General features: G+C 71.1%; 37 protein-coding genes, 1 tRNA gene and 5 pseudogenes. 17 read left to right on the top strand and 26 right to left on the bottom strand.

What is annotated here, in order from left to right; translation table 11 throughout:
- The first annotated feature begins 65 nt into the window (after window positions 1-65).
- Entirely contained in the window at window positions 66-1,190 is a 1,125-nt protein-coding gene (locus ACFPFQ_RS37265; RefSeq protein ID WP_379627520.1) for an ABC transporter substrate-binding protein, read from the top strand.
- Window positions 1,191-1,254: 64 nt separating this feature from the next.
- Here the strand turns inward: ACFPFQ_RS37265 and ACFPFQ_RS37260 are convergent, their stop codons facing one another.
- The 5 genes from ACFPFQ_RS37260 to ACFPFQ_RS37240 are packed head-to-tail and all read right to left on the bottom strand — an operon-like array spanning window position 1,255 to window position 7,173.
- Window positions 1,255-2,100 carry a mycofactocin-coupled SDR family oxidoreductase gene (locus tag ACFPFQ_RS37260; protein ID WP_379627518.1) on the bottom strand — a complete coding sequence of 282 codons (846 nt, stop codon included), beginning with the start codon at window positions 2,098-2,100 and terminating at the stop codon, window positions 1,255-1,257.
- Window positions 2,097-4,061: a hydantoinase B/oxoprolinase family protein gene (locus ACFPFQ_RS37255; RefSeq protein WP_379627516.1), complete on the bottom strand. Its 1,965-nt coding sequence runs from the start codon at window positions 4,059-4,061 to the stop codon at window positions 2,097-2,099. Before ACFPFQ_RS37255 ends, ACFPFQ_RS37260 begins: the two co-directional genes overlap by 4 nt.
- Entirely contained in the window at window positions 4,058-6,118 is a 2,061-nt protein-coding gene (locus tag ACFPFQ_RS37250) for a hydantoinase/oxoprolinase family protein (RefSeq protein ID WP_379627538.1), read from the bottom strand. The genes ACFPFQ_RS37255 and ACFPFQ_RS37250 overlap by 4 nt, the downstream gene beginning before the upstream one ends.
- 20 nt (window positions 6,119-6,138) lie before the next feature.
- Window positions 6,139-6,411 carry a hypothetical protein gene (locus ACFPFQ_RS37245; RefSeq protein ID WP_379627514.1) on the bottom strand — a complete coding sequence of 91 codons (273 nt, stop codon included), beginning with the start codon at window positions 6,409-6,411 and terminating at the stop codon, window positions 6,139-6,141.
- 9 nt (window positions 6,412-6,420) lie between these two features.
- Window positions 6,421-7,173: an SDR family NAD(P)-dependent oxidoreductase gene (locus ACFPFQ_RS37240; RefSeq protein WP_379627512.1), complete on the bottom strand. Its 753-nt coding sequence runs from the start codon at window positions 7,171-7,173 to the stop codon at window positions 6,421-6,423.
- 202 nt (window positions 7,174-7,375) lie between these two features.
- Between ACFPFQ_RS37240 and ACFPFQ_RS37235 the strand changes: the two genes are divergently transcribed.
- Window positions 7,376-8,569, top strand: a complete 1,194-nt coding sequence (locus tag ACFPFQ_RS37235; protein WP_379627510.1) for a TetR/AcrR family transcriptional regulator — start codon at window positions 7,376-7,378, stop codon at window positions 8,567-8,569.
- Window positions 8,570-9,172: 603 nt separating this feature from the next.
- Here the strand turns inward: ACFPFQ_RS37235 and ACFPFQ_RS37230 are convergent.
- From ACFPFQ_RS37230 to ACFPFQ_RS37195, 8 genes and pseudogenes are all read right to left on the bottom strand, one after another.
- The gene (locus ACFPFQ_RS37230; RefSeq protein ID WP_379627508.1) at window positions 9,173-9,619 is read right to left on the bottom strand and encodes an oligopeptide/dipeptide ABC transporter ATP-binding protein; all 447 of its coding nucleotides are present in this window, start codon (window positions 9,617-9,619) and stop codon (window positions 9,173-9,175) included.
- A gap of 97 nt (window positions 9,620-9,716) precedes the next feature.
- Window positions 9,717-10,136: pseudogene (locus ACFPFQ_RS37225) on the bottom strand (ATP-binding cassette domain-containing protein); the annotation flags it as partial.
- Window positions 10,136-11,155 (bottom strand): ABC transporter ATP-binding protein, encoded by a 1,020-nt coding sequence (locus ACFPFQ_RS37220; protein ID WP_379627506.1) that lies wholly within the window; start codon window positions 11,153-11,155, stop codon window positions 10,136-10,138. The gene ACFPFQ_RS37220 and the pseudogene ACFPFQ_RS37225, both read right to left, overlap by 1 nt.
- Window positions 11,152-11,484 (bottom strand): ABC transporter permease, encoded by a 333-nt coding sequence (locus tag ACFPFQ_RS37215; protein WP_379627504.1) that lies wholly within the window; start codon window positions 11,482-11,484, stop codon window positions 11,152-11,154. The genes ACFPFQ_RS37220 and ACFPFQ_RS37215 overlap by 4 nt, the downstream gene beginning before the upstream one ends.
- Window positions 11,382-12,047: an ABC transporter permease gene (locus ACFPFQ_RS37210; RefSeq protein ID WP_379627502.1), complete on the bottom strand. Its 666-nt coding sequence runs from the start codon at window positions 12,045-12,047 to the stop codon at window positions 11,382-11,384. Before ACFPFQ_RS37210 ends, ACFPFQ_RS37215 begins: the two co-directional genes overlap by 103 nt.
- 86 nt (window positions 12,048-12,133) lie before the next feature.
- A complete protein-coding gene (locus ACFPFQ_RS37205) occupies window positions 12,134-13,078 on the bottom strand; it encodes an ABC transporter permease (RefSeq protein WP_379627500.1) in 945 nt (314 codons plus the stop codon).
- The gene (locus tag ACFPFQ_RS37200) at window positions 13,078-13,824 is read right to left on the bottom strand and encodes a GntR family transcriptional regulator (RefSeq protein ID WP_379627498.1); all 747 of its coding nucleotides are present in this window, start codon (window positions 13,822-13,824) and stop codon (window positions 13,078-13,080) included. The genes ACFPFQ_RS37205 and ACFPFQ_RS37200 overlap by 1 nt, the downstream gene beginning before the upstream one ends.
- Window positions 13,825-14,329: 505 nt before the next feature.
- A complete protein-coding gene (locus ACFPFQ_RS37195; RefSeq protein WP_379627496.1) occupies window positions 14,330-14,563 on the bottom strand; it encodes a hypothetical protein in 234 nt (77 codons plus the stop codon).
- Between ACFPFQ_RS37195 and ACFPFQ_RS37190 the strand changes: the two genes are divergently transcribed.
- Window positions 14,529-15,131: an FAD-dependent oxidoreductase gene (locus ACFPFQ_RS37190; protein ID WP_379627494.1), complete on the top strand. Its 603-nt coding sequence runs from the start codon at window positions 14,529-14,531 to the stop codon at window positions 15,129-15,131. The genes ACFPFQ_RS37195 and ACFPFQ_RS37190 overlap by 35 nt on opposite strands.
- On the opposite strand, the gene ACFPFQ_RS37185 is transcribed toward ACFPFQ_RS37190, so the two are convergent.
- Window positions 15,034-15,912, bottom strand: coding sequence for a class I SAM-dependent methyltransferase (locus ACFPFQ_RS37185; RefSeq protein WP_379627492.1), 879 nt, complete (start codon window positions 15,910-15,912; stop codon window positions 15,034-15,036). The genes ACFPFQ_RS37190 and ACFPFQ_RS37185 overlap by 98 nt on opposite strands.
- A 365-nt stretch (window positions 15,913-16,277) precedes the next feature.
- On the opposite strand from ACFPFQ_RS37185, the gene ACFPFQ_RS37180 reads away from it, so the two are divergent.
- Window positions 16,278-16,682, top strand: coding sequence for a hypothetical protein (locus ACFPFQ_RS37180; RefSeq protein ID WP_379627491.1), 405 nt, complete (start codon window positions 16,278-16,280; stop codon window positions 16,680-16,682).
- Here the strand turns inward: ACFPFQ_RS37180 and ACFPFQ_RS37175 are convergent.
- The gene (locus tag ACFPFQ_RS37175; RefSeq protein WP_379627536.1) at window positions 16,658-16,846 is read right to left on the bottom strand and encodes a DNA/RNA non-specific endonuclease; all 189 of its coding nucleotides are present in this window, start codon (window positions 16,844-16,846) and stop codon (window positions 16,658-16,660) included. The genes ACFPFQ_RS37180 and ACFPFQ_RS37175 overlap by 25 nt on opposite strands.
- Before the next feature lie 457 nt (window positions 16,847-17,303).
- Here ACFPFQ_RS37175 and ACFPFQ_RS37170 point away from each other — a divergent pair, with 457 nt between their 5' ends.
- Window positions 17,304-18,554 (top strand): hypothetical protein, encoded by a 1,251-nt coding sequence (locus ACFPFQ_RS37170; protein ID WP_379627489.1) that lies wholly within the window; start codon window positions 17,304-17,306, stop codon window positions 18,552-18,554.
- A 295-nt stretch (window positions 18,555-18,849) separates the two neighbouring features.
- On the opposite strand, the gene ACFPFQ_RS37165 is transcribed toward ACFPFQ_RS37170, so the two are convergent.
- Window positions 18,850-19,536: a helix-turn-helix domain-containing protein gene (locus ACFPFQ_RS37165; RefSeq protein ID WP_379627487.1), complete on the bottom strand. Its 687-nt coding sequence runs from the start codon at window positions 19,534-19,536 to the stop codon at window positions 18,850-18,852.
- A 139-nt stretch (window positions 19,537-19,675) separates the two neighbouring features.
- Between ACFPFQ_RS37165 and ACFPFQ_RS37160 the strand changes: the two genes are divergently transcribed.
- Genes ACFPFQ_RS37160 through atzF form a run of 5 tightly spaced genes read left to right on the top strand, consistent with a single transcriptional unit; the run spans window position 19,676 to window position 27,870 of the window.
- Window positions 19,676-21,166 carry an amino acid permease gene (locus tag ACFPFQ_RS37160; RefSeq protein WP_379627485.1) on the top strand — a complete coding sequence of 497 codons (1,491 nt, stop codon included), beginning with the start codon at window positions 19,676-19,678 and terminating at the stop codon, window positions 21,164-21,166.
- Window positions 21,163-21,951: an urea amidolyase associated protein UAAP1 gene (locus ACFPFQ_RS37155; protein ID WP_379627483.1), complete on the top strand. Its 789-nt coding sequence runs from the start codon at window positions 21,163-21,165 to the stop codon at window positions 21,949-21,951. Before ACFPFQ_RS37160 ends, ACFPFQ_RS37155 begins: the two co-directional genes overlap by 4 nt.
- Entirely contained in the window at window positions 21,948-22,553 is a 606-nt protein-coding gene (locus ACFPFQ_RS37150; protein WP_379627481.1) for an urea amidolyase associated protein UAAP2, read from the top strand. The genes ACFPFQ_RS37155 and ACFPFQ_RS37150 overlap by 4 nt, the downstream gene beginning before the upstream one ends.
- Window positions 22,550-26,080 carry an urea carboxylase gene (uca, locus tag ACFPFQ_RS37145; RefSeq protein WP_379627479.1) on the top strand — a complete coding sequence of 1,177 codons (3,531 nt, stop codon included), beginning with the start codon at window positions 22,550-22,552 and terminating at the stop codon, window positions 26,078-26,080. Before ACFPFQ_RS37150 ends, uca begins: the two co-directional genes overlap by 4 nt.
- A gap of 41 nt (window positions 26,081-26,121) precedes the next feature.
- Window positions 26,122-27,870, top strand: a complete 1,749-nt coding sequence (atzF, locus tag ACFPFQ_RS37140) for an allophanate hydrolase (RefSeq protein WP_379627477.1) — start codon at window positions 26,122-26,124, stop codon at window positions 27,868-27,870.
- A 19-nt stretch (window positions 27,871-27,889) separates the two neighbouring features.
- On the opposite strand, the pseudogene ACFPFQ_RS37135 reads toward atzF, so the two are convergent.
- The 4 genes and pseudogenes from ACFPFQ_RS37135 to ACFPFQ_RS37120 all read right to left on the bottom strand — a co-directional run.
- Window positions 27,890-28,119 (bottom strand): annotated as a pseudogene (locus tag ACFPFQ_RS37135) (methylmalonate-semialdehyde dehydrogenase (CoA acylating)); the annotation flags it as partial.
- A gap of 1 nt (window position 28,120) precedes the next feature.
- Window positions 28,121-28,920, bottom strand: a pseudogene (locus ACFPFQ_RS37130) (transposase family protein); the annotation flags it as partial.
- 69 nt (window positions 28,921-28,989) lie between these two features.
- The gene (locus tag ACFPFQ_RS37125; RefSeq protein WP_379627475.1) at window positions 28,990-30,084 is read right to left on the bottom strand and encodes an enolase C-terminal domain-like protein; all 1,095 of its coding nucleotides are present in this window, start codon (window positions 30,082-30,084) and stop codon (window positions 28,990-28,992) included.
- Window positions 30,081-31,004, bottom strand: a complete 924-nt coding sequence (locus ACFPFQ_RS37120) for a ketopantoate reductase family protein (RefSeq protein ID WP_379627474.1) — start codon at window positions 31,002-31,004, stop codon at window positions 30,081-30,083. Before ACFPFQ_RS37120 ends, ACFPFQ_RS37125 begins: the two co-directional genes overlap by 4 nt.
- A gap of 95 nt (window positions 31,005-31,099) precedes the next feature.
- Here ACFPFQ_RS37120 and ACFPFQ_RS37115 point away from each other — a divergent pair, with 95 nt between their 5' ends.
- Window positions 31,100-31,696, top strand: coding sequence for a TetR/AcrR family transcriptional regulator (locus tag ACFPFQ_RS37115; RefSeq protein WP_379627472.1), 597 nt, complete (start codon window positions 31,100-31,102; stop codon window positions 31,694-31,696).
- A gap of 5 nt (window positions 31,697-31,701) precedes the next feature.
- Here ACFPFQ_RS37115 and ACFPFQ_RS37110 read toward each other — a convergent pair whose 3' ends face one another.
- Entirely contained in the window at window positions 31,702-31,902 is a 201-nt protein-coding gene (locus ACFPFQ_RS37110) for a YetF domain-containing protein (protein ID WP_379627535.1), read from the bottom strand.
- A gap of 440 nt (window positions 31,903-32,342) precedes the next feature.
- Between ACFPFQ_RS37110 and ACFPFQ_RS37105 the strand changes: the two genes are divergently transcribed.
- On the top strand, window positions 32,343-33,449 hold the full coding sequence (locus tag ACFPFQ_RS37105) for a lyase family protein (RefSeq protein WP_379627470.1): 1,107 nt from the start codon (window positions 32,343-32,345) through the stop codon (window positions 33,447-33,449).
- A gap of 124 nt (window positions 33,450-33,573) precedes the next feature.
- Here ACFPFQ_RS37105 and ACFPFQ_RS37100 read toward each other — a convergent pair.
- The 3 genes and pseudogenes from ACFPFQ_RS37100 to ACFPFQ_RS37090 form a co-directional block, all read right to left on the bottom strand.
- Window positions 33,574-34,083: pseudogene (locus tag ACFPFQ_RS37100) on the bottom strand (ATP-binding protein); the annotation flags it as partial.
- A gap of 3 nt (window positions 34,084-34,086) precedes the next feature.
- Window positions 34,087-37,137: an ATP-binding protein gene (locus ACFPFQ_RS37095; protein WP_379627468.1), complete on the bottom strand. Its 3,051-nt coding sequence runs from the start codon at window positions 37,135-37,137 to the stop codon at window positions 34,087-34,089.
- A 21-nt stretch (window positions 37,138-37,158) separates the two neighbouring features.
- On the bottom strand, window positions 37,159-38,298 hold the full coding sequence (locus ACFPFQ_RS37090) for an SAM-dependent methyltransferase (RefSeq protein ID WP_379627466.1): 1,140 nt from the start codon (window positions 38,296-38,298) through the stop codon (window positions 37,159-37,161).
- 126 nt (window positions 38,299-38,424) lie between these two features.
- Here ACFPFQ_RS37090 and ACFPFQ_RS37085 point away from each other — a divergent pair, with 126 nt between their 5' ends.
- The 3 genes from ACFPFQ_RS37085 (at window position 38,425) to ACFPFQ_RS37075 (ending at window position 40,681) form a co-directional block, all read left to right on the top strand.
- The gene (locus ACFPFQ_RS37085) at window positions 38,425-38,712 is read left to right on the top strand and encodes a hypothetical protein (protein WP_379627464.1); all 288 of its coding nucleotides are present in this window, start codon (window positions 38,425-38,427) and stop codon (window positions 38,710-38,712) included.
- Complete coding sequence (locus ACFPFQ_RS37080) at window positions 38,709-40,175, top strand: amidase (RefSeq protein WP_379627462.1); 1,467 nt, start codon at window positions 38,709-38,711, stop codon at window positions 40,173-40,175. The genes ACFPFQ_RS37085 and ACFPFQ_RS37080 overlap by 4 nt, the downstream gene beginning before the upstream one ends.
- 77 nt (window positions 40,176-40,252) lie before the next feature.
- Complete coding sequence (locus ACFPFQ_RS37075; RefSeq protein WP_379627460.1) at window positions 40,253-40,681, top strand: 3-hydroxyacyl-CoA dehydrogenase NAD-binding domain-containing protein; 429 nt, start codon at window positions 40,253-40,255, stop codon at window positions 40,679-40,681.
- On the opposite strand, the gene ACFPFQ_RS37070 is transcribed toward ACFPFQ_RS37075, so the two are convergent.
- Both ACFPFQ_RS37070 and ACFPFQ_RS37065 read right to left on the bottom strand, forming a co-directional pair.
- Window positions 40,663-40,741 (bottom strand) — tRNA-Pro (locus ACFPFQ_RS37070). The genes ACFPFQ_RS37075 and ACFPFQ_RS37070 overlap by 19 nt on opposite strands.
- A gap of 245 nt (window positions 40,742-40,986) precedes the next feature.
- On the bottom strand, window positions 40,987-41,775 hold the full coding sequence (locus ACFPFQ_RS37065) for an enoyl-CoA hydratase (protein ID WP_379627458.1): 789 nt from the start codon (window positions 41,773-41,775) through the stop codon (window positions 40,987-40,989).
- Between the two features lie 295 nt (window positions 41,776-42,070).
- Here ACFPFQ_RS37065 and ACFPFQ_RS37060 point away from each other — a divergent pair.
- Both ACFPFQ_RS37060 and ACFPFQ_RS37055 read left to right on the top strand, forming a co-directional pair.
- Window positions 42,071-43,014 (top strand): annotated as a pseudogene (locus ACFPFQ_RS37060) (transposase).
- Window positions 43,015-43,614: 600 nt separating this feature from the next.
- Window positions 43,615-43,749 (top strand): hypothetical protein, encoded by a 135-nt coding sequence (locus ACFPFQ_RS37055; RefSeq protein ID WP_379627456.1) that lies wholly within the window; start codon window positions 43,615-43,617, stop codon window positions 43,747-43,749.
- Window positions 43,750-43,909 lie beyond the last annotated feature (160 nt).

Genomic DNA, 43,909 nt, shown 5'->3' with positions numbered 1-43,909 from the left:
TCTCCGGCAACGACACGCCGCAACAAGATCCTTGACCAGCAGCCGCGACCGCTAACTGAACGGCTTTGGCGTTAGCCCTGCTGACCGCGACGGCTGCCTTTGGCTCGAGCAGCACGTCCGGCACGGCAACAGGAAAGCCCGCCGAGTTCGCCATCGACTTCGTCCTCGACGTGACCGGGGTGTCCCAGACGTTCAGCCCGGCGGTCAGGCAGGGCTGGGACCTGCGGATCGAGCAGGCCAACGCGGCCAAGGAACTCGGCGGCACCACCCTCACCACGACGGTGCACGACACCCGCAGCGAACCCCGGACCGGCGCCGGTCTGATGGCCGAGGTGGGTGCGAGCGCCGCCCCGATGGCCGTCTTCGGGACGAGCAGCGCGGTCGCCCCCGCCGTCGCCCCGGTTGCGCAGCAGGCCGGGTTGCCGCTGGTCACGATCTTCTCCGGCAGCCCTGGCGTGGTCGACGCGGGAGACCACATCTTCCGGGTCACTGCGCCCCAGTCGACCTATCACCACCTGCAGAGCCAGTACTTCAAGCAGAACGGGGTGAAGCGGGTCGCGATCGTCTACAACAACGACATCGGAACCCTGAAGGACCTCGCCGAGAACTACTACCCGAAGGCCGCCGCGCGGGACGGCTACGAGATCGTCCAGAGTTCCGCGGTCTCCGCCAAGGCACCCGATCTCTCGTCGGAGATGACCGGGGTACTGGCCTCGAAACCCGACGCGGTGCTGATGCTCGTACTCGGCCAGCAGAACACCTCGATCGTCACGCAGCTGCGCCGGGCGAACTTCCCCGGCGTGATCGCTGCCCAGCCCGGCGTCGGGAACCAGGCGCTGCTGGCACTCGGCCCGGCCGCCGACGGCATCGTCTACCCGATCGACTTCAGCCCGGCGACCACGTCCGCGTCCGGCGCGACCTTCGTCCGGGACTACCAGGCCAAGTACGGCACGGCGCCGGACACGTTCGCCGCCTCCGGCTACGACGGCGCGAGCATGACCGTGAAGGCGCTGGCCGCGGCTCCCGAGTTCACCCGGGAAGCGCTGCTGAAGAGCATCTCCGACATCACCGCGAAGGATCTCGACGGCGCCTCGGGCACCGTCCACTTCGACGGCCGCGACGCCCGGGTCGACGGGATGATGGTCCGGTGGGAGAAGGGCCGGGAGACCCTCGTCGCTCCCCCGGCATGACGAAGGGGCGGGCACACCACACGGTGTGCCCGCCCCTCGTGTCCGCTCCTGCCGCGCCCTTCGCCTACGCCGCCCCGGGCGGCAGCCGGAAGGGCTGCAGGGCCCCGGCATCGACCGGTAGCGCCGTACCCGTGACGAACGCGGACTCGTCCGAGGCCAGCCAGGCCACCGCGTTGCTGACGTCAGCGGCGGCGACCCACGGGACCGGGAGAGCGTTGCTCTTCCGGTAGGCCCGCGCGGCGTGCTCGCGGGTGGTGGCCCCGGCGAGGGCGTAGAAGGCCGGGTTCTGGACCATCGGTGTGTCCGCGGTCGTGGGGTGCACCGAGTTCGCCCGGATCCCGTACGGCGCCAGCTCCACGGCCAGCGACCGCATCAGCCCGGTCACCCCGTGCTTGGCCGCGGTGTAGTGCGCGACGTTGGGCAGGGCCGCCAGCCCCGCGATCGAGCTGATCAGCACGATCGACCCGCCCCGGCCCGCCTCGATCATCGCGGGAACCACCGGCCGGACCGTGTGGAACGTCCCGGTCAGGTTGACGTCGACGACCTCCCGCCACTGCTGCGGGGTCAGCTCCCACACCCGACCGAAGGACGAGACACCGGCGTTGGCCACCACGACGTCGATCCGGCCGAACTCCGACAGCGCGGCGTCGACCGCCTTCTCCATGGCGGCCGCGTCCCGGACGTCGGCGTGCAGGCCCAGGCAGCGCGCTCCCAGCCCGTGCACCGTCGCCACCGTCTCGGCGAGGTCCTCCGGGGTCGCCGGCGGGTACGGGACGGTCTCGACCGCAGCGCACAGGTCGATCGCGACGACGTCGAGGCCGTCCTGCGCGAGCCGCACCGCGTGCGCACGCCCGAGCCCGCGGGCCGCGCCGGTGACCAGCGCGACCCTCCTCGGTTCAGCCCGCGTCACCCGGCCACCGCTCGCGCGCGAGCGGTGGCCTCGACGTCCACCCGGACACCCTCCGGGTCACGCTGCGGGTCCCCGACCACGACCACGCCGTAGTCGGCGAGTGCGCCCGCGATGCTGACGTACTCGTCACGGACGTCGTCGCACACGTCCTGCGGGTCCCTGCCGAAGGGATCTCCCCAGCCACCGCCGCCGTTGGTCTCGTACCGGAACATCGACTGCGGCGCGGTGTGCCAGACCGGCGTGCTGGCGAAGTAGAAGTACCGGCCCGCCGGATCCGTGGTCTTCGTGTCGGGATCGAGCACGCCCGCCACGGGGATCGTCCCGGCGTAGACCGACGGATCGGTGTCGACGAGATCGGCACGGCCCCTGACGTCGGCCACCTCCGGGGGGAACAGCCAGACCGCGCCCTGCGAGCCGGACCGGCCCTCGTTGACGCCGATCCCGGTGGCCGTGCGGGTCGACAGCGGGTTCGACCAGTGCTCCGCGTCGGTCAGGTAGAGCGTGTCCTTGCGGACAGCGGCGCCGCCACGGTGCCTCCCCGCGCCCGCGGAGTCGATCACGTACTCCTTGCGCAGCACGACCGCCGGGATGTCCGACTCGATCGCCTCGGTGGCCGGATCCAGGGCGTTGACCTGGTAGAAGCTCTGGTAGCTGTCCGCGTCGCCGTGCCGGGTGGCGCCCCAGGGTCCGTGCTCCCCGCCGCACTGCGCGGTGCCGACCCATGGCATGCCGCCGGGCAGGACACCGTTGGCGTTGTGGATGTTGAGCGAGCCGTAGTCACCGCCGACGGCCCGCTCCCCCAGCGCCTTGTCCAGCGCGCGGAAGATGCCGCGGATGATCGCCTGGGTGGTCTCCCAGTACATGAACACCGCGCCGTCCGGCGGGACCGCGCTCACCACGGTGCCCGGCGGGATGACCAGGTCGATCGACCGGAAGGCGCCGGAGGTGTAGGGCTCGGTCGGGTCGATCAGGAACTTCAGCGCCATCACCACCGCGCACTTCGCGTCGAGCGCCGCGGCGTTGATGCAGGTCCTGGCCTGCGGCGACGTGCCGCTGAAGTCGATCTCCAGCCGCTCGCCGACCTTCCTGACGTCGACCGCGACCTCGTACTGGACGGTGTCGTCGATCCCGTCGGCGTCGATCGATTCCCGGGACGAGTAGTGGCCGTCCGGGAGGCCGGCGAGCGCCATCGCCATGGACTCCGCCGAGGAGTCCACCGCGTACCGGATCGCGCCGTGGAACGCCTCGATGCCGTAGCGCTCGATGCTCTGCCGGATCAGCCGCTCCCCCAGTGCGAGGCTCTGGTTGATCGTCTTGATGTCCGGCAGGATGATCGGGCCGAAGCGGGCGTTGTCCAGGATCAGGTTGAAGGTCGAGCGGACCGGCGCGCCCTCCCGGTAGAGCAGCGTGGGCGCGATGACGAGGCCGGTCTCGTACACGTTCCGCTTCGTCGCGCTGAAGCCCGCGGGCACGATCCCGCCCATGTCCAGCTGGTGGGCGCGGATCGACACGTAGGACACGACGCGGCCCTCGTGGAAGACCGGCCGGATGAAGCACACGTCGTTGACGTGGTTGCCGACCCGGTAGGGGTCGTTGGACACGAGGACGTCGCCCTCGCGCAGCTCACCGGGCCCGAACTCCTCGACGGTGTTGCGGACGGCCTCGGACATCGTCCCGAAGAACGCCGCGAGGCTCTTGCCGACGGCGGGCATCGGGTAGTTCTGCTCGGGTGGGCCCGAGATCGTGGCGTTGAAATCGTACCAGTCGCGCAGGATGAGCGAGAAGGCGTTGCGCAGGATGCCGGTGCTCATGTGCTCGACGATGTAGCGCATCCGGTTGCCCAGCACGGAGGCGGTGAACCGGTCCGCGCCGTAGCGCGCCCGGAACTCCGCATCGTCGAGGTCCCGGATCGCGATGTCCGAGTGCGCCGTGTCCGAGGGTGCCGTGTCGGTGGTGGTCATGCCTCGCTCCTCTCGTCCTGGCGGATCCGCAGCTCGCCGAAGCGGCCCACGGTCGCCGTCTGCCCCGGCACCAGGAACGTCGTCGACAGCGGTTCCCTGATCACCGCGGGTCCGGGGATCCGGTCGCCCGCCAACAGGTCCGAGCGCTGGTACTCCGGCGCGGGTACCCCGTCACCGGCCGGCTCCGCTCCGATGCCGAGGTGCTGGATGGTCAACGTCCGCCGTGCCTGCGGCTCCCCCGACCCGCGGGTCGGCAGCTCGGGGTACTCGACCTTCGCCGCGTCGACGACCGCGCGGACGCGGAAGGTCACCCCCTGGACCGGGACGAACTCGAAGCGGTTGCCGGAGCGCTCCGCGTAGGTGTCGTGGAAGCTCGCGATCATCTCGCTCATCGCGTCGGCCGTGATGGTGCCGGTGGGCACCGGGACGAACGGGGTCTCCCAGCTCTGGCCGTACAGCCGCCCGTCGAAGCTGCGTGCGAAGACCGCGTCCGTGCGGTACTCCGCGGGCAACCCCTCGCGCAGCTGCTCCTCCATGGACCGGTAGAGCCCGTCGATCTCCTCGGCCGCGTCCGGGCCGAGGATCGTGTAGGCGCTGCGGCTCTCGGAGAACACCAGGTCAGAGCTGACCAGCCCGAGGGCCGAGAACAGCCCGGGGTGCGGCGGGACCACCACCTCGGCGGCCCGCACCTGCTCCAGCGCGGCGGGCAGCAGCATCGGTCCCGCCGCCCCGAAGGCGACGAGGCTGTAGTCGCGCGGATCGATGCCGTGCTGCACCGCGACGTTGACCAGGCCCTCGGCGATGTTGGTGACGCCGATGTGGAAGGCGTAGCTGATGCGCTGCTCGAGCGACAGCGGCGAGTCGAGCTGCTCGAACGCCTGCCGAGAGCCGTCGGCATCGAGCTTCATCCGGCCGCCCGCGAAGCCCTCGGGATCCAGGATCCCCATCAGCAGGCAGGTGTCGGTGGTGGTCGGCTGGGTGCCGCCCGCGTCGTAGCAGGCGGGACCGGGATCCGCGCCCGCGCTGCCGGGCCCGACCTGGAGCTCGCCGGTCGGGCCGACCGTCACCAGGCTCCCGCCGCCGGCGCCGATGCTGCTGATCTCGTTCGACAGGGCGTTGACCACGAGGTCGTACTCGAGCTCGAAGGTCGTGTCGACGTACGGCTCACCGCCGGTGACCAGGCTGATGTCGCAGGACGTGCCCCCGACGTCGGCGCAGAGCAGATCCTGGATCCCCAGCATCCGACCGAAATGGGCGCCTGCGACCGTGCCCGCAGCAGGACCGGCGAACACGATCCGGTACGGCGCGGCCATGGCCGTCTCGGCGGGCAGCAGGGCGGCCGAGCAGTCCGCGAAGTGCAGGTCGCCGGAGAAGCCGAGGTCGGTGAGCCCCGCGGACAGCCGCCGCGTGTACTCGCCGTAGATGAGCTGCATGAAGACGTCGACGACGGTGGTCGACGCCCGGGCGTACTCCTTGGCCAGTGGCGAGACCTCGCTGGAGATCGAGACCGGGACGTCGCCCAGCACCTCGTGCACGAGCTCGCGCAGCCTGACCTCGTGGGCGCCGTCCACGTAGGCGTGCAACAGGCAGATCGCCACCCCACGGACCTCGCACGTGCGCAGCACCTCGAGCTCGGCCCGGGCCTGGGCCTCGTCGAGCGGGAACAGCACGCCGCCGTCCGCGGTCCGCCGCTCGCGGATGCCGCGGCGGAGGTAGCGCGGCACCAGTGGGCGGGCGGCGTCCCCGAACGGCCGCCGCCACGACGGGTCGGTGAGCCCCCCCATCGGCCGCCAGCCCCGGCCCGCGTCGAGGATGTCGCGGTGCCCCGCGGTGGTCAGGAACCCGATCTTGGGCAGGTTCCGGGTGATCACGGCGTTCAGGCCGTGGGTGCTGGCGTGGTTGAACACCGCCGCGTCCTGCACACCGATCTCCGCGGCCCCGCGCAGGACACCCGCCTCGGTGTTGCCGGTCTCGGTCGCCACCTTCACCGTGTGGATCCGGCCGTCCCGGATGGCCACGAGGTCGGTGAACGTGCCACCGACGTCGACTCCGATCATGCTCACGCCTGCTCCGCTCCTCACCCGATGTCCAGACCGGTCGACGTCAGCGCGATCGGCCCCAGCAGCCCCCACGGCTCCCGGCTCACCGACCGCAGGCTGGGCTGGTGTTTGACCACCACGAACCAGCCGCCCTCCGACAGCACCGGGTAGCGGCGGAAGTCCGCCGCCGTCGATCCCGGGAAGTCACTCGCGAGCGCAACGCCGAGCTCGGTCAGCTCGGCGTCCGTGACCTCCTCTCGAACCACTGACAGCCCCTCCGGGACCTGTCCGTCCTGCGATGTGGTGCTCATGTCGCTCCTTCAGGCGCTCGTCATGCCGCCGTTGACGTCGACGACCGCCCCGTTGATGTAGGAGGCGGCAGGCGAGGCGAGGAACGCGGCCACGGCCGCGATCTCCTCGGGTCTCGCGAAGCGCCCCATCGGGAAGTCCTGCTCTGCGTAGCCGCGGCCCGCGATCATGTCCGTGTCCACCGGTCCCGGGGCCACGCCGTTCGCCCGCACACCGTGCTCGGTCTCCGTGCGGGACAACCACTTCACCAGCGCGTGCACGGCACCCTTGCTGGCCACGTACTGCGGGCCCGACGCGACGCCGCCGACCCGCCCGGCAAGGGATCCCATGCTCACCACGGCACCGCGCGAGCGCCGCAGGGAGGGCAGTGCGGCACGCACTGCCCAGAGCGTGCCCTTCACGTTCACGCCCAGTACCCGGTCCATCTCCGCGTCGTCCATCTCCTCGATCGGGATGGGGGCGCCGTACACCCCGGCCGAGGTGACGAGGACGTCGATCACCGACAGCGTGCGGAACGCCTCCTCGGTCGCAGTCCGGTCGGTGACGTCCAGGACCTCGCCGCGCGCCTTGCCACCCGCCGCGAGGACCGCGGCGACCGTCCCCTCCGGCGACTCGATGTCGTACGCGGCGACCTCGGCGCCCGCAGCGGCGAGGGCCAAGCAGACGGCGGCGCCGATCCCTCGAGCGGCGCCGGTGACAACGGCGTACCTGCCCGCCAGGAGATCGGGATGGAGTGCGGCGGAGAGCGCCGCGTCTTCGAGCATGCTCGTTCCTCACGTCGATGAAAGGAAGGGTGAGGCTACCAACTGACCGGCCTCTGGTCCATGTAAACCTCCATATATCTAGTTCTACCTGCTCTTTCTTCGGCTACCAGTTGTTCGTTTTGATCGTCCTCATCTTGCTCGAGGAGGTCACCTCATGGAGCGTTGGTACCCTGGAGGACCTGACGGCGGGGGTGGGTGGGCGATGACAGGTACGCGGGAACGGCTGCTCGCGGCGGCGGCAGCCGAGTTCGCCACGCGGGGCTACAACGCGACGGCGGTGCAGGACGTCGCCGACGCCGTGGGCATCCAGAAGTCGAGCGTGTACAAGCACTTCCGGTCCAAGGAGGATCTCCTCCTCGGCTGCCTCGCCCGCGGACACGAACTGCGCGAGGAGGTCCTCGACCGCGTCGCCGCCCTCGACCTGGCGCCCATCGACACGCTGCGCGAGTACCTGCGCAGCTACCTGGTCACGATGCTGAGCAACCGGGACCTCTCGGCGGTGTTCGCGCGTGAGTGGGTCCATCTGGCAGAGGCGCGCCGCGCCGCCGACCTGGAGCAAAGACGCAGGCGCAGGCACGTGCCCACCGAACTGGTCCGGGCCGCGGCGGCCGAGGACGTGGACGCGACGCTCGTGGCGACCTACCTGCGGGGAGCGGTGCATTCCGCGCTGGACTGGTACCGGGAGGACGGGCCGGACCCGCTCGACGCCGTCGCGAAGGCCATGGCCGACCTCGGTTGCGTGCTGGTCGTCGGCGCTTCGCCGCAGTCCGCGCGTGCCGATGCCCCGGATCCCGGGACGAGGCGGGCGATCGGGGCACGCGCGCCACGGTCCCGCCGGGACGCCATCGACGACGCCGCGTTGCGGATCGTGCGCGCCAAGGGCTTCGCCGCCACGACTGTCCAGGACGTCGCCGCCGAGGCCGGGGTCCTCAAGGGCAGCATCTACCACTACGTGGAATCGAAGGACGAGCTGCTGATGCGGATCTTCGAGGCCGCCCACCTGGAACTGACCACGATCGTCGGGACCGTCGCGCAGCTCGACGCGACCCCCGCGGATCAGCTGTGCGAGCTCGTCCGGCTCCAGGTCGGCTGGTTCCTGGAGAGCCTCGACCAGTCCGTCGTCCTCTTCCGGGAGTGGCCCTTCCTCGCCGGCGAGCACCGCAAGCTTGTCGCGGGCCGCCGCAAGGGCCTCGAACGCTTCGCCGGCCGGTTGTTCGAGCAGGCCCGCAGCACGGACGAGATCCCCCCGGGCGCGGGGACCGGCATCACCGTGCGCTTCGCGCTCGGCGCCGCCAACGCGGTGTCGGACTGGTACCGCCCCGCCGGCCACTGGGACCCGGCACGGGTCGCGGTGGGATACGCCGAGCTGACCCGGGGTCTGCTCCACCACACGTGAGGAGCTGGGAGCCCAACAGCATCGGTTCCACCCGAAGAGCGATCAACTCTGGCGGTGAGTGATCGGCTCAGCGACTACACGCGCGCAGCGACTCATGGCTGCGCAGCCCCGACCCGGACTTCGGCAAGGAGCTGGCCGGCCGCGGGCTGATCGGCCTCACCTTGCCGGCCCCGTACGGCCGCGGGCTAAGGGCAAAGCCGTTCAGTCAGGTCGAGGGCTGCACTGTCAAGATCGCTTCTATCTCGATGGTGATCTTCGCGGGGCGGCCGGGTCCGCGTAGGTGGCCCTTGGCTGTGCTCGCGACGTACTTGGAGATGGCGCGTTTGACCACGCGGGGGTTGGTACGGACCCGACGGGCGGGTAGCAGCGCGTCGAGGACGTGCTGGCCGATGGTTCCGATCAGGTCAATGACGGTGTCGGCGATGATCCCGGTCGCGGCGACGAGCTGGTCGCGCGCGGCGTGCAGGGCGATGGGCAGTGGACACGGCAGGTTCCTCTCGGGGGCGAGGTCGTGCAGGCAGGGTCGATCGGACGGCGGTCCGGTGCGGACCGTCGACAGCGGCGCGGTGTGGTCAGGTCGGGCGGCGCGAACCCGACCCGGGATCAGCCCGACCCGGTGGCGGCCGGCTCGCGCGCACGGGCTCCCACGTGGACACAGGCGGCGCTGTGCCCCGCGGAGACCTCGACCAGTGGCGGCCAATCGGTTGCGCAGATCGGCTCCGCCACCGGGCAACGGGTGCGGAAGCCGCAACCCGACGGCGGGTTCGCCGGGCTGGGGAGATCACCGGAGAGCACGATGCGCTCGCGCCCCTGGCCGGGCGTCGCCGAGAGCAGCGCAGTCGTGTACGGATGCTGCGGTGCGGCCCAGAGCTGCCGCGCCGGGCCGAGCTCGACGACCCGACCCAGGTACATCACAGCCACCCGGTCGGAGATGTGCTCGACCACGGCCAGGTCGTGGGAGATGAACAGGAAGGCGACGCCGGTGTCGCGTTGGAGTTCCGCGAGCAGGTTGAGCACCTGGGCCTGCACGCTCTTGTCCAAGGCGGACACCGCTTCGTCGCACACCACGAGGTCGGGCGACGTGGCGAGCGCGCGCGATCGCCACCCGCTGCAGCTGACCGCCGGACAGCTCGTGGGGGAAGCGCTGGGCCTGCGCCGCGGTGAGCCCGACCCGCTCCAGCAGCTCCAGCACCCGCGGCCGGCGGGCCGCCCGGTCCATCCCGTGCGCCCGCAGGTTGAACTCGATCGAGGACCGCACCGTCAGGCGCGGGTTGAGTGAGGTCTGCGGGTTCTGCGGGACCACCTGCAGGCGGGCCCGCAGCGCATGCAGGTCGCGGCGGCCCAGACCGGCCAGCGGACGGCCGTCGAAGGTGACCGTTCCGCTGTCCGGGGCGAGCAGCCCGAGCAGCATCTTCCCGGTGGTGGACTTGCCGCAGCCCGACTCGCCCACCACCCCGAGTGTCTCCCCGCGGTGCACGCTCAGCGACACGTCCGAGACGGCCCGCACGCCGTTGCCGAAGGTCTTGGTCAGGCCCACCGCCTCCAGCAGGGGCGCCTCCGCTCCCATCACGCCACCGCCTGCCGCGACCCGGCCGGGTTGGCCACGGGGCAGGCGGCCGACCGGTCGGGGCCGGCCGCGAGCAACGGCGGGTCCTCGTCGTGGCAGCTCGCTCGGGCCCGGGGGCAGCGCGGTGCGAACGCGCACCCGGCCGGGAACGCGCCGACCGCAGGCGGTGCACCGACGATCGAGCGCAGCCTGCCGCGCTCGATGCCGGGCGTCGGCAGCGACTCCAGCAGCCCGGCGGTGTAGGGGTGTCGCGGTGCCGCCAGCACCTGCGCGGCCGGGCCCTCCTCCACCAGCCGGCCCGCGTACATGACGCCGATCCGGCCACCGAAGTCCCCGGCCACTCCCACATCGTGGGTGACCATCAGCACCGCGGTGCCCAGCCGCTGCTGCAGCTCGCCGATCAGCTCCAGGATCTGCGCCTGAACGGTGACGTCGAGCGCCGTGGTCGGTTCGTCGGCGATGAGGACCTGCGGGTCGCAGCTCACCGCGATGGCGATCACGGCGCGTTGGCGCATCCCGCCGGAGAGCTCGTGCGGGTAGCTGTCGGCCACGCGCTTCGGATCCGGGATGCCGACCATCGCGAGGAGTTCCTCGGCGCGGCGCCGCCCGGCCCGACGGGTCCGCTCGATGCCGTGCACCGCGAGCACCTCGGTCAGCTGCGAGCCGATGCGCCGCAGCGGGTCGAGCGCGCCGGTCGGGTCCTGCGGGACCAGCGCGATCTGACCGCCCCGCACGCTCTGCAGTTGCGATTCGGTCAGTCCGAGCATCTCCGCGCCGTTCATCCGGACGCTGCCGGCCAGCTCGGCCGCAGAACCGTAGAGCTGCATGATCGACCGTGCGGTGACCGACTTCCCGCTGCCACTCTCCCCCAGCAGCATCAGCGTCTCGCCGCGCTGCAACGTGAAGGAGACGCCGCGTACCACGGCGGTGCGCCGGTTGCGGGAGACGAACGTGGTGGTCAGGTCGGTGACCTCGAGCGGGGCGACCTCGAGCGGGGCGACGGTGCCGGTGGCCGTCATGCCCTGGCCTCCCCGCGCACGTCGAGCAGGTCGCGCAGGCCGTCACCCAGCACGTTGAACGCCACCGAGGCGACGAGGATCGCCAGCGCGGGGATCGCCGCCAGGAACGGCGCGGTGTAGATGTACTGCGTGTGGTCGCTGACCATCAGACCCCATTCCGCGGTAGGGGGCGACACCCCGAGGCCGAGGAAGCTCAGTCCCGCCGCGTAGACGATCGACAGGCCGATCAGAGCAGTGCAGTAGACGACGACGGGCGGGGCGACGTTGGGCAGCACCTGGCGCGCGGCGATGGCGAACCGGGTGGCGCCGCTGGCTCGCGCAGCCTCCATGTAGTCGAGATCGACGATCCTGCGGGTCTCGGTCTCGGCCACCCGCGCGACCGGCGCACCAGGATGACGGCCAGCGCGATGATCGAGTTCGAGATGCCGGAGCCGAGCGCGGCGGCGATCGCGATGGCCAGCAGCACGGCGGGGAAGGCGTAGAAGACGTCCAGCGTGCGCATGATCAGCCGGTGGCCCCAGGCGCCGGACAGCCCGGCGGTGACGCCGAGCCCGGTGCCGACGACGGCCGCGAACAGCACCGGGACCAGCCCGGCGAGCAGCGAGAGTCGGGTACCGACGACGAGCCGGGCGAGCACGTCGCGACCCTGGCCGTCGGTGCCGAGCAGGTGCCCGGCCGAGCCAGATGGCAGCAACCGGTGCGCGACGTCACCGGCATTCGGGTCACCGACCAGCAACGGGCCGACCATGGCCACGGCCGCGATCAGCACGACGACGCCGGAGGCGATACGGGCGCTCGTGGTCATCCGGCGGTGCCGCTCGGGGCCGTGCTCCGGTGCGACGGCGGCCCCAGCGGTACGGGTGTCGGGTGGTGCTTCGGTCAGTGCGGTCATCACAGATCTCCTGGAGCGCGTTCGGGATACGGGGGTTCGGCGACGCTGCCAGTGGCGAACGGACGGACGGGGCAGGTGGGAGCGGCTCAGGTGCGGATGCGCGGGTCGACGAGCCCGTGCATGGCGTCGACGACGAGGTTGATCAGCACGAACGCGAGCGCGGACACGAGCACTCCGGCCTGGATGACCGGCAGGTCACGCTGGCTGATCGACTGGTAGACCAGCAACCCGATCCCGGGCCACGCGAAGACCGCCTCGACGAACACGACGCCGCCGAGCAGGTAACCGATCTGCAGGCCTGCCACGGTGAGCAGGGAGGGAACGGTGTTGTGGAACGCGTGCATCATCACCCGGCGCCGCGACAGCCCGCGGGCAGTCAGTGCCTCGACGAAGTCCATGCTCATCACGTCGAGCACCGACGAGCGGAACATCCGGGCGATGATCCCCGCCGGCACGAGTGCCGCGGTGACCGCCGGCAGGACGAGATGGTTGAACAGGTCGACGAACCCGCCGCCACCTCGCGCGCTGTACATCCCGCTCACCGGGAACAGACCCGCCCCCGCGGCCAGGTAGATGATCAGCAGCAGCCCGACGGAGTACTGCGGGACCGAGATCGAGAATAGGGCGAACATGTTGCCCAGCCGCGCGAGCGGACCGGTCCTGCGCAGCGCCGTGAGTGCTCCGACCACCACCCCGACCACGACGGCCACCAGCGCGGCGGCCGCGGTGAGGATTAGGGTGTTGGCCAGAGCGTCGAACACCATCGGCGTGACGTTGCTGCGCCGCGCGATGCTGGTACCGAAGTCGCCGACGACAGTGTGTCCGAGCCACGCGAGGTACTGCACCGGGAGCGGCTGGTCCAGGCCGAGCCGCGCGGTGAGCACGGCGCGGGCCTCCGGGGTGCCCGTCGGCCCGAGCAGTGACGCGATCGGGTCACCTGGAATGATCTTGATCGTGATGAAGATGACGAGCGAGACCCCGAGCAGGATCGGGATCGCGAACAGCAGCCTGCGACCGATGTAGCCGAGCATCAGCCCTCCTGACCGGTGGGACGGGGACGGCGCAGCTGGGTGATCAGGGCCAACCGATCGCCGCGCACACGAGCGAAGGCGTACTCGAGCGGGCGGCCGGTGCGATCCCGGACCAGGCGCTCGAACAGCATCAGGGGCGACCCGGGAGCGACACAGAGCAAAGCGGCTACCTGCTCGTCGGCAACGATCGCCTCGACGGCCTGGTCCGTGACGCCCAGTTCGAAGCCCGCCGACTCGTAGATCGTGTACCACTCCGTCACCGACGTCCCGCGCTCCGCCACGAACAGGAGCTGCGGAGGCAGGTAGGCGGTGCAGACGTAGTACGGCTCCTCACCGAGGACCGTCAGATACTCGATCACGCCGCACCCCGAGCCCGCCGGGATCCCCAACCGTTCCGCGACGCGCGGTGCGGCCACCTCCCTGCTGACGCTCAGGACGCGGTGCGACACCACTTCGCGCGCCGGCTCCGGGCCGTGCAGGTGGCTGAAGCTGTGCCGCACCTTCGACGCCACCGAGAACGTCCCGGTGCCCTGCACCCTTTTGACCAGGCCTTCGTCGCGCAGCAACGTCAGCGCGTCCCTGATCACCTGGCGGCTCGCGGAGAACAACAGCATCAGCTCGAGCTCGCCCGGTAGCGCACCAGCGGGGAACTCCTCGTGCACGACCGCGGATCGAAGCAGATCGCGGACCCGCCGGGCCGCACTCGATCGGCGCTGCGTGCGCGGGTCGATCCTCGGCTGCGTCATGGCCAACACTGTGCGTAACCCCCGTATCCCCTGACAGGGTGTACGGGTAACGCTGCAGTTAAGCCGGAACCAGCCATGACCGTCGCTCACTGACCTGCAGGAAAGGGGCCGTCGAGCGGCAAAACGCGGATTTCGGCAACGATCCGCCGGAAGACCTGGGCGCCGGCGCCAGCCCGAGCCCGTCGGCCGGACACATCCGATCGATGAACGGGTGATCGTCGTCGGCCGACATCCTGGCGAACAACGGCCACTCATGGCAGGTGTGCGATGCGCCTCCGGATTCGAGAGGGACCTCGATGTCGTGGCCGTCGGGCGCGATTGCACGGCCGACGGGTCAGCGGCGTACGGCGAGCAGCGTGTGCCCGGCTCGACCTCCCCGCCGGCGGCCTTCTCTCTCGTCGCGCGCGAACCCTCCGGTGTTCTAGAGCACGGCGTCCACCGATCCGCGGAGCCCGTGATGGAGCGCCCGCCTCCGCACGCCCGCGTGGGTCCGGCTATGACGCATTCAAACCTGCCCCCAAGAATCCAGAGTCGTGTCGGAGATGTGCACGAGCGCAATGGATTCGTGGTTCGAGAGCAGAACCGCCACCGGATCCTCCCTGATGTAGGCGGCGTTGGCGACGCTGCGCAAAGGCGAGACATACATCGACCTCGCCACCGGCTCCTCGGGAACGAAGTGCCCGACACCGGGCAGCACGAGACCGGTGACGTCGGTAGCGGCGCGCATCGTCTCCTGCACGCTCGCCATCGGAGGCGAGCTCACCCCCGATGGCGAGCACGGGCAGGGCCAGTGCGGCCTTGTGCTTGCAGGCACCGATCTGCTGGGCGCTGCTGCCGAGATGCACCCGATGGCCGAGGCGGCCGCCCGGTTCCTGCCCCGGCTGCACCCCGATCCCGTGCGGATGGACGCGTTCACCGACCTCTACGCCGACGACGGAGTGCCGCTGCTCGGACGCGTGCCCGGCGCCGAGCGGCTGATCACCGCCACCGCCTTCTCCGGCCGCGGCTTCAAGCTCGCACCGACGATCAGGGGCGAGGTCGCCAACATCGTGCGCGGCCGACCACACCCCCGACCTGGCGTTCTGCTCGCCGTGATCGCGGCACACTCCGGCGACGAGGTGCGCCGCCGGCGGGCCCACCGGGCGATCACCGACCACGCAGATGCTCTGCCCCAGTGGCTCGCCGACCGACCTGCACTGCACCGCCGCCCTACAGCACGCGGGTCGACACCTCGACGATCGCGTCCTGTGTCGTTCCGACGATGCACCTCGCCACGCCCGGAACCCGGACCTTGCCGTCCTTCTTGAACGCACCCACCTTCGCTATGGCGTCCGCCCGGATCCGCTCCCGCGCCGGTTCGTCTACCCGCTGCAGTGCCGCAACCGCCAGCGAGACATGCTCGCTGATCATGTCCCAGTACTGTTCGGGCGATTCCGTCACGAGCTCAACATGGACGTCCCACTCGGCGATGTCGCGCAGCCCTGCGCCCCGGTACAGGGCGCTGACACATCCCGGGGCAGCGCACCGGAACATGTTTGGTCCGTCATTGTCCGGTGGCGCTATCACCGCTTCAGTCGCAATCGCCTGCATGGCGATCGCCGTCCACGGGTTCTCTTCGGGCTTGACCCATACCGAGGAACAGAGGCGCCCACCCGGCTTGAGCACGCGCACGAACTCCGCCGTCGCTCCGGCCATGTCAGGGAAGAACATGTACCCGAAACGCACCGAGACGCTGTCGAATGTGGCGTCGTCGAACGGCAGATCATCGGCGCTGCACACCGTCGTCTCGATAGTGGCGATCCCTTGCGCGCTGGCTCGTCGCGCCGCTATGTCCAGCATCTCCGCAACGAGGTCAGTCAGCACGACGCGTCCCGTCGGCAACAGCCTCGCGATACTCAGGCCCGGCTCACCCGTACCCGAGGCGATGTCGAGATGCTGCTGCTCTTCATTGAGGTCGAGACACTCGATCAATGCCGCGCCGACCGGCCCCAGCTGGTCCATGATGACCTGATCCCACTTCTCCCAGCCCGCAGAGAGCCCAGCCCAAGTCGCCCGCTGAGCGTCTCGGATCTCATCAGGGTTCGGCATCGGCGCTCCCCTATCGACGCATCCGCCAGGCACGAAGGTGCTGCGGGCGGAGCACATAATGCCCGTTCTGGAGCGATGTTGCAGGTCGGTTGACGCAACGCATCCCCTCGCGGTCAGTGCATCAGAGGCAGGCGGTCGGGGCCGTGACGTCATTGGGGCTCGCTCCACGCAGCACGTGCTCCGGAGTCGCCGACCCGGTCGACCTGCACTGCCGAGTCGACCGCCAGCACGATCGTCACCGCGGCGATCAGCCCGACCGAGATCCGTGACGGCGTCCTGGCCAGGCAGGTGGCAGCCCGGCTCGTCGCCGAGGACGGTCGCGTCGTGGTGAGGGCAGGCTGGCCGGCGACGATCGGCGAGCGCTGATGGGACAGGCGCACTGGTACCTCAGCCGGGGCACCGGGCTGGTGTCACTGCTGCTGCTGACGTCCACCGTCGTGCTCGGGGCGCTGCACTCCGGGCGAGCGAGCACCGGCGCGTGGCCCCGGTTCGCGCTGCACGCCGTGCACCGCAACCTGGCGCTGCTCACGGTGGCATTCCTCGGGGTGCACCTCAGCACGGCGATCATCGACCCCTACGCCGGAATCACCCGGCTCGACACCGTGCTGCCGTTCGGCGCCTCCTACCACCCGTTCTGGCTCGGCCTCGGCGCCACCGCCTTGGACCTGCTGATCGCCGGTGTATTCGAAAATCCGATCAGCGGCTGTCGGTGGCAGGAGCGCAGTAGGACCCCGTCCATCCCCCGCTACTCACTGAGGTTGGTGTCGTAGGTGTCGGCGTAGGTCAGGATGTAGTCCTCGAGACCGAGCCAGAGCTGTTTGGACTGGTTGAACTCCGCCGCCTGCGGTGCGGCGTTGGGGTAGACGAACGTGTCGATATTGGCCTGGGCGGCGACCGCGGGCTCACCCCATACCGGGTCGTTGCGGCGTACCAGATGCCCGCGGTCGAGATCGTTGCCGCATACATCTCAGCCCCAGCCTGCTCCGTCGCGCGCGCTCGCGGGTCCAGGCGCCAGTCATCCGTGCGCGCCAGATCCCGCAGCTGGGCACCGGCGATGTTGACCGGTCGCGGCCGCCAGGCGCCGGGCCGGGTCGAGCAACACCGTGAAATGCGTATACGCAAACTCCTTCACCAGGTGACCGGATGGCGGCGCGGGAAGCGGTACGGGGACACCGAGGAAGTCGGGGTCATATCCCAGCGCAGGTACGGGTGCGGTCATGCAGAAAACCCAACCATCCCAGCCGCCATGACCTCCGCCACCGTGCTGCTGTGTCTGCTGATCGACTCGACGTCATCGCGGTAGGACCGCGCACCTACGGCACTGTGTCGACTGCTCACTCCGTCATGCCGGTATCGCGCGCCACGGTGGGGTGTCCTTATACATTCTGGTGTTGACTTCCGAGGTGGTAAGTCCCGAGCAGGAGCACATCCGCAGGCTGATCGATGGCCTTCGCCGCGATCGCCGCACCCACCCCCAGCACGGACGCCGCGAATACTCCCAACGCGCCCGCGCGGTCGCCGCCGCCTGCAACGCGCTGATCGCCACCGAACCCGCCGCCGTACCCGCACTCACCCGGCGAGCAGTCGACCGGATCACCACCGCCTTGGGCCATCTCGATGACTCCAACGGCAGCATCGGTGCCGACCTACACGCAATGATGGCCGTACACGCCCGAGCCTGCACAGCCGCGCCACCCGATCCCACCCGGCTCGCCCGCTGGCTGGCCGATCTACGCCTCGACGGCCCAGGCTGGCCTGACTTCTACCTGCGCGACTTCGCATCCGCGCTCGGCGCGGCCGGACGAGCCGAGCTCACCCGCATCATCGACACCCGTGCCCGCGACGCCGACCCAGATTCCTTCACGGCGCTGTTCGGCATCCGCATCCTGCGTGAACAACTCGCCGAACTGACCGGCGACGTCGACCACTACGTCTCCGTCCTGGCCGAAGATCTCGGCAGCACCGCCCAATACCGCACCATCGTCGACACCCTCCGCAACGCCGGCCGAACCACCGACGCCGAAACCTGGGCCCGCCGAGGACTCGACAGCCGCGGAACGCCGACCGATGTCAGCTCCCTGCGCGACACCTACGAAGACCTCCTCCTCACGCGAGGCGCTATCGACGACGCCCTCGCCTTCCGGCACAACGACTTCCAAGCCCACCCTACGCACGCCCGCTACCGCGCCCTGCGTACGACCGCGACCCGGAACGGGACATGGACCCAGCTACGCCCCAACGCGATCAGCCACCTGCACACCAGCGCAACAGCCACGCGGCACTTCGTCGACCAACTGATCGCCGTGCTCCTCGACGAGGATGAACCAGACCGCGCATGGCAGGTCGCGCTCGACCACGCCGACACACTCGCCCCATCTCGCTGGCAGGAACTGATCCAGCTACGCCAACACACCCATCCAGCCGACGTCATCGAGCCCTGGCACCAGCGCATAGAGCAACAACTCGCCGCCAACACCGACAGGTACCGCTACCGCAAAGCCGCGACCATGATCACCGGCCTCCGCGACGCCTACCAAGCCTGCGACGAACAGGCCGGCTACCAGCACTACATCACCGACCTCCGCCACCGCCACCGCCACAAGACCGCGTTCCTCACCACCCTCGACCGCGCCGACCTCTGACCTTTGCCGCTCGACGCCTGCATAGCAGTCAGGATGTGCCGACGACCTTGACATCGCGACGTGTGCTCGACCGCTGACCTGCGGCGATGCCACGTGTGGTCGCGATGTGGTCGCACCCAGCGCACGTCGCCCAATTTCTCGCAGGCTGGCTCGAGATCAAACAACGATCACTCGAGCTGACCACCATGGCCCGCTACCTCGACTACGTCCACAAGGACCCTCTCCCCCGCCCTCGGCGCGATCCGTCTCGAGGGGCTCATCCACCATCACGTCACGGCCTTCGTGAACTCCCAGCTCAGCCGTCCGCCGCGGCACCCTCGCCCACGAGCTTGGGCAACTCGTCCGACAACCGAGCAGCGGCCTGTTCGACGGGAGCCATCGCCGCGGTCCACCCCGCGATCCGGACGCAGCCCGCGGCCACCTCCCGCGGCGCCTGCGGGCCGGCCAGGCCGTCGGCGCGCAGGTTGACGATCGACTCGACGAGCCGGAAGGCCAGGTCGCCCGCGGACGAGGGCCCGCCGGTCAGGGCGTCGGCCGCGGTGACGTAGCAGCAGCGCAATCGCTCCCGGGCGGCCAGGAACGGCAGGAACCGGGGGCGTCGCAGCTCCGGTGCGAGGTAGAGCACGCCGAGGTTCCACGGCGCCGCGGCCAGCTGTCCACCGTCGTGCAGCGCCAGCGCGTAGAGCCGCGCCGCCGCCTCGACAGGGGTGGCCACGTCGTGGCGCAGGAGCGCCTCGGCAACCGGGAGTACCGGGATGACCGTGCTCGACAGCAGCGCGTCGAGGATGTCGTCCTTCGTGGCGAAGTGGTGATACAGCGACGCCTGCCGGATGCCCACCGCGTCGGCGATGGCACGCGTGGAGGTCGGGGCGAAGCCCTGGACCGTGAACAGCTCGGCCGCGGCGTCGAGGATCTGCTCGCGGCCGGTGCTCCCGGGGCGCAGCGGACCGGTGTGCCGGGGGCGGCCTGGTCCGGAGGTCACGCCCCGATCCTGCCACGCGTCATCTCCCTGTCATATGACAGGTATTCAGCAACCGCGACGTAACCCGCCGGTCATCGGGCGGAGCGCAAACGCCTCGAAAACTGTCGGCCAACAGGTATCCACCTCCGACTGGGGTCCGATGACAGCGACGCTCCCGCAGGCCACCCGTTCCGATGACGACGATCTCCACACGCTGGGCTACCAGCCGACGCTGCACCGCAAGCTGGGCAGGTACGCGTCGTTCGCGGCGGGCTTCTCCTTCGTCTCGATCCTCACAACGATCTTCCAGCTGTTCGCGTTCGGCTACTCCTTCGGCGGCCCGGCGTTCTTCTGGACGTGGCCGCTCGTGCTCGGCGGCCAGCTGCTCGTCGCGCTGGTCTTCGCCGAGCTCGCCGCGCGGATGCCGCTCTCCGGGGCGGTCTACCAGTGGTCGCGACGGGTCGGCGGCGAGACCGTCGGCTGGTTCGCCGGCTGGTACATGTCTCTCGCGCAGGTGGTCACGGCTGCAGCGGCGGCGATCGCGCTGCAGGTGGTGCTGCCCCAGCTGTGGAGCGGCTTCCAGGTGGTCGGCGGCGACCCCGCCCTGACGTCGGTCACCGGCGCCACCAACGCGGTGGTGCTCGGCGCGGTGTTGCTCGCGGCCACCACCGTGATCAACTCCGTCGGGGTCGGCATCATGGCGCGGATCAACTCGATCGGCGTGACCTGCGAGATCGTCGGCGTGATCGCGGTCGTGCTCGCACTGGCGACCGCGGCGCGCCGCGGACCCGGCGTCGTCACCGACACGTCCGTCCTCACGTCCTCCGACATCGGCGCCACCGGGGCGTTCCTGGTGTCCGCGCTCATGGCGGCCTACGTGATGGTCGGCTTCAACTCGGCCGGTGAGCTGTCGGAGGAGACCCGCGACCCGCGTCGCACCGCGCCGCGCACCATCCTGTCGGCGCTGCTCGTGTCCGGTATCGGCGGCGCGCTGATGCTGGTCACGGCGCTGATGGCGGCGCCGAGCCTCACCGACGGCAAGCTCGCCACCGACGGTCTGCCCTACGTGATGACGGCCGTGCTCGGCACGTTCTGGGGCAAGGTGCTGCTGGTCGACGTCGCGATCGCGATCGCCGTCTGCACGCTCGCCATCCAGACCGCAGGCTCCCGGCTGGTGTTCTCGATGGCCCGCGACGGCCAGCTCCCCGGGGCCCGGCACCTCGCCCACGTCGACGCGCGGCGCGGCACCCCGATCTGGCCGTCGATCGCGATCGGGCTGCTGGCCGTCGGGCTGCTCGCGGTCAACATCGGCAACGCCGCCCTGTTCACGACGCTGAGCAGCGTCTGCATCGTGATGATCTACCTGGCCTACCTGCTGGTGTCGGTGCCGACGCTGATCGCCCGCCTGCGCGGCCGGTTCCCCGCCACCGAGCCCGGGCTGTTCTCGCTGGGGCGCTGGGGGTTGCCGGTCAACATCGTGGCGGTGCTCTACGGAGCCGCGATGGTCGTCAACCTGTCGTGGCCGCGATCGGCGGTGTACGACCCGACCGGCGAGCATCCCTGGCTGATGTTCTCCGCGCCCGCCGTCGTCGTCGGCGTGCTGCAGCTGGGCCTGCTCGCCCGACGCTCGCGCCCGGCGGTGGCGGCATGACCAGCACCGCGACGACAGCGGGAGCGCGGTCGCACGCCCGCGCCCAGCAGGACCGGTCGGTGCCGACGATGCGGCACGTGCCCCCACCGGTCGGGTTGACCTGGTCGGAGACGGTCGCCTTCGGCCGGTACACCACGCTGGCGCTGGGCCGCGGCACCCGGCTGCGTCTCACCGACACCGACGGTGACGCGTGCGTGTCAATGCTCCTGCACCGCACGGGTGCGCTGCACGAGCGGCTCAACGTGGCCGACACGGTCAAGGTGCCGTGGCAGGCCTACCTCGGCACCGGGCACCCGCTGCTCAGCGACGCCGGCAGGCTGCTGGCCACGATCGTCGCCGACAGCTCCGGCCACCACGACGCCCTGACCGGGACCACGACGCTCGCCGGCAACACCGAACGCTACGGCGCCGGTGCGGCGCAGTCGGCGTCGCCAGCGGGTCGCGAGCTGCTGCTGCTGGGCGTGCTCAAACACGGCATGGGACCCCGCGACGTGCCGCCGTCGCTCTCCTTCTTCCAGGGCGTGCGGGTCGAGCCGGGCGGGGCGCTGACGTTCACCGGCAACGCCGGGCGAGGCACGGCCGTCGAGCTGCTGCTGCACATGGATCTGGTGGTGACGCTGGCCAACACCGCGCACCCGCTCGACCCGCGCGAGGCGTTCACCGGTACCGCCGTCGACGTCCACGCCTGGTACGCACCGGAGTTCGACGCGAGTGCCCTCGGGCCCGAGCACGGCCGGGCGCTGGAGAACACCGAACACGATCTGATGGCGAGGAACCCCCGATGACGCTCGTGCTGGACGAGACGGTGGCCGCTCGGGCGCCGTGGTCGGCCGTGGTGGCGGCCGGTGACGTGCTCACGATCATCGACCTGCACGGCAACCAGGCCGTCGACTGCGTGCTCTACGCGGCCGCCGACACGGCCGTGCGCTACAGCGCCGCCGAGACGATTCGCGCGCAACGCTCGATCGTGCTGACCACGGGATCGGTGCTGCGCGCCGACACCGGCGCGGCGCTGATGACGATCGTCGCCGACGAGGTGGGCGTGCACGACACCATCGGCGGCGCGTGCTCGCAGGAGTCCAACACGCTGCGCTACGGCCAGCACACCCGCGAGCAGCACGCCTGCGTCGAGAACTTCCTGCTGGAGGGGGCCCGCTGGGGACTGGGCAAGCGTGACCTCGTCAGCAACATCAACTGGTTCATGAACGTGCCGGTCGACCCGGACGGCGCACTCGGCATCGTCGACGGCCTGTCGGCGCCGGGCAAGCGCGTGTCGCTGCGAGCCGAGCGCGACACGCTCGTGCTGGTGTCGAACTGCCCGCAGGTTAACAACCCCTGCAACGGGTTCGACCCGACGCCGGTCCAGATGGTGGTCACCACCCCATGAAGGTCCTGGTCGCCAACCGCGGGGAGATCGCCTGCCGGATCCTGCGTTCCGCCCGCGAGCTGGGCATGGGCACGGTGGCGGTGTTCTCCGACGCCGACCGCGCCGCAGCGCACGTCCGGTTGGCCGACGCGGCCGTGCGGATCGGGCCGGCCGCTGCGCGCGAGTCGTACCTGCGTGTGGACGCGATCCTGGACGCGGCGGCCGCGACCGGTGCCACGGTGATCCATCCCGGTTACGGCTTCCTCGCCGAGGACGCCGCGTTCGCAGCGGCCGTCGAGGCCGCCGGGCTGGTGTTCGCGGGACCGACACCGGAGCAGCTGCGGGTGTTCGGCACCAAGCACACCGCCCGAGCAGCCGCTCGGGACGCCGGCGTGCCGATGCTCGCCGGATCGGAGCTGCTGCCCGACCTCGCGGCGGCCCGGTCGGCAGCGATCGACATCGGCTATCCCCTGATGCTCAAGGCGACCGGGGGCGGCGGCGGGATCGGGATGACGGTCTGTCGCACGCCCGCCGAGCTCGCGGCGGGCTACGAGCGGGTGGCGCGGCTGGCCGCGTCGAACTTCGCCGCCGACGGCGTGTTCGCCGAGCGGTACGTGGAGCGGGCGCGCCACGTCGAGGTGCAGGTGTTCGGCGACGGCACCGGCCGCGTCGTCAGCCTCGGCGACCGGGACTGCTCGCTGCAGCGCCGCCACCAGAAGGTCGTGGAGGAGGCGCCCGCTCCCGGCCTGTCCGATGTGGTGCGCGAGGAGCTGCACCGCAGCTCGCGGGCGCTGTGCGCCGCGGTCGGCTACCGCAGCGCAGGCACCGTGGAGTTCGTGTACGACGCTGCGCGGGGCGAGGCGTCGTTCCTCGAGGTCAACGCGCGGCTGCAGGTCGAGCACCCGGTGACCGAGACCGTCACCGGAATCGATCTCGTGGCCTGGATGTTGCGGCTGGCACGCGGCGAAGCAGGCGTGCTCGCCGGCGTCCCGGCCGGGGTCCCGGTGCGGGGTGCCGCCGTCGAGGCACGCGTCTACGCCGAGGACCCGGCGCGGGACTTCCAACCCAGCGCCGGCACGCTCACCCGCGTCGAGTACCCCTCGGGGGTGCGTGTCGACGCGTGGGCCGAGACCGGCAGCGAGGTGTCGACGGCCTACGACCCGTTGCTGGCCAAGGTGATCGCCGCAGGTGCCGACCGCGCCGAGGCGTTCGCCCGGCTCGGCGAGGCGCTGCGCGTGACCCGCGTCGACGGCATCGAGACCAACCTCGGCCTGCTGCGCGCGGTCACCGGCCTGCCCGCCGTGCTCGCGGCGGAGCACCACACCGCCACATTGGACGGTGTCGGCGACCCGGAGCCACGGATCACCGTGGAGCGACCCGGGATGCTCACGACCGTGCAGGACTGGCCCGGCCGGCTCGGGCTGTGGCAGGTCGGCGTGCCGCCGAGTGGCCCGATGGACGACCTGTCGTTCCGGCTCGGCAACGTCGCGCTCGGCAACCCGGAGGGAGCGGCCGGGCTGGAGGCGACGGTGACCGGGCCCGCGCTGCGGTTCACCGACGCGACCTGGGTGTGCGTGACGGGCGCCGAGGTCGCCGTCACGGTGGACGGGGAACCGGCGCCGTGCTGGGAGCCGGTGCGCGTGCCCGCAGGTGGGCTGCTCGACGTCGGCACCGCCGAAGCGGCGGGTCTGCGCAGCTACGTGCTGGTGGCGGGCGGGTTCGACGTCGCCCCGTACCTCGGCAGCGCGTCGACGTTCACGCTCGGGCGGTTCGGCGGCCATGCGGGGCGGGCGCTGCGCACCGGCGACGTGCTGCGGGTTGCGGGCACCGGGCGCGAGCCGGTGGGCCCGATCCCCCACCGGCCGGAGCTGGTGCATGCGTGGGAGCTGGCAGTCACCGAGGGCCCGCACGCCGCGCCCGAGTTCTTCACCCGCGCCGACATCGACGAGCTGTACGCCACGGCCTACCAGGTGCACTTCAACTCGGCACGGACCGGGGTCCGGCTCGTCGGTCCCCGGCCGCAGTGGGCGCGCCCCGACGGCGGCGAGGCCGGGCTGCACCCGTCCAACATCCACGACACGCCGTACTCGGTGGGCGCGCTCGACTTCACCGGCGACACCCCGATCCTGCTCGGCCCGGACGGGCCCAGCCTGGGCGGGTTCGTCTGTCCGGTGACGGTCGTGGCCGCGCAGCGCTGGAAGCTCGGGCAGCTGCGCCCGGGTGACACCGTGCGGTTCATCCCGGTCCGGGTGGCCGACGCGCCATCGCGGACCGGGCTCTCGGCCCGTCCGGTGCTGCGCGCCGGGGGCGACGGAGACGACGGCGTGATCGACCGCGGCGCCGGTGTCACCTACCGGCGCTCCGGCGACGACAACGTGCTGGTCGAGTACGGCGACATGGTGCTCGACCTGGGGTTGCGGGCCCGCGTCCACGCCCTGCACCAGCGGCTCGACGAGGTCGGTCTGCCCGGTGTCGTCGACCTGACCCCGGGCATCCGGTCCCTGCAGGTCCACGTCGACCCGGACGTGCTGCCGGTGGCCAAGCTCCTCGGTGCGCTGACCGAGCTCGAGGCCGACCTGCCGGCGACCTCGGAGCTGGTGGTGCCGAGCCGGTCGGTGCGGTTGCCGCTGTCGTGGGACGACCCGGCCACCCGGGAGGCGACGCAGCGCTACATCGCGGGCGTGCGCTCCGATGCGCCGTGGTGCCCGTGGAACATCGAGTTCATCCGCCGTGTCAACGGGCTGGCGAGCGTCGAGGACGTGCACCGCACCGTGTTCGACGCGTCCTACCTCGTGCTGGGGCTCGGCGACGTCTACCTCGGCGCGCCGGTGGCAACACCGCTGGACCCGCGGCACCGGCTGGTCACCACGAAGTACAACCCGGCCCGCACCTGGACCCCCGAGAACGCCGTCGGGATCGGTGGCGCCTACCTGTGCATCTACGGCATGGAGGGCCCCGGCGGCTACCAGTTCGTCGGCCGCACGACCCAGGTGTGGTCGCGGTTCCGCCCGTTCGAGGCGGGCTCGCCGTGGCTGTTGCGCTTCTTCGACCGCATCTCCTGGTACCCGGTCGGTGCCGAGGAGCTCCTCGACCTGCGCGCCGATGTGGCCGCGGGCCGGGGCGACATCGAGATCACCGACGGCGCGTTCTCCCTGGCCGAGCACGAGACGTTCCTGGCCGCGAACGCCGGGCCGATCGCGGCGTTCCGCGCCGGGCAGGCGACGGCCTTCGGGACCGAGCGGGCGGCGTGGGCGGCGGCCGGCGAGTTCGACCGCAACGACGAGCCGGTCATCGCCACTGCGACCGCCGAGATCACCGTGCCGCCCGGCGGCGCGCTGGTCGCGGCACCGTTCGTGGCCAACGTCTGGCGGATCGACGTGCGACCCGGTGAACGCGTGGAGGCCGGCCAGCCGCTGCTCGCGATGGAGGCCATGAAGATGGAGACTGCGGTACCGGCCCCCTGCGCCGGTGTGGTGGCCGAGGTGCTCGTGGCGCCCGGGGCGCAGGTGGATGCCGGGGAGGCGCTGGTGGTGCTGGGCCCAGCGTGAAACGCATCCACCGCACCGCCCACCGCCGACCGGAAGGCAGCATGACCACCACACCCTCCACGACCGCAGCAGACCGGGTCCGCGCGGCCTACCGGGTCATCGAGCAGGCGGACCGGCCCGAGGTCTGGATCACCCTGCGCGCCGAGCCGGACGTGCTGGCCGACGCCGCGGACGTCGACGACCGCGTGGCCGCCGGTGCCGTGCTACCGCTCGCCGGAACCGTGTTCGCGGTCAAGGACAACATCGACGTCGCCGGGCTGCCCACCACCGCGGCCTGCCCCTCCTACGCCTACACACCCGCCCGCGATGCCACGGCCGTCGCCCGCCTGCTCGACGCCGGTGCCCTCTGTCTGGGCAAGACCAACCTTGACCAGTTCGCCACCGGGCTCGTCGGCACCCGCAGCCCCTACGGCGCCGTCCGCCACGCCCACCAAGCGGAACGGATCTCCGGCGGGTCCAGCTCCGGCTCCGCGGTGGCGGTCGCGCTCGGCATCACCGACTTCACGCTCGGCACCGACACCGCAGGCTCCGGCCGTGTCCCCGCCGCACTGCACGGCATCATCGGCCTCAAGCCGACGCTGGGCCTCGTGCCGACCACCGGCGTGGTGCCCGCGGCCCGCTCCTACGACTGCGTCACCGTCTTCGCCGCCACCCTCCCCACCGCGCAGTTGGCACTGAGCCTCATGACCGGGCCCGATCCCGCCGACCCGCGCAGCCGGTGTTGGCCCAGCACCACCCGGTTCGCCGCGGCGAACCCCGCCCGGATCGCGGTCCCCGACGCCGCCGGGCTCGCCCCGCTCAGCGTGGACGCCCGCCGGGCCTTCGCCGCCGCGGCCGAACGGTTCCGCGCCGCCGGCGCCGTGATCACCACCATCGACATCAGCCCGCTGCTCGACGCCGCGACCCTGCTCTACAACGGGGCACTCGTCGCCGAGCGCTACGCCGCCGTCGGAGCCTTCCTCGACACCCTCCCGGACGCAGTCGCCTCCGCCGACACCGACCCGATCGTCGCGGGCATCATCCGCGCCGCCCGGCAGATCCCGGCGCACCAGCTCGTCGCCGACCACGCCCGCCTCGACGGCTACCGGGCCACGGCACGCGCGCTGCTGGAGCGCCACGACGCGTTCCTACTGCCCACGACCGTCGGTCACCCGACCCTCGCCGAGGTCGCAGCCGATCCCGTCGGCGTCAACTCCCGCCTCGGGACCTACACCAACTTCGTCAACCTGCTCGATCTCGCGGCCGTCGCCGTCCCGGCCGGCACCGCGGACGGGAGCCCGTTCGGCGTCACCATCATCACCGGGGCGTTCGACGACCAGATCGGCATCGACCTCGCCGCCCACCTCACCGGGGACCACCCGCCTGCCACGTACGCGACGGGCGGGGTCGACCTCGTCGTCTTCGGGGCCCACCTGCGCGGGCAGCCCCTCAACCACCAGCTCACCGAGCTCGGCGCCCGCTACGGCGGCACCGTCCACACCGCACCCGAGTACCGCATGATCGCGCTGCCGACCCTCCCCGCCAAGCCCGGCATCGTCCGCGACACCCGTCGCGGCGCGGTCCTCACCGGTGAGCGCTGGACGCTGTCCACCGCGGCGCTGGGCACGTTCCTCGCCGCCCTCCCCGCCCCGATGGCGCTGGGCCCCGTGCGTCTCGATTCCGGGGAGGAGGTCATCGGGTTCCACTGCGACCCCGCGACCGCTGCCACCGGTACCGACATCACCCACCACCGGCACTGGCCGAGCTATCTCGCCGACCAACACGATCGGAGAGCGGCGATCTCGCCATGACGAAGCCGCGACATCTGGGTCAGGTTGCCGTAGGAAAGTTGTCGCCGGCGCCACTCGATCCGCTCGGCTGCGGCCAACGGGCCGTGACTACCTCGGCGCGGGTGTAGAAGGCGATGCCTCCTGGCCCGTGGATGTGCGACTGCCCGAACAGCGAGTCCTTCCAGCCGCCGAAAGAGTAGTAAGCCATCGGCACGGGAATGGGACAGTGACCCCGATCATGCCGACGGTCACGCCGCGTTGGAACCGTCGGGGTGAGGACGAACGCGGCTTTGGCGTAGTCACCGATTCTGCTGGGGCTGGCGGTGATGCGGCGCAGCGCTCGCCACCTGCCGGCGAGGAGGGCGAAGCCGCGTTCCCCGAGACAGCGGACCGACCGCAGCAGGGTGTTGTAGGCCTGGTTGTCCGGCGCGAGGGTCTGACCGTTGCCGGGCTGCTTGATCGGCGTGTGGATGCCCTGAGCAGCGCCGTCGTAGCCGGAATCGGCGAGGGTGTGCAGGTCGAACTGCGATGCTGCCCAGTACAGAGCGCCGAGCGCGCCGGCAGTGCGGGCGCAGGTCAGGTCGTGGAGATGGCCGGGTCGGACGTCGGATACCCAGATCGGAAGTCCGTCGGGACGCATGACGGCTTGGACATTCCCGCCGGGGGCTCGGTGTTTCCCGGAGTACCACGAGTTGATCGTGTCGCCTTTCGTCGACAGGGGTTGTCTCGGCGCAGCGATCGGTGCGAACCACCTTGCCGTCGAGCACGACGTGTGACCCACCCTTGGGCGGCGACCCCGGCGAGTGCCTCGTGCAGGTCCGGGGCCTGTGCGGCGAGCACCGTGACGACCTCGTCGCGGTAGCGGTAGGCCGTGGCTCGCGAGACGTCGAACCCGGCACCGATCAGGGCGATATCGCCCTGGTTGCGGAACCACGCCAGCACCAGCAGTCCTTGATTCCAGCAGGTCAACGCCCTGGATCCGGTCCGGGTACCGCGGGCCCGACGCTCGGCTCGCAACACCTTCGCCACCTCCCCCACAAGCTCACGGGGGTCGGAGGGCAGGTCCTCGATGGTGCGGGTCATCGCGGCGCTGCCTGTCGGAGTGCTGTCGTGGTCACGCGGACGCTCCTCACGGGTAGGTCACCCCACTCGGTAGTGGGCCACTGCCTCCTCGTCCCACCGCAGACCGCTGCCGGCCTCCTCGGGGACGCGGACCGCACCGTCGACGACAGGGGGCGGCTCGGCCAGGACCGGGGTGGCCCAGTCGACGTACTCGAGCCAGTGGGCGGTGGGAGTGGCGGCGAGCAGGTGCGCCGACACCTCCGGGTAGAGGTGGCTCGACATCGGGACGCCGGCGGCGTCGGCGATCGCGGCGGCCGCGAGCCAGCCGGTGACGCCGCCGATGCGGTCGAGGTCGGGCATGACAAGGTCGGCCGCGCGGGCCGCCGTCGCCGCGGCCAGCGAGCGCGGCCCGGCGAAGTTCTCCCCGATCTGCACCGGGGTGCGCAGGGCGGCGGCAAGCTCGGCCGTGCCGGTGTAGTCGTCGTGCCGGATCGGCTCCTCGATCCAGGCGAGGCCCTCGTCGTCGAGCAGGTGGCAGCGCGACCGGGCCTCCGTAAGGGACAGCGCCTGGTTGAAGTCCGCCATGACAGCGATCTCCGGACCCACCGCGCCGCGGACCGCGCGGACCGCGGCGAGATCGTCCGCGGCCCGTGTCCGGCCGAGGCGCACCTTGACCGCTGTGAAGCCCTCCTCCACCAGCTCGACGGCCTGCGTCGCCACCGCGGCGGGGGCGAGCAGCCCGAGACCGTTGCTGTTGTAGGCCGGGACCGGTCGCGGCGCGGCGCCGAGCAGGCGCACCAGCGGCAGCCCGGCCGCTACAGCCAGCGCGTCCCAGGCAGCGACGTCGAGCCCCGCGAGCACGCTCGCGATCGGACCGGTCGCCCCCACCAGCCGGGTGTGCGCTGCGAGGGCGCGGCGCAGGGCGGCCGGATCGGCGGCGGTCCCGGCGAGCAGATCGTTCATCCCGTCGGCCAGTACGACGACCGCGTGGCCGACGGCGTCGAGGTAGCAGAACAGGTAGCTGCGCCCTGTGACTCCCTCCGCGGTGTGGAGGTCGATCAGCACGATCGGGGCCTCGGTCACGCGGGCCGCGCTGGTGCCGAGCGGACGCTGCATCGGCACCCGGACCAGCCTGGCCTCCAGCGACCGGACCGTCAGCCCTCCCCCGCTCACCGCGATGCGCCGTCGGCATGGACCGCCAGCAGGTCGGCGACCGCCCGGTTGGCCGGGGTCGCGACGCCCACTGCTGTCCCGCGCTCGACAACGTCACCGCTGAGCCACTGCACCTCGAGCCGGCTGCCGCGCTCGAGGTCGTGGTGCATGGACGAGGTCATCGTCTCCGGCACACCGTCGACGAACGCGAGCCGGTCGTCGGCGTATTCCTTGGGCAGGTCCACGCCTTGTGCTCGTGCGACGGCGACGACTTCGTCCATGAGGTCGTGCAGGAACGCGCGGCTTCGGGGGTGCTCACGGATCGGGCCGATCGGGGTCCGGGTCATGCTCGTCGTGCCGGACAGACCGACGAGGAAGACGAACTTCTCCCAGATCGCCTGTTCGATCCGGTGGCTGATCTCGACGTCGATCCCGCTCTCGCGGCAGGCGTCCCGGAACGCGGTGACGCGCGCGGACGGTGTGCCGTCGTACTCGCCGAACACCAGCTTCTGCAACGAGCCGGAGTGCCGGATCAGGCCGGGCTCCGCGATCGTCGCGGCGATGTAGCAGATGCCCCCGACCACGTGCTCCGGCCCGAGCACCCGGCCCAGGACCTCGTCGCTCGCCACCCCGTTCTGGAAGGAGACGACGGCCGTCCCCTCCCGCAACAGCGGGCGCAGCTGCTCCGCGGCGGTCTCGGTGTCCCAGAGCTTGACCCCGAACAGGACCAGGTCGACCGGCTCGAGTTCCGCCGGGTCGTCGGTGACGGTCACCTGAGGCAGGTGCAGATCGCCCAGGGGGCTCTCGATCCGCAGGCCGCCGGCCCGCAGCGCCTGCAGTTGCGCACCGCGCGCGACGAACGCCACGTCGTGTCCGCCGGCCGCGAGCCTGCCACCGAAGTAGCCGCCCACTCCGCCAGCGCCCATCACGGCGATCCGCATCTGCCCTCCAGGTTGATGAACGGTCGTCCAAGTACTCCTCGTCGATATCAACACGTCCGAACGTCGTTGTCGAGTGCACGTCCTACAATCGAGAGGTGGGACGACCGCGCACCTTCGATGCCGACGTCGCGCTTGACGCTGCGCTGGCGGCCTTCTGGGAACACGGCTTCGAGTCGACCTCGGTGCAGGACCTCTGCCGCGCCATGCAGGTACAGCCGGGCAGCGTCTACAGCGCGTTCGGGAACAAGCGCGACCTGTTCACGGCGGCGCTGCGGCGCTACACGCAGACCGTCTCGGCCGAGGCCGTCCGGCGCATCACCGCGGCACCGACCGGGCTGGCGGGCCTGCAGGACTATTTCGACCACCTGGTGGACGCGATGGTCGACGGCAACCGCCGCTGGGGCTGCTTGATCACGAACTCGCTGGTCGAGTTCGCCGCCCGCGACCCGGAGCTCGCCGGGATGATCACCCTGCACGTCGCGAACCTGCGGGCCGCCTTCGAGGCCGCGCTCACCCGGGCCGTGGCCGAGGGCGAGCTGCGCCCGGGAGCCGGACCAGAGTCGGCGGCCATGCTGGTCGCCGTCGTCCAGGGGATGAACGTCATCGCCAAGAGCAGCCCCGGTCGCCCAGCGCTCCGCGAGATCGTCGAGACCACTCTCGGCGGGCTCATCCGCGTCGCGCCGGATCCCTGACGACGTCACTGCGGCTCGAGGGACCGTGGGAGATCCTCGTGCATCCACGGCTCGCACTCACCGGCAGCCGCGGCGAGCACGCTGATCTCACCGGTGCGCTCCAGCACCGCCAGCCGGACCTGCGTGCGGGCGGTGATGCCGGCGAGCCGGAGACGCTGCCGGAGATCGTCGTCGGTGACGCCCGCACGCCGCATCGCTGCCTCGATGACCCGCCCCGTCCGCCATCAGCACGACCGGTCGCGGCGACAGGAGATCACCGGCGCGGGACCGCTGCACACGCGCGAGGAGCCGCCGGAGTCCGAACAGCACCACCAGGGCGATGACTCCCGTCACCAGCGTCGGCACGGCCAGCAGCATGGTCCGGCCGACGACCGCACCCAGCGCAACCACGCAGGCGAGGTCGGCGGCGGACATCGTCGCGAGGCCCCGCTGACCCCCGACGCGGACGAGCACGAGCAGCGTCAGCACCATCCCCACGGTCGCGATCACGACCTGGAGGGCCGTGACCGGATCCGTCCCGAGTTGCTCAGTCATGCCCTGGAGCCTGCTCGACGAGCCGACGGACGACACGCGGAGATCCGGATTCGAGCTGTGTGGCGCTGATCGCGCGACAGCGATCTCTCGTGGCGGAGGACCTCGCAGCGGGGTGATCGGCACGTCACCGGACGGATCACATGCCGGTCAGCGACGCCTGATTCGCCCGCAGGCGCGCGTAGCCGATGAAGTACTCGGAGCTGATGTACAGCTCGTTCATGTCGCCGAGCTGATCGATCGTGAGGCCCTCCGGCCTAGCCTCGCCCACGAGACCGAGCGCCAGACCGACCGGGTACGGCGAGCCCACGATGCCGCGGCCCAGCTACCCCTGCTCGCCGGCGGGGTCGCCGGGACGACGCTGCCGCTGCGCCGTGCCTCCTACACCGACCGGCTCGCCGTCCCGGTCGAGGTCACCACCACCCGTGACGCCATGTGGGCCACCGACAACCTCGTCGAGGTGATGGTGTCGGGCTGCCAGATCGTGACGACCGCGAGCCGGTTCGCCGAGGACCTGCTCGCCTTCTGCTCCCCCGCCTTCGGCTACGTCCGGCTCCACGACGCGCACTGCCGCGCGTCCGTGCACCTGCCGCAGAAGCGCAACCCGTACGCGCTGACCGTCCTGCGCGGCGGAGCGAGCATGGCGATCGGCCGGACCACCGGTGTGCTGACCACCGTCAGGACACCGACCGCGCAGAGCGACAACTGGATGCACACCTACGGTGAGGTGCTGGGAACCATCGAGCACGCCGCGGTCCTCGTCGCGCTGGCGGCAGAGGTCGTCGAGCACATGCACGTGTGCACCGACAAACTGGGTGAGCGCGCCCTTTCCGGTTTCACCGACGCGACCGACCTCGCCGAGCAGCTCGCCGTGGTGTCCGGCGCCGATTACCGCTCGGCTCACCGCGCCGTCGGCGCACTCGCGTCGAAGGCGGAGGCGGAGGGGCGCGACCGGTTCTCCGAGGCCGACCTGCTGGAACTGAACCTGGCCGACCGACCGCCCCGGGAACCGGCGGCCTCGGTGGCCGCCCGCAACGTCCCCGGCGGCGCCGACCCCGGCGAGGTACGGCGTCAGGCGCGCCGGCTCCTCCGCCGCACCGCAGCTCGCCGGCAGTGGCGGGAGGAGCAGTCCGCATTGGCGGCGACCACGAGGGCGAACCTCCTGGCCGAGGCCGCTGCGGCTGCCGGCCCGAGCAGCGCAGGGTCCGCCGCGGCAGGGTGAGGCCTCTCACCGAGTACTGCCGCCAGTTCGCCCGCAGCCCGGCCACCGCGTTCGGCTGCTCCGGTTGCGCGCGGACCGTGCCGAGCACGGTGACCGCACGCTCGGCGAGCATCGGAACGAGCACCTCACGCAGCCACACCGATCCACGGTCGGCCCACTGCAGATCGTCGATCACGAGCAGCAGCGGCCCGGCGGCCCGCAGGGCGCCGTCGATGGAATCGACCAGCCGGAACCGCTCGGCGGCCGGCTCGGTCGCGTTGTCGCTGCTGCCCGCGAGGAACGACTCGGCGACGGCGGTGGCTCCCAGCCCCCGCAGCAGCTGGATCCACGGCCAGAACGCCTGCGCACCCTCACCTTCCCAGCAAGCCGACCACGCCACCCGAGTACCGAGCCCTCGTGCTGTCCGGGCGGTCTCTCCGGCCAGCCAGGTCTTACCGATGCCGGCTTCACCGGTGATCAGCGCGAGGCCGCCGCGCCCGGAACGCAGCAGGCCGGCCAGCTCGGCGAGCTGCGCCGCCCGTGGACTGACCCTCTCCTTCGGCACACACGCATCCTCGCGCGCAACCCGACCCGGGAGAAGCCAGTCACCCCTGGCCGGCTCATGGCAGCGGGCATCGGTCGTCGGCGACGGCATCTATCACAGATGCCATCGATGTCGCTCGGCCGGGGCGTAGCAGCAGGTGGTGCCGGTGTGCACCGCCACGCTCAGGTGCTCAGCGAGCTCGGGATGCACCTTCGCGATCCGCCGCAGCGTGTCGCGGATCCGCGCGGTCACGGTCTTGCGAGCGCGCTCGGTCTCGTCCCCGAGTCGCCGGGTCCGTCCACCCAACCCGCTCGCGGCCTGCAGCTCGCTCAGCAGTGCATCGCGCTCCCCGCGGGCCTGTCCAGCGCGATGGGCGTCGTGACACCTGCTCGCGTCCTCGATCTCGGCGTCGAGTTCGCCGAGCCGGGCCCGGAACTCGGCAACAGCCCTGCGATCGAGAACCGGGTCGGCTCCAGTCGCCGGCCCCTCGTGGCCGAGTAGTACGTGGACATGGACCGGCTGATCCGGTACGGCAAGCAGCGTCGCGATGTCGCGCAACCCCTTGGCGTCGGGCAGGTGCACCTCGCGTCCCTCGAAGCTGAGCCGCCACATGCCACCCACGAGCCGGAAGACGTGGCTGGACGGATTGCTCTGGGCCAGGCTCGCCAACGCGCTACGGCTGAGGTCAGCCCACGCCGCCGCGCCGAGTCGATCATGCAACGTGACCGCGGCGCTGAGACGGTCGCGCGCGTCCGCGGTACGGCCAAGCGCAGCGGCCAACATGCCCAGGTGATGGTCGACGGCGCCGTGGTAGGCCGCACAGCCACCGACCACCACGTGCAGGCCGGCGTGCGGGACCAGCGCGTCGTAGCACCACTCACGCTGGGCCGTCGAACCGACAGCGGCGAAGGCCACCGCGGCGATCGCAACGAACTCCAGGTCGTACTGTTCCGGGACGGCCGAGACGGAGAACCCGCGGATCGCTCGGGCGGCGTCGTCGAGTTCGTGACCGTAGACATGTCCGAAGGCCTGCAGCAGCGGATAGGCCGGCCACAGCGGGTCGGCCGCGGGCATGAGGTCGCTCAGCGACGGCAGTTCACCTCCGATGGCCGCGAGCGAGGCGCGCAAGGTCGCGAAGACGCCCATCCGGTCGGGCAATCCGATCGCCTCGCCCAGACGCAGCGCTTCGGTAGAGGCGGCCACGGCCTCGTCGATCTGGCCCGACAACTGTGCGAGCGTCGCCCGCCGGCTCAGCGCGCCCCAGCGGCCCCGCGCGTGCCCGAGGCGGTCGGCCAGACGCGTGTAGCGGGCCAACTCGACCGCGCCGGCCGGATCGCCCTGCTCGATCAACGCCCCTGCCCGCAGCAGCACGGCCTCGGCAACGAGGTCGTCGTTCCCCGCCTCGCGCGCCGCCGCGGCCATCTCCACCAGCACCGGAAGCCGCATCGCTGCCGCGCCCGCTGCCCAGACGACATCGTGCCGGGCGAGCAACGCGTGTGCGAGCGCCGCCGGGTCAGCAGCCGCCCTGGCCAGCGCCACTGCCTCGTCCGCGGCGGACACGGCGCGTTGCGGGTCGGGCTCCGATCCACCATGGCGGAGGGCACGGGACAGTTCGGCCAATACCCGGGAACGCAATGCGTCGTGCTGTCCGGTCGCGAGCAGCTCGGCAGTCTCCTCGAGCAGGCCGACCCCGACCGGGTCGGCGGTGCCCGACCGGGAGCCCAGCGCTGCGATGCCCAGCGCGGCCTCCCCGAGTGCCGCCGGATCCGAAGAGCGGCGGGCCAGCGCCGCGGCGCGCAGGTACGCCTCGCGGGTGGCGTCGGGATCACCGGCCCGGTCGCGGGCTGCTGCCAGCCCCAGCAGCAGCTCCACCCGATCGGCCGGGTCAGCCGCCACGTCGCGAAGCAGGCCCAGCGCGGTGGTGTAGTGCCGGGCCGCGTCGTCGTGGCCCAGCCGCGCCGTCGCCTCGTGCGCAGCACGCACGGACCAGCGCAGGGCATCATCGGCGGTAGCGGACCCGGCCGCGACGAAATGCGCTGCAAGCCGTGCCGCCCCGCCCACCGCTGCCGGGTCGGTCCCACCAGCCGACAGCACCTGCAGCGCCCGACCGACCGCACCATGCAGCGCCGCTCGCCGCGCCGCCGACACCTGCGCCAGCACCGTCTCTCGGTAGAGGTCGTGCGAGAACCGCCACCCGTTGTCCGTCATAGTCAGCACCCGCGCCCGGCCGGCCTCTTCGAGCAACTCCGCGATCGTGTCCGCGTCCTCGGGACCGACCTCGCGCAGCAGAACGGGCGCCACATCCGAGGCAGCGACCGCGGCGACCTCGAGCAGGCCCACACACGCCTGCGACAACCGCGCCAGCCGCATCCGGAGCGTGTCGCGCACCCCGTCGGGCAGTGCCCGCGATCCCGTGGCACCGGCAACAGACCAGGTTCCCCGCGCGACCATCAGGCGCGTCAGCTCGCGCACGAAGAACGGGTTGCCACCGCACCGGCGATGCACCGCCGCGGCCAGATCGGCGTCGGGCAGCCGACCGGCGACCGCGGCCATCAGCGCCGTCACCCCGGCAACGTCCAGGCCGACAAGCGGCACCACGGGCGCTGAGCCGGCCAGCCCGCTCAGGACCGGGCCGGCGTCGCCGTCGCGATAGGCACCCAACAGCAACACCCGTTCCGCGGCGAGCCCGCGGCGCAGGAACTCGAGCAGGCGCAGCGACTCGTCGTCGGCCCACTGCAGGTCGTCGAGCACCACCAGCAGCGGACCGGCGGCCGCGAACCGAGCGCGCACGGTGTCGAAGAGCCGGAACCGGGCCTCCGCCGTCTCGGCCCCGCTACGGATGGGGGCCCGATCGAACGGGGTGGCCGGGCCCCCTGGAACGTCGCCGGGCAAGCCGCGCAGCACCTGCGTCCACAGCCAGTACGGTGGCGCGCCGGCACCCTCCCAGCCGACGCCACGCAGCACCAGGACCCCGGCAGCCACCGCCAGCCGCGTCTGCTCGGTGAGCACGGCCGACTTGCCGATGCCCGGCTCCCCTGCCACCAGCATCAGGCCACCCGCGCCCGCGACCGCGTCCGCGAGAGCGGCTCCGGTCGTCGCCAGCGCCGCGGACCGCCCGACGAGCCGGCTCGCGGACTCCACTGTGGTCGCTCTGCTGGTGTCCATCAGACCGCCATCATCGACCGGTCAGGGCCGCAGCTCCAGCACCAGGTTCAGGGGCGCCTCGACCGCGACCCGCCGCACACGGGTGAATCCCGCCGCGGCAGCCGTCGCACGCAGCAGCGCCTCCCCCGCCTGGGTGCCGAGCGGCTCCTGCCCATCGGTCACCTGCGAGACGGCATTCGGCGTGCAGATCAGGGTGGAGACCGCATAGAACATCCGGCCGGGCGGGGTCAGGTTGTCCTCGACACGATCGGCCGCGAGCGGCTCGACCAGCAGGACCGCGCCCTCGGGCTCGAGCACCTCCCGGGCCCGGACCAGCGCACCGACCGGATCACCGAGGTCGTGCAACGAGTCGAAGAACGTGACCAATGCATACCCGGAACCGGGTAGGTCGGTGGCCGAGGCCACCTCGAAACGCACCCGGCCCAGCAGCCCGGCCTCCTCGGCCGCGCTGCGCGCGAAAGCCACCGAGGCGTCGTTGTAGTCGACGCCGAACACCCGTGCCGCGGGGAAATGGCGCGCCAGCGCGATTGTCGGGGTGCCGTAGCCCGATCCGACGTCGACCACGGAGCCACCCGCGGCCAGCGCCGCGGTCGCCGGACCGAGGTCGTCGAGCACCGCATCGATCAGCTCGGACGGCAACGCCACCTTCGTCAGAGCATCGCTGCCGTGCCAGAACAGCGCGTCATGGCGGTGCCAACCGAACCCCTCACCCGCACCGAACGCGGCGACGAACTCGTCGAATCCGGCCCCGAGGGAGCACAACATCTCCGCGCAGGCGCCCACCAGGCCCAGACCCGGCCCGTGCAGCAGCGCTCCGGCCACCCCGTCGGGCAACGTGAAGGTCTCCCCATCAGGCTGGTAGGTCAGGTAGCCGGCCGCGGCCTGAGCCCGGCACCACTCCCGGGCAAGGGGCTCGGCAACCCCCGTCCGGGCGGCGAGCTGGGCCGGGGTGACCCGCCCGGCCCCGGACAGGGCCGACCACAGCCCCGAGCGGGTGCCGAGCGCGCTGAGCAACACACCCAGAGCACCACCCAGCTCGCCGACGAGCTGGCCGATCACCGCATCGGGAGTCCGATCTACCTGCGCGCCCGCATCGGTCGTGGCATCGGTCGCGGCATCGGTCGCGGCATCGGTCGCGGCATCGGTCGCGGCAACAGTCATCGTGCACCTCCGGGTTTCGAGCCGGTCCGATCCGGCCGTCTCCCTCCGGGCGCGAGTACCGGCCTCGCGGGATGCGAGGCGCGATCTCGCGCCTACCGAGCACAACCCCCGAACGAGGAGACGACCATGTTCCTGAGCGCCTACCACTTCGACGGCGACCCGGCCGAGCTCGTCCCGGCCTACGACGTCATGCAGCAGGGATTCCCGCCGGACACCTTCGACCTGCAGGCCTGCGTCGTCACCGAGTCCGGCGTCACGATCTATGACGCCTGCCCGACCCGTGAGATCGCCGAGTCCTTCAGCGCCAGCCCCCAGTTCCGGGGCGCGCTCGCCGCCGCCGGGCTGCCCACGCCGCGGATCGAACCCCTCGGCGAGGTGCACCACGCCATCGCCGGGAAGGCAGTGCTCCGATGACCACCGCGACCGAACTGGCCGGCCTGGACGCAACGGACCAGGCCGCACTGGTACGCCGCGGCGACGTCAGCGCCCTCGACCTGGTCGAGGCCGCGATCGAGCGGATCCAGCGTCTGAACCCGGACCTCAATGCCGTGGTGACGCCACTGTTCGAGCACGCCCGCGAGACGGCCATGACAACCGACCAGAACGGACCATTCGCCGGCGTGCCCTACCTGCTCAAGGACCTTGTCGCGGAGATCGAGGGCACCCCGTTCACCGAGGGCTCGGTGTTCCTGCGCGACAACGTGTCCACCTCCACCTCCGAGCTGGTCAAGCGCCTGCGTCGAGCCGGGCTGGTGATTCTCGGCCGGACCAACTCCCCCGAGTTCGGAATGGTTCCGGCCTGCGAACCGACCCTGCACGGTCCCACCCGCAATCCGTGGAACCCCGCGTACTCGACGAGCGGGTCCAGCGGCGGGTCGGCCGCCGCCGTCGCGTCCGGGATGGTGCCCATGGCACACGGCAACGACCTGGGCGGTTCGCTGCGCTTCCCGGCCTCGGCATGTGGGCTGTTCGGGCTGAAGCCGACCCGCGCGCGGAACCCGCTCGGACCCCTCTACGGCGACGCGATCAGCGGCTGGGCCGTCGAGCACGCGCTGACCATGTCGGTGCGTGACAGTGCGGCCCTGCTCGACGCCACCGCCGGACCCGACCTCGGCGACCCCTATCCGGCGCCACCACAGTTGCGACCCTTCGCCGCCGAGGTCAGGGCCGATCCCGGACGGCTCCGCATCGCCTACAGCCCCCGAACACCCGGTGGCGAACCCGGGCATCCGGACTGCGTCGCCGCCCTCGACGACGCAGCAGCGCTGTGCGCCACGCTGGGCCACGAGATGATCGAGGCCGATCTCCCCGGCCTCGACGCGACGGTAGGGGCCGCGATCGGCACGGTGTTCAACGCAGCCACCGCGTGGATCGTCGCCTACTGGACCCGGCACCGCGGACGCGATCCCGAGCCCGACGAGCTCGAACCACTCACCCGCGCCTACTGGGAAGCCGGCATGCGGGTCAGCGCAGCCGACTACCTGCTCGCCATCGAGGACCTCCAACGGTTCTCCCGCACGGTCGCCCAGTTCCTCACCGGCGTCGACGCCTGGCTCACCCCCACCATGTCCACGCCACCCGCACAACTCGGCCAGATCACCTCCACCCCGATCGACCCACTGCGAGCAGCGCAGAAAGGTGGCCCGACCGTGGCCTACCCCCTCGCCGTCGCCAACATCACCGGCAACCCCGCGATGTCAGTCCCCCTGCACTGCAACGCCGACAACCTACCCGTCGGCGTTCACTTCCTCGGCCGCAACGGCGACGAAGCCACGTTGTTCCGGCTGGCTGGGCAGCTCGAGGCCGCCCGGCCCTGGGCCAGTCGCAAGCCGCCAGTCCACGCTCTCCGCTCCGGAGTGTCGGCTCATCAACGATAGGAGCGGATGGCGGTCCGGGTCCGGCTCAGGTCGGGTTCTCAGGGCTCCGCCCACCGTCGGGCGCCTGGTCCGGACAGATGCCGGGTACCGACACGACCGACCTCGGCACGTTCGCCGACCGCCACCTGGTGGTCGAGGCCGTGGCCGAGGACGAGCAGGCCAAGGCCGCCGTCTTCGGGATGCTGGATGATGTCGTCGAAGACCGGGAGGCCGTCTTCGCCTCCAACACGTCATCGATCCCGATCATGCGGATCGCCATGGCCACCCGGCGGCCGCACCGGGTCGTCGGCGTCCACCTCTTCAACCCGGTTCCCGCGCTCCGGCTCGTCGAGTTGATTCCCTCACTCTGCACCGACGCCGATACGACGCAACGCGTCGAGGAGTTCGTGACGAGCAACTCAGCGGCAGCAACCACGCCGAGCATGTTTCCGCAGGTAGAAATGCTGATGGGCGGTGTCTCCGTCGAGAAGACACCGCCCATCGGCCGTCGGGACGACAGGATTTGAACCTGCGACCCCTTGACCCCCAGTCCGGATGGAAGACTCTCCTGACCTGCGGAGACCCCGAATCCGCAGGTCCCGATGGGGCAGTTCAGAGTCGTTGAGGCACGCCCACCACCGCTCAACGCATACGCGTGCTCCAGATTTGCTCCACTTCAATTGGTCAATGACGAGAACGCATTGACCGACCGCTCACCGCGTCAACATCGGACGCATCGAGGCGGGGCCCCGGTGCAGCAGGACCGGACCAGGACTGCACCGCGAACGGATGCAGTGAAGAAATCCAGGCCCTGCGCCAGGTGGCCCCGACGTCAGTGCCCGTTGCGCATCGACTTCGCATCCAGCCCGCCGACCGAGTCACCGGAGGTCTCGACGTTGTGCGCGTGGGCGAGGTGGTGCAACGCGAAGACAGCGTCCATGCCGGAGTGCAGGCCCATGAGGTCTTCCGCCTGGTTCACCGCGCGTTTCGCGAGGGCGAGTCCGAGTCGGGGCATCGCGCCGATCCGGCCGGCGATGTCGAGGGTCTGCGACTCGAGTTCGTCACGGGGGACGACGCGGTTCACCATCCCCAGCTCGTAGGCGCGGCGCGCATCGACGCGTTCCCCGAGGAAGAGGAACTCCTTCGCGAAGCGGGGACCCATCACCCACGGATGTGCGAAGTACTCCACCCCGGGGATCCCCATCTTCACAACCGGGTCGGAGAAGAACGCGTCGTCGCTGGCGATGATCAGGTCGCACGCCCAGGCGAGCATCAGGCCGCCGGCGATGCACGCACCGTGGACGGAGGCGATCGTCGGCTTGGGCAGCTCCCGCCACCTGCGGCACATGCCCAGGTAGACCTCCTGCTCACGCGCGAAGCGGGACTCTGCCCCCTCGTGCCCGACGTGCGACCACCAGAGGCCGGCCCGCCGGTCGTAGGGAACGTGGTGGTCGCGACCCGGCGTGCCCAGATCGTGGCCGGCGGAGAAGTGCTTGCCGGCACCGTTGAGCACCACGACCTTGACGTCGTCGTCCGCCGCCGCGCGGTAGAACGCGTCGTCGATCGCGTAGGTCATGACCGAGTTCTGCGCGTTGCGGAACTCCGGTCGATGCAGGGTCACGTCGCTGGGCCATGGCCTCACCGGCGTCTCGGGACCGGGGCGACCGCGCGAACCGGCGCCTGCACCAACGCTGGTGCGCTTTCGATGCCCGCCACAAGCGAGCTGTGGTCGCCAACACCGCGATCGCCCGTGAGCTGGCCGGCTGGTGTTGGTCGCTGGCCGTGCTGGACTGAGCCTGTATCCACCGCGGAAATGTGCTGGTGCGGGCGGGTCGTGATGCACGAATGCCCCTCTGACCTGGGATAATAGGACTTGCTGAGGGTCCTTTGTTCCCGATCGGAAGGGCATCCGCTGGATGCGACTATCCCATGCCTGCCGCGCGATCTCGGCGCGGTTCGATGATCCCAATCTCGTGTCGTGCGCCGGGCTGGTGCCGGTCATGGCGCTGGCCGCACGCTGTGGATTGCAGATGCTGCTCGCCGCGGGGCTGACCGTGGCCGGGAAGGGCAGCGCGAACGCCGCCGGGAAGGTGCTGGCGCTGGTCGCGGGGATGGTCGCCGGCGCGGACTCGATCTCGGACATGGACCTGTTACGCCACGGCGGGATGCGCCGGCTGTTCGACGACATCCGGGCGCCATCGACGTTGGGGACGTTCCTGCGCCGGTTCACCTTGGGCCACGTCCGCCAGCTCGACGCAGCCGCCGCCCGGCTGGTGGCCCGCCTCGCGGTCGCGACCCCGATCCTGGGCGGTGTCGATCAGGTCGCGTTCCTCGACATCGACGACACCCTGCGCCAGACCTACGGCGCAAGGCTGACCACATCACCGCCCGACTGATCGTGCGCCGAGTCCGCCGCCTGAACCCCAGAGCCGTCCAGGCCGGGCAGTCGGAGATGTTCGCGGTCTACCGCTACCACGCGGTCTTCACCGACAGCCCCGAGCCGATGCTCGCCGCCGAAGCCACCCACCGCGACCACGCGATCATCGAGCAGGTCATCGCCGACCTCAAGGACTCCGCGCTCGCGCACCTGCCCTCGGGTGTGTTCACCGCGAACGCGGCCTGGCTGGTCTGCGCCGCGATCGCGCACAACCTCACCCGCGCCGCCGGCGCCCTGGCCAGCTCGTTCCACGCCCGCGCCCGCACCGCCACCATCCGCGCCCACCTCATCCACACCCCGGCCCGGATCGCCCGCTCCGCCCACCGGATGGTGCTGCACCTACCACGGGACTGGCCCTGGGAACCCGGGCTCAACGAGCTATACCAACGCGCGCTGCACGATCCGATCCACGCCGCAGCCTGAACAACCGGCCTCACGGCCACGACCGGAGAACAACAGTGGAAGCGTCGGGCAGACCGGCCGACCTGCCACGCCCGAACACCGCACACCACCCCAAAAGATCAACTACCGCAGCAGATCAGGCGCTGCGGTGCATCCAGGTTGAGTCGGGACACAGCGTCGTCCGTCAGGTACGAGCCGGGGACGACTCCACGACGTTAAACCGCAGCGGCGATGCCCAGCTCGCTACCGCCTCCCAATCGGCCGAGTGCTTCCACAGTTCATCGCCGCCGTGGACGAGCACCATGCGATGTTGGCAAGGCTGTTCGTCAAGGTGATCTGGAGGACGTCACCGACCTGCGCGCCTAGCGCGACGAACGCGCCCACTTCTTCGACGATCTGCAGCAGATCGCCCGGAGTCCCTCCGACCGTGCCACCTACGGAAGGCAGGTCTCCCATCCGATCGCCGCCGACACCAGCGCCAGCGTCAACCTGGACCGGCACTCGCAAGATCAATCCACCAAGACCCGTTGTTGCGAAATCTATACATCTCGACCAATCAAGCTGCGCAAAACGATAGATTAAGGACGCGACGGCCTTGACTTGTCGACAAGGGGTCAGCCGTTGCTGGCCAGCTACAGCCTGACCCCTTGTCCAGAGACGCACCAGATCCGTAAAGAGGTCGACACCGCCGCGGGCGCAATTCGCGTGTTCCTGCACGTCAAAGGCCTGATCATCGATCTCGAGCCCGGCAGCTGACTCCTTGCCTGCCAGTCGTGCCTGAACGATGCGCTGACCTGCGAAACAGACTCTGCACAGGTCGCACCGGTGCAATCGGGAGCAGGTCAGGCCCGTTCAGGACTCACATACCCGTGCTCCACATTTGCTCCAGGTCGCACAGCCAATGACTGGCCGCCTC

This window comes from Pseudonocardia sp. GCM10023141, assembly GCF_042653605.1.
This window is presented reverse-complemented; position numbering and strand designations above follow the sequence as displayed.

Coding starts and splice junctions, on each gene's coding strand:
- ACFPFQ_RS37245 (WP_379627514.1), bottom strand. CDS start 6,411: ATGAGCACCACATCGCAGGACGGACAGGTCCCGGAGGGGCTGTCAGTG.
- ACFPFQ_RS37095 (WP_379627468.1), bottom strand. CDS start 37,137: ATGGACACCAGCAGAGCGACCACAGTGGAGTCCGCGAGCCGGCTCGTC.
- ACFPFQ_RS37080 (WP_379627462.1), top strand. CDS start 38,709: ATGACCACCGCGACCGAACTGGCCGGCCTGGACGCAACGGACCAGGCC.
- ACFPFQ_RS37205 (WP_379627500.1), bottom strand. CDS start 13,078: ATGCTCGGCTACATCGGTCGCAGGCTGCTGTTCGCGATCCCGATCCTG.
- ACFPFQ_RS37180 (WP_379627491.1), top strand. CDS start 16,278: ATGGGACAGGCGCACTGGTACCTCAGCCGGGGCACCGGGCTGGTGTCA.
- atzF (WP_379627477.1), top strand. CDS start 26,122: ATGACCACCACACCCTCCACGACCGCAGCAGACCGGGTCCGCGCGGCC.
- ACFPFQ_RS37240 (WP_379627512.1), bottom strand. CDS start 7,173: ATGCTCGAAGACGCGGCGCTCTCCGCCGCACTCCATCCCGATCTCCTG.
- ACFPFQ_RS37255 (WP_379627516.1), bottom strand. CDS start 4,061: ATGACCACCACCGACACGGCACCCTCGGACACGGCGCACTCGGACATC.
- ACFPFQ_RS37150 (WP_379627481.1), top strand. CDS start 21,948: ATGACGCTCGTGCTGGACGAGACGGTGGCCGCTCGGGCGCCGTGGTCG.
- ACFPFQ_RS37075 (WP_379627460.1), top strand. CDS start 40,253: ATGCCGGGTACCGACACGACCGACCTCGGCACGTTCGCCGACCGCCAC.
- ACFPFQ_RS37120 (WP_379627474.1), bottom strand. CDS start 31,004: ATGCGGATCGCCGTGATGGGCGCTGGCGGAGTGGGCGGCTACTTCGGT.
- ACFPFQ_RS37160 (WP_379627485.1), top strand. CDS start 19,676: ATGACAGCGACGCTCCCGCAGGCCACCCGTTCCGATGACGACGATCTC.
- ACFPFQ_RS37235 (WP_379627510.1), top strand. CDS start 7,376: ATGACAGGTACGCGGGAACGGCTGCTCGCGGCGGCGGCAGCCGAGTTC.
- uca (WP_379627479.1), top strand. CDS start 22,550: ATGAAGGTCCTGGTCGCCAACCGCGGGGAGATCGCCTGCCGGATCCTG.
- ACFPFQ_RS37155 (WP_379627483.1), top strand. CDS start 21,163: ATGACCAGCACCGCGACGACAGCGGGAGCGCGGTCGCACGCCCGCGCC.
- ACFPFQ_RS37185 (WP_379627492.1), bottom strand. CDS start 15,912: ATGCCGAACCCTGATGAGATCCGAGACGCTCAGCGGGCGACTTGGGCT.
- ACFPFQ_RS37250 (WP_379627538.1), bottom strand. CDS start 6,118: ATGATCGGAGTCGACGTCGGTGGCACGTTCACCGACCTCGTGGCCATC.
- ACFPFQ_RS37090 (WP_379627466.1), bottom strand. CDS start 38,298: ATGACTGTTGCCGCGACCGATGCCGCGACCGATGCCGCGACCGATGCC.
- ACFPFQ_RS37210 (WP_379627502.1), bottom strand. CDS start 12,047: ATGACCGCACTGACCGAAGCACCACCCGACACCCGTACCGCTGGGGCC.
- ACFPFQ_RS37085 (WP_379627464.1), top strand. CDS start 38,425: ATGTTCCTGAGCGCCTACCACTTCGACGGCGACCCGGCCGAGCTCGTC.
- ACFPFQ_RS37200 (WP_379627498.1), bottom strand. CDS start 13,824: ATGACGCAGCCGAGGATCGACCCGCGCACGCAGCGCCGATCGAGTGCG.
- ACFPFQ_RS37215 (WP_379627504.1), bottom strand. CDS start 11,484: ATGGAGGCTGCGCGAGCCAGCGGCGCCACCCGGTTCGCCATCGCCGCG.
- ACFPFQ_RS37220 (WP_379627506.1), bottom strand. CDS start 11,155: ATGACGGCCACCGGCACCGTCGCCCCGCTCGAGGTCGCCCCGCTCGAG.